The organism is Paracoccus contaminans, from assembly GCF_002105555.1.
Classification (GTDB): Bacteria; Pseudomonadota; Alphaproteobacteria; order Rhodobacterales; family Rhodobacteraceae; genus Paracoccus; species Paracoccus contaminans.
The window spans coordinates 639719-694400 of sequence record NZ_CP020612.1 but is presented as its reverse complement, the minus strand read 5'-3'; the positions used below and the strand labels follow the sequence as shown (position 1 = coordinate 694400).

At 70.1% G+C, this 54682-nt stretch carries 58 protein-coding genes, 1 tRNA gene and 1 riboswitch (2 of these 60 cut by a window edge); of the genes, 32 read left to right on the top strand and 27 right to left on the bottom strand.

What is annotated here, in order from left to right; all coding sequences use genetic code 11:
* A protein-coding gene (locus B0A89_RS03345; RefSeq protein ID WP_085376915.1) for a metallopeptidase family protein crosses the window boundary here: on the bottom strand, positions 1-291 show its 5' portion. 117 nt of this gene lie to the left of the window's left edge; only the first 291 of its 408 coding nucleotides appear in the window; the start codon lies at positions 289-291; its stop codon lies off the left edge, out of view.
* Between the two features lie 80 nt (positions 292-371).
* Here B0A89_RS03345 and gltX point away from each other — a divergent pair, with 80 nt between their 5' ends.
* The 4 genes from gltX to gph all read left to right on the top strand — a co-directional run bounded on the left by gltX (position 372) and on the right by gph (position 3697).
* Positions 372-1697, top strand: a complete 1326-nt coding sequence (gltX, locus tag B0A89_RS03340; protein ID WP_085376914.1) for a glutamate--tRNA ligase — start codon at positions 372-374, stop codon at positions 1695-1697.
* 215 nt (positions 1698-1912) lie between these two features.
* Positions 1913-2041, top strand: a complete 129-nt coding sequence (hemP, locus tag B0A89_RS03335) for a hemin uptake protein HemP (RefSeq protein WP_157115384.1) — start codon at positions 1913-1915, stop codon at positions 2039-2041.
* Positions 2042-2324: 283 nt separating this feature from the next.
* On the top strand, positions 2325-3038 hold the full coding sequence (rpe, locus tag B0A89_RS03330; protein ID WP_085378725.1) for a ribulose-phosphate 3-epimerase: 714 nt from the start codon (positions 2325-2327) through the stop codon (positions 3036-3038).
* Complete coding sequence (gene gph, locus B0A89_RS03325; RefSeq protein ID WP_420814431.1) at positions 3035-3697, top strand: phosphoglycolate phosphatase; 663 nt, start codon at positions 3035-3037, stop codon at positions 3695-3697. Before rpe ends, gph begins: the two co-directional genes overlap by 4 nt.
* Here gph and B0A89_RS03320 read toward each other — a convergent pair.
* Together B0A89_RS03320 and B0A89_RS03315 are read right to left on the bottom strand one after the other, a co-directional pair.
* Complete coding sequence (locus B0A89_RS03320) at positions 3694-4524, bottom strand: EAL domain-containing protein (protein ID WP_085376911.1); 831 nt, start codon at positions 4522-4524, stop codon at positions 3694-3696. The genes gph and B0A89_RS03320 overlap by 4 nt on opposite strands.
* A 142-nt stretch (positions 4525-4666) precedes the next feature.
* Positions 4667-5212, bottom strand: a complete 546-nt coding sequence (locus tag B0A89_RS03315; RefSeq protein WP_085376910.1) for a TlpA disulfide reductase family protein — start codon at positions 5210-5212, stop codon at positions 4667-4669.
* A 26-nt stretch (positions 5213-5238) separates the two neighbouring features.
* Between B0A89_RS03315 and argH the strand changes: the two genes are divergently transcribed.
* The 5 genes from argH to B0A89_RS03295 all read left to right on the top strand — a co-directional run bounded on the left by argH (position 5239) and on the right by B0A89_RS03295 (position 11135).
* Positions 5239-6651 (top strand): argininosuccinate lyase, encoded by a 1413-nt coding sequence (gene argH, locus B0A89_RS03310; protein WP_085376909.1) that lies wholly within the window; start codon positions 5239-5241, stop codon positions 6649-6651.
* Positions 6648-6803, top strand: a complete 156-nt coding sequence (locus tag B0A89_RS14535; RefSeq protein ID WP_240558620.1) for an argininosuccinate lyase — start codon at positions 6648-6650, stop codon at positions 6801-6803. Before argH ends, B0A89_RS14535 begins: the two co-directional genes overlap by 4 nt.
* A gap of 95 nt (positions 6804-6898) precedes the next feature.
* Positions 6899-7114, top strand: coding sequence for a hypothetical protein (locus B0A89_RS03305; protein ID WP_157115227.1), 216 nt, complete (start codon positions 6899-6901; stop codon positions 7112-7114).
* Between the two features lie 68 nt (positions 7115-7182).
* Positions 7183-8448, top strand: a complete 1266-nt coding sequence (lysA, locus tag B0A89_RS03300; RefSeq protein ID WP_085376907.1) for a diaminopimelate decarboxylase — start codon at positions 7183-7185, stop codon at positions 8446-8448.
* Between the two features lie 77 nt (positions 8449-8525).
* Entirely contained in the window at positions 8526-11135 is a 2610-nt protein-coding gene (locus tag B0A89_RS03295; protein ID WP_240558619.1) for a DUF4175 domain-containing protein, read from the top strand.
* Positions 11136-11609: 474 nt separating this feature from the next.
* Here B0A89_RS03295 and B0A89_RS03290 read toward each other — a convergent pair whose 3' ends face one another.
* Complete coding sequence (locus B0A89_RS03290; protein WP_085376906.1) at positions 11610-12626, bottom strand: zinc-ribbon domain-containing protein; 1017 nt, start codon at positions 12624-12626, stop codon at positions 11610-11612.
* A gap of 101 nt (positions 12627-12727) precedes the next feature.
* On the opposite strand from B0A89_RS03290, the gene B0A89_RS03285 reads away from it, so the two are divergent.
* From B0A89_RS03285 to B0A89_RS03265, 5 genes are all read left to right on the top strand, one after another.
* Positions 12728-13402: a cell division ATP-binding protein FtsE gene (locus B0A89_RS03285; protein WP_085376905.1), complete on the top strand. Its 675-nt coding sequence runs from the start codon at positions 12728-12730 to the stop codon at positions 13400-13402.
* Between the two features lie 77 nt (positions 13403-13479).
* Positions 13480-14391 carry a cell division protein FtsX gene (locus B0A89_RS03280; protein ID WP_085378723.1) on the top strand — a complete coding sequence of 304 codons (912 nt, stop codon included), beginning with the start codon at positions 13480-13482 and terminating at the stop codon, positions 14389-14391.
* Positions 14391-15224 carry a lysophospholipid acyltransferase family protein gene (locus B0A89_RS03275; protein WP_085376904.1) on the top strand — a complete coding sequence of 278 codons (834 nt, stop codon included), beginning with the start codon at positions 14391-14393 and terminating at the stop codon, positions 15222-15224. The genes B0A89_RS03280 and B0A89_RS03275 overlap by 1 nt, the downstream gene beginning before the upstream one ends.
* Positions 15225-15653: 429 nt before the next feature.
* Positions 15654-16586 (top strand): ABC transporter ATP-binding protein, encoded by a 933-nt coding sequence (locus B0A89_RS03270; RefSeq protein ID WP_085376903.1) that lies wholly within the window; start codon positions 15654-15656, stop codon positions 16584-16586.
* On the top strand, positions 16583-17344 hold the full coding sequence (locus tag B0A89_RS03265; protein WP_085376902.1) for an ABC transporter permease: 762 nt from the start codon (positions 16583-16585) through the stop codon (positions 17342-17344). The genes B0A89_RS03270 and B0A89_RS03265 overlap by 4 nt, the downstream gene beginning before the upstream one ends.
* A gap of 6 nt (positions 17345-17350) precedes the next feature.
* Here B0A89_RS03265 and B0A89_RS03260 read toward each other — a convergent pair whose 3' ends face one another.
* Entirely contained in the window at positions 17351-17791 is a 441-nt protein-coding gene (locus B0A89_RS03260) for a hypothetical protein (RefSeq protein WP_085376901.1), read from the bottom strand.
* 104 nt (positions 17792-17895) lie between these two features.
* Between B0A89_RS03260 and rimO the strand changes: the two genes are divergently transcribed.
* The 5 genes from rimO to B0A89_RS14530 all read left to right on the top strand — a co-directional run bounded on the left by rimO (position 17896) and on the right by B0A89_RS14530 (position 23455).
* A complete protein-coding gene (rimO, locus tag B0A89_RS03255; protein ID WP_085378722.1) occupies positions 17896-19299 on the top strand; it encodes a 30S ribosomal protein S12 methylthiotransferase RimO in 1404 nt (467 codons plus the stop codon).
* Positions 19296-20165 carry a sulfotransferase family protein gene (locus tag B0A89_RS03250; RefSeq protein ID WP_240558618.1) on the top strand — a complete coding sequence of 290 codons (870 nt, stop codon included), beginning with the start codon at positions 19296-19298 and terminating at the stop codon, positions 20163-20165. Before rimO ends, B0A89_RS03250 begins: the two co-directional genes overlap by 4 nt.
* A 62-nt stretch (positions 20166-20227) precedes the next feature.
* Positions 20228-21883 carry an energy-dependent translational throttle protein EttA gene (gene ettA / locus B0A89_RS03245; RefSeq protein ID WP_085376900.1) on the top strand — a complete coding sequence of 552 codons (1656 nt, stop codon included), beginning with the start codon at positions 20228-20230 and terminating at the stop codon, positions 21881-21883.
* Between the two features lie 47 nt (positions 21884-21930).
* Complete coding sequence (locus B0A89_RS03240) at positions 21931-22503, top strand: 3'-5' exonuclease family protein (protein WP_205949767.1); 573 nt, start codon at positions 21931-21933, stop codon at positions 22501-22503.
* A complete protein-coding gene (locus tag B0A89_RS14530; RefSeq protein ID WP_157115226.1) occupies positions 22496-23455 on the top strand; it encodes a nucleotidyltransferase family protein in 960 nt (319 codons plus the stop codon). Before B0A89_RS03240 ends, B0A89_RS14530 begins: the two co-directional genes overlap by 8 nt.
* Here the strand turns inward: B0A89_RS14530 and B0A89_RS03235 are convergent.
* Positions 23452-23676: a hypothetical protein gene (locus B0A89_RS03235; protein ID WP_085376898.1), complete on the bottom strand. Its 225-nt coding sequence runs from the start codon at positions 23674-23676 to the stop codon at positions 23452-23454. The two genes, B0A89_RS14530 and B0A89_RS03235, sit on opposite strands and share 4 nt — an antisense overlap.
* 131 nt (positions 23677-23807) lie before the next feature.
* Here B0A89_RS03235 and B0A89_RS03230 point away from each other — a divergent pair, with 131 nt between their 5' ends.
* Positions 23808-24440 carry a DsbA family protein gene (locus B0A89_RS03230; RefSeq protein WP_085376897.1) on the top strand — a complete coding sequence of 211 codons (633 nt, stop codon included), beginning with the start codon at positions 23808-23810 and terminating at the stop codon, positions 24438-24440.
* Here B0A89_RS03230 and B0A89_RS15040 read toward each other — a convergent pair.
* From B0A89_RS15040 to B0A89_RS14525, 7 genes are all read right to left on the bottom strand, one after another.
* A complete protein-coding gene (locus B0A89_RS15040; RefSeq protein ID WP_240558617.1) occupies positions 24437-24766 on the bottom strand; it encodes an ATP-binding cassette domain-containing protein in 330 nt (109 codons plus the stop codon). The genes B0A89_RS03230 and B0A89_RS15040 overlap by 4 nt on opposite strands.
* On the bottom strand, positions 24760-25170 hold the full coding sequence (locus B0A89_RS15035) for an ATP-binding cassette domain-containing protein (RefSeq protein ID WP_240558616.1): 411 nt from the start codon (positions 25168-25170) through the stop codon (positions 24760-24762). The genes B0A89_RS15040 and B0A89_RS15035 overlap by 7 nt, the downstream gene beginning before the upstream one ends.
* On the bottom strand, positions 25167-26147 hold the full coding sequence (locus B0A89_RS03220; protein WP_085378720.1) for a FecCD family ABC transporter permease: 981 nt from the start codon (positions 26145-26147) through the stop codon (positions 25167-25169). Before B0A89_RS03220 ends, B0A89_RS15035 begins: the two co-directional genes overlap by 4 nt.
* The gene (locus tag B0A89_RS03215) at positions 26147-27025 is read right to left on the bottom strand and encodes an ABC transporter substrate-binding protein (protein WP_240558615.1); all 879 of its coding nucleotides are present in this window, start codon (positions 27023-27025) and stop codon (positions 26147-26149) included. The genes B0A89_RS03220 and B0A89_RS03215 overlap by 1 nt, the downstream gene beginning before the upstream one ends.
* A 29-nt stretch (positions 27026-27054) precedes the next feature.
* Entirely contained in the window at positions 27055-28941 is a 1887-nt protein-coding gene (locus B0A89_RS03210; RefSeq protein ID WP_169712126.1) for a TonB-dependent receptor plug domain-containing protein, read from the bottom strand.
* 129 nt (positions 28942-29070) lie between these two features.
* A riboswitch (cobalamin riboswitch) is annotated at positions 29071-29266 on the bottom strand.
* An 18-nt stretch (positions 29267-29284) separates the two neighbouring features.
* Positions 29285-31177 (bottom strand): acyl-CoA synthetase, encoded by a 1893-nt coding sequence (locus B0A89_RS03205; protein WP_085376895.1) that lies wholly within the window; start codon positions 31175-31177, stop codon positions 29285-29287.
* 93 nt (positions 31178-31270) lie between these two features.
* The gene (locus tag B0A89_RS14525) at positions 31271-31423 is read right to left on the bottom strand and encodes a hypothetical protein (RefSeq protein WP_157115223.1); all 153 of its coding nucleotides are present in this window, start codon (positions 31421-31423) and stop codon (positions 31271-31273) included.
* On the opposite strand from B0A89_RS14525, the gene B0A89_RS03200 reads away from it, so the two are divergent.
* Entirely contained in the window at positions 31422-31931 is a 510-nt protein-coding gene (locus B0A89_RS03200; protein ID WP_085378718.1) for a CAP domain-containing protein, read from the top strand. The genes B0A89_RS14525 and B0A89_RS03200 overlap by 2 nt on opposite strands.
* Positions 31932-31966: 35 nt before the next feature.
* On the opposite strand, the gene B0A89_RS03195 is transcribed toward B0A89_RS03200, so the two are convergent.
* From B0A89_RS03195 to B0A89_RS03180, 4 genes are all read right to left on the bottom strand, one after another.
* Positions 31967-32042 (bottom strand) — tRNA-Thr (locus tag B0A89_RS03195).
* Positions 32043-32085: 43 nt separating this feature from the next.
* Positions 32086-33984: a heme biosynthesis protein HemY gene (locus B0A89_RS03190; RefSeq protein ID WP_085378717.1), complete on the bottom strand. Its 1899-nt coding sequence runs from the start codon at positions 33982-33984 to the stop codon at positions 32086-32088.
* Between the two features lie 10 nt (positions 33985-33994).
* On the bottom strand, positions 33995-35677 hold the full coding sequence (locus tag B0A89_RS03185; RefSeq protein ID WP_085376894.1) for a COG4223 family protein: 1683 nt from the start codon (positions 35675-35677) through the stop codon (positions 33995-33997).
* A 118-nt stretch (positions 35678-35795) separates the two neighbouring features.
* Positions 35796-36503, bottom strand: coding sequence for a uroporphyrinogen-III synthase (locus B0A89_RS03180; protein WP_085376893.1), 708 nt, complete (start codon positions 36501-36503; stop codon positions 35796-35798).
* A 60-nt stretch (positions 36504-36563) separates the two neighbouring features.
* Here B0A89_RS03180 and tsaD point away from each other — a divergent pair, with 60 nt between their 5' ends.
* The 6 genes from tsaD to B0A89_RS03150 all read left to right on the top strand — a co-directional run bounded on the left by tsaD (position 36564) and on the right by B0A89_RS03150 (position 41572).
* Positions 36564-37628 carry a tRNA (adenosine(37)-N6)-threonylcarbamoyltransferase complex transferase subunit TsaD gene (gene tsaD, locus B0A89_RS03175; protein WP_085376892.1) on the top strand — a complete coding sequence of 355 codons (1065 nt, stop codon included), beginning with the start codon at positions 36564-36566 and terminating at the stop codon, positions 37626-37628.
* Positions 37625-38560, top strand: coding sequence for an NAD(P)H-dependent glycerol-3-phosphate dehydrogenase (locus B0A89_RS03170; protein ID WP_085376891.1), 936 nt, complete (start codon positions 37625-37627; stop codon positions 38558-38560). The genes tsaD and B0A89_RS03170 overlap by 4 nt, the downstream gene beginning before the upstream one ends.
* A 3-nt stretch (positions 38561-38563) precedes the next feature.
* Positions 38564-38833, top strand: coding sequence for a YciI family protein (locus B0A89_RS03165; RefSeq protein ID WP_085376890.1), 270 nt, complete (start codon positions 38564-38566; stop codon positions 38831-38833).
* The gene (locus tag B0A89_RS03160) at positions 38833-39261 is read left to right on the top strand and encodes an EVE domain-containing protein (protein WP_085376889.1); all 429 of its coding nucleotides are present in this window, start codon (positions 38833-38835) and stop codon (positions 39259-39261) included. Before B0A89_RS03165 ends, B0A89_RS03160 begins: the two co-directional genes overlap by 1 nt.
* A gap of 5 nt (positions 39262-39266) precedes the next feature.
* The gene (locus tag B0A89_RS03155; protein WP_169712125.1) at positions 39267-39659 is read left to right on the top strand and encodes a DUF1761 domain-containing protein; all 393 of its coding nucleotides are present in this window, start codon (positions 39267-39269) and stop codon (positions 39657-39659) included.
* A 131-nt stretch (positions 39660-39790) separates the two neighbouring features.
* A complete protein-coding gene (locus B0A89_RS03150; RefSeq protein WP_085376887.1) occupies positions 39791-41572 on the top strand; it encodes an ABC transporter transmembrane domain-containing protein in 1782 nt (593 codons plus the stop codon).
* Between the two features lie 69 nt (positions 41573-41641).
* Here the strand turns inward: B0A89_RS03150 and map are convergent, their stop codons facing one another.
* Positions 41642-42502, bottom strand: coding sequence for a type I methionyl aminopeptidase (map, locus tag B0A89_RS03145; protein ID WP_085376886.1), 861 nt, complete (start codon positions 42500-42502; stop codon positions 41642-41644).
* Between the two features lie 100 nt (positions 42503-42602).
* Here map and B0A89_RS03140 point away from each other — a divergent pair, with 100 nt between their 5' ends.
* Both B0A89_RS03140 and B0A89_RS03135 read left to right on the top strand, forming a co-directional pair.
* Positions 42603-43343: a competence/damage-inducible protein A gene (locus B0A89_RS03140; protein ID WP_085376885.1), complete on the top strand. Its 741-nt coding sequence runs from the start codon at positions 42603-42605 to the stop codon at positions 43341-43343.
* A complete protein-coding gene (locus B0A89_RS03135; protein WP_240558614.1) occupies positions 43340-44053 on the top strand; it encodes a GNAT family N-acetyltransferase in 714 nt (237 codons plus the stop codon). Before B0A89_RS03140 ends, B0A89_RS03135 begins: the two co-directional genes overlap by 4 nt.
* A 265-nt stretch (positions 44054-44318) precedes the next feature.
* On the opposite strand, the gene B0A89_RS03130 is transcribed toward B0A89_RS03135, so the two are convergent.
* From B0A89_RS03130 to ilvD, 3 genes are read right to left on the bottom strand one after another with little or no spacing between them, the layout of a single operon-like run.
* Positions 44319-44702 carry a hypothetical protein gene (locus tag B0A89_RS03130; protein ID WP_085376884.1) on the bottom strand — a complete coding sequence of 128 codons (384 nt, stop codon included), beginning with the start codon at positions 44700-44702 and terminating at the stop codon, positions 44319-44321.
* Positions 44703-44714: 12 nt separating this feature from the next.
* A complete protein-coding gene (locus B0A89_RS14520) occupies positions 44715-45503 on the bottom strand; it encodes a DUF6478 family protein (RefSeq protein WP_157115222.1) in 789 nt (262 codons plus the stop codon).
* Positions 45504-45528: 25 nt separating this feature from the next.
* Positions 45529-47262, bottom strand: coding sequence for a dihydroxy-acid dehydratase (gene ilvD, locus B0A89_RS03115; RefSeq protein WP_085376881.1), 1734 nt, complete (start codon positions 47260-47262; stop codon positions 45529-45531).
* A 191-nt stretch (positions 47263-47453) separates the two neighbouring features.
* On the opposite strand from ilvD, the gene B0A89_RS03110 reads away from it, so the two are divergent.
* From B0A89_RS03110 to B0A89_RS03100, 3 genes are all read left to right on the top strand, one after another.
* A complete protein-coding gene (locus tag B0A89_RS03110) occupies positions 47454-48059 on the top strand; it encodes a CAP domain-containing protein (RefSeq protein WP_085376880.1) in 606 nt (201 codons plus the stop codon).
* A gap of 319 nt (positions 48060-48378) precedes the next feature.
* Complete coding sequence (gene accD / locus B0A89_RS03105; protein WP_085376879.1) at positions 48379-49329, top strand: acetyl-CoA carboxylase, carboxyltransferase subunit beta; 951 nt, start codon at positions 48379-48381, stop codon at positions 49327-49329.
* Positions 49326-50597: a bifunctional folylpolyglutamate synthase/dihydrofolate synthase gene (locus tag B0A89_RS03100; RefSeq protein WP_085376878.1), complete on the top strand. Its 1272-nt coding sequence runs from the start codon at positions 49326-49328 to the stop codon at positions 50595-50597. The genes accD and B0A89_RS03100 overlap by 4 nt, the downstream gene beginning before the upstream one ends.
* A gap of 117 nt (positions 50598-50714) precedes the next feature.
* Here B0A89_RS03100 and zapE read toward each other — a convergent pair whose 3' ends face one another.
* From zapE to B0A89_RS03070, 6 genes are all read right to left on the bottom strand, one after another.
* Positions 50715-51842 carry a cell division protein ZapE gene (gene zapE, locus B0A89_RS03095; protein WP_085376877.1) on the bottom strand — a complete coding sequence of 376 codons (1128 nt, stop codon included), beginning with the start codon at positions 51840-51842 and terminating at the stop codon, positions 50715-50717.
* A 45-nt stretch (positions 51843-51887) separates the two neighbouring features.
* Entirely contained in the window at positions 51888-52247 is a 360-nt protein-coding gene (locus tag B0A89_RS03090; protein WP_085376876.1) for a YciI family protein, read from the bottom strand.
* A 49-nt stretch (positions 52248-52296) separates the two neighbouring features.
* Positions 52297-52497 (bottom strand): DUF1289 domain-containing protein, encoded by a 201-nt coding sequence (locus B0A89_RS03085; RefSeq protein WP_085376875.1) that lies wholly within the window; start codon positions 52495-52497, stop codon positions 52297-52299.
* Entirely contained in the window at positions 52494-52961 is a 468-nt protein-coding gene (gene ruvX, locus B0A89_RS03080; RefSeq protein ID WP_085376874.1) for a Holliday junction resolvase RuvX, read from the bottom strand. Before ruvX ends, B0A89_RS03085 begins: the two co-directional genes overlap by 4 nt.
* Entirely contained in the window at positions 52958-54196 is a 1239-nt protein-coding gene (ccmI, locus tag B0A89_RS03075; RefSeq protein WP_085376873.1) for a c-type cytochrome biogenesis protein CcmI, read from the bottom strand. The genes ruvX and ccmI overlap by 4 nt, the downstream gene beginning before the upstream one ends.
* Before the next feature lie 91 nt (positions 54197-54287).
* On the bottom strand, positions 54288-54682 hold the final stretch of the coding sequence (locus tag B0A89_RS03070; RefSeq protein WP_085376872.1) for an amino acid aminotransferase. 790 nt of this gene lie beyond the right edge of the window; the window shows 395 of its 1185 coding nt (coding positions 791-1185); its start codon lies off the right edge, out of view; its stop codon occupies positions 54288-54290.

Genomic DNA, 54682 nt, shown 5'->3' with positions numbered 1-54682 from the left:
GGCCCATTCGTCCAGGATGGCGCGGCGGTAAAGGCGCACGGTGTCGGGAAGATGCTGCGGGTCGGCAACCGATTTCTCGGTCAGGGGGATGCCGTCATAAAGGCCCGTGAGATCAAACGGATCGTCGATTTCCAGCTCGTCCAGGACATCCTCGCCCGCGACATCCTCGATGCGCAGGATGACATCGGCGGCCCTGGCCGCGAATTCGCCGGGAAGCTCGGCCAGCACCGCGCGGGCCAGCGCCTCGATATCGGCGGCCGCGGGCGCGGCGCGTTCGGTCCAGTCGGTCATCGTCCATCCCCGCTGCTGTGGGTGCCGATATGGACAAGAATCGCCCGTTGTGAAAGAGCGGGCGGATCAAGGAGACGGCCATGACCACCACCCGCTTCGCCCCTTCGCCGACCGGCCATATCCATGTCGGCAACCTGCGCACGGCGCTGATGAACTGGCTGATCGCGCGCAAGGCCGGCGGCACCTTCATCCTGCGGCTGGACGACACCGACCGCGAACGCTCGAAACAGGAATATGCCGACGGCATCCAGCGCGACCTGGAATGGCTGGGCCTGACCTGGGACCGGATCGAGCGGCAGTCGGACCGGCTGGACCGCTATGCCGAGGCGGCGGACCAGCTGCGCGCCTCGGGCCGGCTCTATGAGGTGTTCGAGACGCCGACCGAGCTGGACCTCAAGCGCAAGAAGCAGCTGAACATGGGCCGCCCGCCTGTCTATGACCGCGCCGGACTGGCGCTGCCCGACGAGCAGAAGGCGGCGCTGCGGGCCGAGGGGCGCGAGGGTTACTGGCGCTTTCAGCTGGACCAGCAGCGGATCGAATGGCCCGACGGCATCATCGGGGATGTGTCGATCGACGCGGCATCGGTCAGCGACCCGGTGCTGATCCGCGCGGACGGGCAGGTGCTTTATACCTTTGCCAGTTCGGTCGATGACGTGGACATGGGCGTGACCGACATCGTGCGCGGCGCCGACCACGTCACCAACACCGCCACGCAGATCCAGATCATTCAGGCGCTGGGCGGCACCCCGCCGCGCTTTGCCCATCACAGCCTGCTGACCGGCCCCCAGGGCGAGGAGCTGTCCAAGCGCCTGGGCACGCTGTCTTTGCGCGACCTGCGCGAACAGGGCGTCGCCCCCGAGGCGCTGCTGAGCCTGATGGCGCGGCTGGGGTCGAACCAGCCGGTGGAACTGCGCATGAGCCTTGATGCCCTGGCCGACGGGTTCGACCTGTCGCAGTTCGGCGCCTCGCCCACCAAGTTCGACGCCGAGGATCTGTGGCCCCTCACGCGCGAGCGCAACCAGCACCTGCCCTTCGAGGCGGTGCGGGACCGCATCACCGCCCTGGGGGTGCCGGATAATATTGCCGAACGCTTCTGGTCGGTGGCCCGGCAGAACATCACGCGCCTGGACGATCTTGGCCCCTGGTGGGCGCTGATGCGCGACGGGGCCGCGCCGGTCGTCGCGCCCGAGGATGAGGATTTCGTGCGCGAGGCGCTGGCGCTGTTGCCGCCGCGCCCCTGGACCGATGCGACCTGGGACGAATGGACCGCCGCCGTCAAGGAGACGACGGGGCGCAAGGGCAAGGGATTGTTCATGCCCCTGCGCAAGGCGCTGACCGGGATGGATCATGGTCCCGAGATGGGCGCCCTGATGCCGCTGCTGCAGCAGGTCGCCCGCGCCGGCTGATCCTTGCCCTGACCGGATTTCCCGCCGTTTTCCCTGGCCCCGCCTTGTGCGGGGCCTTGCGCGTTCATGGGCCGGGATCATGATTGTGATTGACAGCCCAAATTTCCGAGGCAATTACTCAGTTATAGCTTACCCCATCGCTCAACGACTTATCGGAGACGGCCATGAACGATCTGACCTTCGGCGGCACGGATGGCAGCACCCTTGTCCCGGTCATGCCGCATCTGCCCCTGCATGATGCAACCGCGCTGACCCGCGGCGGCAATCTGGCCCAGATCGCGCTGGATGGTCAGGTCTATACCCTGCGCATCACGCGCGCCGGAAAGCTGATCCTGACCAAGTGATCGGCGGGGGCCGCGGGGCTTGGCCATGCCGCTGGCGGGCGGCACGGCCAGCTTGGCGCCCTTGTCCATGGCCGCAGGGTGGGCGGCGCCGCCGCCGGCGGGCTGCGTCCGGGCGTCCGGGGCAACCTGCCGGTCGCCGGTGCCGCGAAGCGGAGGGGGGGGGCGGCGCCGCGCCCGGCCTTGGCCCCTTCCGGCCGCCCCGTCGCGGCCCTGCCTGAGACAGGGCGGCATTGACGATCGCCCGCGGATGGCCCAATCCGCTGGTGCCGGGTATGAGGGCAGCATGAGCTTTGATCGCCGCATCAGGATCGCGCCGTCGATTCTTTCCGCCGACTTTGCCGATTTCGGGCGCGAGATTGTCGCGGTCGAAGGGCAGGGGGCCGACTGGGTGCATGTGGACGTGATGGACGGCCATTTCGTTCCCAACCTGACCTTCGGCCCTGCGGCGGTGAAGGCCTTTCGCAGGCATGTCCGCGGCTTCATGGACGTGCATCTGATGATCGCCCCCGTGGACCCCTATATCGACGCCTATGCCGAGGCAGGGGCCGACATGATCGTGGCCCATGTCGAGGCGGGCCCTCATATCCACCGCACCCTTCAGGCGATTCGCGCAACGGGGAAAAAGGCGGGGGTCGCGCTCAACCCCGGCACTCCGGCCGAGGCGGTGCGGCACCTGCTTGACCTGTGCGACATGGTCCTGGTGATGAGCGTCAATCCCGGCTTCGGCGGGCAGCAGTTCATTCCGGGCGCCGTGGACAAGATCGCCGCCTTGCGGGCGATGATCGGGGATCGGCCCATCCACATCCAGGTCGATGGCGGCATCGACCCGGTGACCGCGCCCCTGGTGGCGGCGGCCGGTGCGGATGTGCTGGTCGCGGGCTCGGCGGTGTTCAGGGGCGGCTCGGTCGAGCGGCCCGAACGCTATGGCGAGAACATCCGCGCGATCCGCGCCGCGGCTGAACACGCGGCTGCCGCCAACGCGGCGGGCCTGGCCTGATGGCGGTGCTGTTCGATCTGGACGGAACGCTGATCGACAGCGTCGCGGATATCCACCGCCTGTCCAATGCCGCTCTGGCCGGCGAGGGGCTTGCCCCGCTGGGGCTGGAAACCGTCCGCGGCTTCATCGGGCGCGGGGTGCCGCATCTGGTCGCCCGGCTGCTGGCCGCGCATGGCATCGCGGACCCGGAGCGGGCTGCCCGCATGGCGGCGCTGATCGCCGGCAGCTATGACGATGCGGTCGAGCTGACGCAGCTTTATCCGGGCGTGCGGGATGCTGTCGCAGGGCTGCAGGCGCAGGGCCATGCGCTGGGGGTCTGCACGAACAAGCCTGCCTCTGCGGCCCGCGCGATCCTGCGCCACATGGGGTTGCTGGATGCCTTTCCGGTCGTGATCGGCGGCGATAGCCTTGACCTGCGCAAGCCGGACCCTGCGCCCTTGTTGGCCACATGGCGCGCCTGCGGGGCGGGGCCGGCGGTCTATGTCGGCGACAGCGAGGTGGATGCCGCCTGCGCCGAGGCGGCGGGCCTGCCCTTCATCCTTTACGAGCATGGATACCGCCAGATCCCGGCCGAGGCGCTGCCCCATGCCGCGATCCTGGGCGATTTCGCCGATCTGCCCGAAACCGTCGCCCGCCTGTTGCCTGCGCCGCGCGCCTAACGCTGCGCCGCTGCCTGGGGCGAGCGCCAGGGCGGCGAGATGGTTGGCGCCCCGAAATAGAAGCCTTGCAGGCAATCGATCCCCAGTTCGATCAGGAAGGCCGCGTCATCGGCGGTTTCGACCTGTTCGGCCACGGTGAACATGTCGAAATGCCGCGCGATGGACATCAGCGCCTGCGTGAGCACCTGATTGTCCCGGTGGGCGGCGATTTCACGGATGAACTGGCCGTCGATCTTGATCAGGTCAAAGGAGAAGTCGCGCAGATAGCGAAACGAGGTATAGCCCGCGCCAAAATCATCGAGCGCAAAGCTGATCCCCAGGGCCTGCAGCCGGCGCATGAAGGGCTGGACCTGTTCGGCCAGCCCCATCGCCGAACTTTCCGTGATTTCCAGGATAAGCCGCTCGGCGATGGCAGGGTCCTGCGCCAGCCCCTGTTGCAGGGCCAGCATCCAGGCCGGATAGCCGATGGAGCGTGCCGACATGTTGATCGACAGGCGAAGCGCCGGTTCCTCGGCCAGGGCCTGCAGGCCCAGGGACAGGGAGAGACAGTCGATCTGCCGTCCCAGTTCCGTCAGTTCGGCAAGGGGCATGAAATCGCGCAGCGGCACGATGCGGCCCGTATCGTCGATGATGCGGATCAGCCCTTCGTAGAAGGCGGGGCGGGCGGGGCGGTCGGACGGGACGATCGGCTGAAAGGCCAGGACCGCATCGCGCCGTTCCACCGCGCGGCGGACGATGGACATGGTCAGCCGCATCTGCTGATCGACCGCGAAGTCCAGCGGCGAGACGGGGCCTTGCCCGCCGTCCTGATCGGAATGAACCTTCATGACCCTGCTTTCGATTCGTCTGTTGCCCCCTGTATGGCAAGCATGCGCTAAGAGAGGGTGAATGAGGCCGCCGATCTGCATACAAGGTTAACGCGCCCGCAGCAGGGCCGCCGGCGTTGCGCCCGGTGCCTGCGGCGGGGCGTCATTGGGCCGTGATCTGGTCGATCAGCGCCAGCGCGGCGGGCGAGGACCAGTCGGCATCCCCGGTCATGCGGGCGATCTCGTTCCCCTCTGCGTCGATCAGGATCGATACCGGCATCGCCAGCACGCCCGATGCGCGCGCCAGCGCCAGCTGCGGATCGGTCAGCGTCGGCAGGGCGGTCACGCCGGCCTCGGCAAGGAACTTGTGCACCGCGGCCGGCGGATTGCGCCCGGTGGCGATGGTCAGCACCTGGAACCGCTCGCCCCCCTTTGCCTTCTGCAGCGCGTCCAGTGCCGGCATCTCGGCCCGGCAGGGGGCGCACCAGGTCGCCCAGAAATTGACCAGCAGCGCCTTGCCCTTCCAGTCGGCAAGGCTGTGCGTGCCGCCGTCCAGATCCGAAAAGGGCACCTGAGGGGCGGGCGCGGGGGCCGATTCGACCAGCTTGGGCAGCCCGGCATCGCGCGCCGCCTGCCAGTCCACCGGCCCGGCAAGGGCCCCGTTTGCAGCGAAAACCATGGACGTATAAAGGGCGATGAACCGCAGCATGTGACCTCTCCAGCCAGGACGGACCGATGACCGACAAGACCCAGAGCCCCACGGCAAACGCGATGTGGGGGGGGCGCTTTGCCGCCGGGCCGGATGCGATCATGACGGCGATCAACGCCTCGATCGGGTTCGACCGGCGGCTTTACGCCCAGGACATCCGGGGCAGCCGGGCCCATGCGGCGATGCTGGCAGCAACGGGCATCATCAGCCCTAGCGACGCCGAGGCGATCGGGGAAGGGCTGCTCACCGTCTTGTCAGAGATCGAGGCGGGCAGCTTCGCCTTCAGCGAGGCGCTGGAGGACATCCACATGAACGTGGAGGCGCGGCTGAAGGACCTGATCGGCGAGCCGGCGGGCCGGCTGCACACCGCGCGCAGCCGCAATGATCAGGTGGCGGTCGATTTCCGCCTGTGGGTGCGCGATCAATGCGATGGCGCCGTGCAGGGCTGCCGGGCGCTGATCCGCGCCCTGCTGGACCAGGCCGAGGCGGGGGCGGACTGGGTGATGCCGGGCTTTACCCATCTGCAGACCGCCCAGCCGGTGACCTGGGGCCATCACATGATGGCCTATGTGGAAATGCTGGGGCGCGACATCGGCCGGTTCACCGACGCGCGCGCGCGGATGAACGAATGCCCCCTCGGCTCTGCCGCGCTTGCCGGCACCGGCTTTCCCATCGACCGCGATGCCACGGCCGCCGCGCTGGGCTTTGACCGGCCGACGGCCAACAGCCTTGATGCGGTCAGCGACCGGGACTTCGCGCTCGAGTTCCTGTCGGCGGCGGCGATCTGCGCGACCCACCTGTCGCGGCTGGCCGAGGAACTGGTGATCTGGTCGTCGGCCCAGTTCCGCTTTGTCGCCATGTCCGATCGCTGGTCCACCGGGTCCAGCATCATGCCGCAGAAGCGCAACCCGGACGCGGCGGAACTGATCCGCGCCAAGATCGGCCGCATCCTCGGCGCCGCGGTCGCCCTGTTCACGGTGATGAAGGGCCTGCCGCTGGCCTATTCCAAGGACATGCAGGAGGACAAGGAACAGGTCTTCGACGCCGCCGACACGCTGATGCTGGCGCTGGCGGCGATGACCGGGATGATGTCGGACCTGACCGTGAGCCGCGACCGGCTTGAGGCTGCGGCATCCAGCGGGTTTTCCACCGCCACCGATCTGGCCGACTGGCTGGTGCGCGAAGCGGGTCTGCCCTTCCGCGAGGCCCATCACGCGACCGGCGCGCTGGTCGCGGCGGCCGAGGCGCGCGGCGTCGATCTGCCCGACCTGACGCTGGCCGAGATGCAGGCGGTCAATTCTGCGATCACCGGCGGGGTCTATGCGGTTTTGGGCGTTCACAACTCGGCCCGTTCGCGGCAATCTTACGGGGGAACCGCGCCCGATCAGGTGCGCGCGCAGATCGCCCGCTGGAAGGGCGTGACGGAGGAATGGGCATGATCCGCAGGATGCTGGCGCTTGCCGCGCTGTCGGGAATCGCCGCATGCGGGATCGACGGTCCGCCCCATGCGCCCGGGCCGGGTAATGATGCGCCCCCGCCCGGCGTCACGGTGTCGGGCGAGGCGGGCGTCGGGATGACCGGCGCGATCTGACAGGCGACTGCGGCACCGCCGCCAAGGGCGGGCCGGTCAGGCCGGGCGCAAGACCCGGCAACGAGGCAGGCAATATCGGCATGAAGGGACAGGCGATGAGCGGATGCAGGACGATCGGGGCGGCGCTGGGCGCGGCGGCAGTGACACTGCTGGCCGGCTGCGGGGGCGGCAGCCAGACCAAGCACCTGGTGGTGGACAGCGCCGAGGATGCGGTGATGATCCAGAAGGGCATCTACGTCTATAATCCGAACGAGCGGCATGCCCCCGTCTCGCTCTCTCGCGCCGATCTCGAAGGGATCGAGATCCGCTGAACGGGGCGGCGCTTTCATCGGGCGGCCCGGCTGCGTTATAGCGGGCGCAGGAACGGTGCGGGAACGGCATGGATCATTTCACCTATCGCGGCGGCGCGCTGTTCGCCGAGGACGTGCCGCTGGCCGCCATCGCCGCGTCGGTCGGCACGCCCGTCTATGTCTATTCGGCCGCCACCCTGACGCGCCATTTCGATCAGTTCCGCCAGGCTCTGGCCTGGACGGATCATCTGGTCTGCTATGCAGTCAAGGCCAATTCTAACCTTGCCGTGCTGCGGCTGCTGGGCGGCATGGGCGCGGGGATGGATGTCGTGTCGGGCGGCGAATATGCGCGCGCCCGCGCCGCGGGCGTGCCGGGCGGGCGCATCGTCTTTTCCGGCGTCGGCAAGACGCGGGCCGAGATGCGCGCCGCGATCGAAGGCGGCATCCGCCAGTTCAACGTGGAAAGCGAGAACGAGCTTGCCGCCCTGTCCGAGATCGCCGTGTCGATGGGCGCGGCGGTTCCGGTCGCGGTGCGCGTCAACCCTGATGTCGATGCCCGCACCCATGCCAAGATCGCCACCGGCAGGTCGGAAAACAAGTTCGGCATCCCCATCGCCCGTGCGCGGCAGGTCTATGCCGCGGCCGCCCGGCTGCCCGGTCTGCGCGTGGTCGGCATCGACATGCATATCGGCAGCCAGCTGACCGAGCTGGAGCCGTTCCGGCAGGCCTATGCCAAGATGGCCGACCTGTGCCGCGCCCTGCGGGCCGACGGGCATGCCATCACGCGGCTTGATCTTGGCGGGGGGCTGGGCATCCCCTACCGGCGCGACAATGCCGCGCCCCCGCTGCCGGTGGAATATGGCGCGATGGTGCGCGAGACGGTCGGCGATCTGGGCTGCGAGATCGAGATCGAGCCGGGGCGCAACATCGTGGGCAATGCGGGCGTCCTGCTCGCCTCGGTCATCTGGACCAAGCGCGGCGAGGGGCGCGACTTCCTCATTCTCGACGCCGCGATGAACGATCTGATCCGCCCGGCCATGTATGACGCCCATCACGACATCGTGCCGCTGCGCCAGCGCCCCGCCGGTGCCCCCGTTGCCCCGGTGGATGTGGTCGGCCCCGTCTGCGAGACGGGCGACACCTTCGGGCGCGGCGTCGATCTGCCGCCGCTTGAGGATGGCGAAATCGTCGCCTTCCGCAGCGCCGGGGCCTATGGGGCGGTCATGGCATCGGAATACAATTCCCGCCCCCTGGTGCCCGAGGTGCTGGTTTCGGGCGAGAGATTTGCCGTGATCCGCCCGCGCCCCGGCATCGAGGAGATGCTGGCCCGCGACCGCATCCCCGACTGGCTGTGAGGGACGGCCCTCCCCTTCACGACCCCGCAGGTATCCGGGCGCAGGATCCGGCCCTGCCCGCGGCGGCGCGGCGGGCGGTGGCGCTGACGCAGGCGGGGTTGTGGTGGGAACGGCTGGCGCGCGGCTTCTGGCCGGCGGCGACGCTGGCGGGGCTGGGGCTGGCCGCGCTTGCCCTTGGGCTGGTCGCGGCGCTGCCGGCGGCGCTGCTGCCATGGGCGGGCGGGGGCTGGGCGCTGCTTGTGGCGCTGGCGCTGGGGGCCGGGTGGCGCGGCTTTCGCGCCCCCATCCCGGCCGAGGCGGCCGAGCGCGTGGACCGGCGCCTTGCCGGGCGCCCCCTGGCGGCGCTGGGCGACCGGATGGCGCTGGGCGGCCCGGCGGCGGACGGTCTGTGGCGCGCGCATCTGGCCCAGGCGCGCCGGGCCGCCGCCCTGGCGCGCATGGTTCCCCCGGATGCCGGGCTTGCGCGGCGCGATCCCTATGCGCTGCGGCTGACGGCCATGACGGCACTGGGCATGGCGCTGCTGTTCGGGGGCGCGGGTCCGGCCGGGCAGGGGCTTGCGGCGCTGGCCTCGGGCTGGCGTCCGGCGCATGATGCGCCGGATCGGCCGCTGCCTGCCGGGCCGGCCTGGGAAGGCTGGGCCGAGCCGCCGGCCCATACCCGCCGCCCGGCGATCTATCTCAACGCGCTTGATGCCGATGCGCTGACCCTGCCACAAGGGACGGCGATCACAATCCGCCTTTATGGCGAGGGATTGCAGGTCGTGCAGGACATCGGCCCGCTGGCGGGTGCCGGGGGCGGCGCGGCCGATCCTGCGAGCGCCAGTGCCAGTGCCAGTGCCAGTGCCAGTGCCAGCGCCAGTCCTGGGGCGGTGCGGTTTTCCGCCCTGCGCGACGGCACGATCGAGATCGGCGGCCGCCGCCTTGCCGTCAGCGTCATCCCCGACGCGCCGCCGGCCATCAAGCTTGCGGCGCTGGCCGCCCGGCGCGCGGACGGGCGGCTGGTGCAGGGCTTTTCCGCCCAGGACGACAATGCGGTCGTCCGCGGCAGCGCCCGCTTCGTGCTGGACCTTGCCGCCGTGGATCGCCGCTTCGGCCTGGCCGTCCCGCCCGAGCCGCGCGAGCCGCTGGTCCTCGATCTGCCGCTGCCGGGCGCGGGCAGCCGCCAGCGCGTGGAGGGCATGCTGAACGCCGATCTCGCGCGCCACCCCTGGGCCAACCTGCCGGTCCGCGCCACCTTTGCCGTTGCGGACGGGATCGGCCAGACCGGCCAGACGCCGCCCACCGCGCTGGTCCTGCCGGGGCGGCGCTTTTTCGACCCGCTGGCCGCGGCGCTGATCGAACTGCGCCGCGACCTGCTGTGGTCGCGCCAGAACGCGGGCCGGACCGCCCGGCTGCTGCGGGCGGTGCAGTGGCAGCCCGCCCGTTCCGTGCCCCCGGCCGCCGCGCGCGCTGTCGCGGGCGCGGTCGGCACGCTGGAAGGGCCGCCTCTGACGCCCGAGGCGCGCGATGCCCTCGCGGCGAGCCTGTGGGACGCCGCCGTCCTGATCGAGGATGGCGGCCTGTCCGATGCCCTTGCCCGGATGCGGCAGGCACAGGAACGCCTGTCCGAGGCGATCCGCGGCGGGGCCAGTCCCGACGAGGTGCGCAAGCTGATGGACGATCTCAAGGCGGCGACGGATGCCTATACCCGGATGCTGGCCCAGCGGGGCGAGGATCCGGCCGCAAGGTTCGACCGCGCCCCCCGGCAGGGCCGGCAGATCAGCGCCGACCAGATCACCGAGATGATGGACGAGATCGAGCGCCTGATGAACGAAGGCCGCATGGCCGAGGCCGGCGCGCTGCTGGACCAGTTCAACCGCATGATGGAAAACCTTCAGGTGCGCGAGGGCGGGGCGGACGGGCAGGGCGCAGAGGGCCGGGGCGGAGTTGCGCAGCGGCGGCTGGGCGAGGCCCTGCGCGACCAGCAGAAGCTGGCCGACGAGGCCCTGCGCCAGGCCCAGCGCGATCCCTTCGGCAGCCTGCGGCAGGATGAGGGCCGGCAGGATGGCGGCCAGCAGGGCGAGGGCCAACCGAACGGGAGCAGTCAGGACAGGGGCCAGCCGGGCGGCCCGCAGGCGGACAGCGCGCCTTCGGACGACGCATCTGCGCTGGCCGATCGCCAGCGCGCGCTCCGGCAGGAGCTGGGCCGGCAGGGCGGCCTGGTTCCGGGCCGCGGAACCCCCCAAGGGGACGAGGCGCAGCGCCAGATCGGCCGCGCGGGCGAGGCCATGGACAAAGCCGAGGAGGCCCTGCGCCAGGGAGACGCCGCGGCGGCGCTGGACCAGCAGGCGCAGGCGATCGAGGCGATGCGCGAGGGGATGCGCGCGCTGGCGGACCTGAACGCGGCCCAGGGGGGGCAGCAGGGCCAGCCCGGCCGGCAGGGACAGGGCCAGAACGGCGAGGGCGGCGATCAGGGCCGCGCCCAGGGCCAGGGGGAGGGGCCTTCGTCCCTGCCCGGGCGCGATCCGCTGGGCCGCAGCACCGGCGGCCAGGGCGGCAATATCGTCACGGGCGAGCCGTTTGCCGACGCCCCCCGGCAAGAGGGCCGCGCCCGCGCCCTGCAGGACGAAATCAGGCGTCGTGCCGGCGAGCCGCAGCGGCCGCAGGGCGAACGCGACTATCTTGGCCGCCTTCTGGACCCGTTCTGAACAGACAGCACATGCCTTTCCCTGCGCGTCATTGCACAAAGGGGCGCCGGATGCGGCCATCCGCCAGCGGCGGGATGGGCCTTGGCCTTGCCCAAGGGGCATGACCGGCGCTGTTCCGCTGATCGGACCCATGCGCCCATGGCACCATAGGTGTTCTTGGCGATCAGTCGCCCCTTGAAAGGCGTTCCGATGATGCCGGCTGCATAGTCGGCAAATCCTGCCGCCCCGAACAGCAAAGCCGGCCCCCCCGTTCCTGCCTCGCCCGCAGCCCCTCAGCGCGGCGGTTTTGTGGCGCGGCAACCTCGCAGCCCTGCGGTCCTTCGGCTCTGCAAGCCTGCAACGCCGATGCGGCGTCCCCGCCCGCAACCGTCGCCCCCTTTACCCTCGGCGGTCATCCTTGCTGCAAGAACCGGCAAAGGATGGCCCCCATGCCGTTCTGCCTTTGGCAAGGGTCACCCGGCCGGGGCCGCCCCGTCAGCGCAGCCCCAGCATGGCCAGCGCGGCATCCGCGCGCGCGTCCAGCCAGCCCCGGCCCTCGTCCACCTTCACATGCCATCGCATCAGCGTGGCACCGACAGGCCCCTTGTCCGCCACGCCCGGCGCGGCGGCATAGAGGGCCACAGCGATCAGCGCCGCCATGACGGCCAGGTGATAGCCGGCATCATGGCTGCGGCGCGCCCGCGCCCGATCGCGGCCCTGTCCTGCGCCAGCAGGGCGAGGCGGCTGAGGCGCGGGGGCGACAGCCTGCCCGGCGCGCGGCACTGCGCGGGCGGGCGCGTCCGGCAGCGCCGCGCGCCCTGCGGCCGGCGGATCGCCGGCGGGCCGGGCCGCGGCGCCCACGTGCGGAAGGCCAGCCCCGATCGGATCGGCGGGGCCGGCCCCGTCCTCATCCGCGAAGGCCGCCCCGATTGCATCGGCCCGGCTGGCCGCTGCGGCATCGGCGCGATCCGCCCCGGCTGCGTCCATCCCGGCCGCATCCGCTCTGGCCAGATCCGTCTTGGTCGGGCCCGCATCGGGCAGGGCTGCGCCAACGGCAGCGTCTGCCCCATGGGCCGGGTCCGCATCGGCCAGCCCTGCGGCCGGCGAAGGGCCGGATGCCCCGGCAGGGTCATCCTTGGCTGCGTCGCCAATTGCCTGCCAGCTTTCTGCAGGCGGCGCCGGCGCCAGCCGCTCGGGGGGCGGGGCTGTCTCAAGGGCGGCATCGCCGGCAGCCGGGGTCAGCCCGTCAGGCCGGGGCGCCGCCCGCACGGCCTGCCGCTCGCTGGCGCGCACCTCGAGCTCGCGCGAGGCTTCCTCGCGCAGGATGGCGATCACGTCGTCGCTCAGCGGGCGGCTCAGCGACGGGCGCGCGGCAGGGTCGAAGGGCGCCGCAGGCCGGCCGGCGCGCCAGACATGCTCGCAGGCGGAACATTCGACATCGCGCCCCGCGGCGGGGATGGCCGTGTCGTCGATTTCATAATGCGCGCCGCAGCGCGGACAGACCAGTCGCATCGCGGGCTCTCCTCGTGCTCGGCGGTTGTTTCCATCGCCGCGCGGACGTTCTATCAACGGTGCGTCCGGCCGCCAAGCGTGCCGGATCAAGGAGGTTCGACGTGATCGAGATGCGCGATGTGGCCTTTGCTTACCCAAGGGGGGGCGAGTTGTTCAAGGGCATCACGCTCAGCCTGCCGCGCGGATCGTTCCATTTTCTCACCGGCCCGTCAGGGGCGGGCAAGACGACATTCCTGCGGCTGTGCATCGCCGACCTGCTGCCCACATCCGGCAGCATGACCCTGTTCGGGCAGGATGCAGCGACGCTGGGGCGGGACGCCCTCGCAGGCATGCGCCGCCGGATCGGGGTCGTCTACCAGGACACGCAGTTCCTCGACCACCTGCCGGTTGCGGAAAACATCGCCCTGCCGCTGATGGTGGCGGGCGAGCCGATGGACATGGCCGCGATCCGTGACCTGCTCGCCTGGGTGCAGATGACCCAGCAGGCCCGCGCCATGCCGGCATCCCTGTCGGGGGGCGAGCGCCAGCGCGCCGCGCTTGCCCGCGCGGTGATCCTGTCGCCGGACGTGATCCTGGCCGACGAGCCGACCGGCAACCTCGACTGGGAGATGTCATTGCGCCTGCTGCAGTTGCTGATCGAACTGAACCGCTCGGGCAAGACCGTGCTGATCGCCACCCATGACCTGAACCTGATCCGCGCGGTCAAGCAGCAGGTTTCGGCGCGGGTGCTGCGCATCGCGGGCGGCAGGCTGCAGGCCGCGGGGGCCGAGCTGTGAGCGCGTCGCGCAAGCCCGGCGCGGCGGCACGCCTGCGCGGCCTGGCGCGGCGCGCGCCCCGCCCGGCCCGAACCGACATGAGGGCGCTGGATCTTGCCACCCTGTGGCGGGGACTGGTGGGGCGGCAGGCCGGGCTGGCCGACCGGATCGTCCCGCCTGCCGGCTATACGACATGGCTGACGGTCTTTGCCGCGGCCGTCATGGCGTTCCTGGCGGTTTTCGCCCTCGCGCTGGCCCTAGCCACCGGGCGGCTGGCCCAGCGATGGGAAGCGGGCCTGGCGCATACCGTCACCGTCCGCATCTCGGCCCCCGCCGACCGGATCGAGGGCGAGACAGCGGCGGTCGAGGCGGCGCTGAAGACCACCCCCGGGGTGCAATCGGTGCGCGCCCTGACCAGCGAGGAAGTCGCCGCGCTGCTGGTCCCCTGGTTCGGGCCGGATGTGCCGGTGGACGCGCTGCCGGTGCCGCGGCTGATCGAGGTCCACACCGGCAGCGATTTCGAGGCCGAGGCGCTGCGCCTGCGGCTGGCCGGAGAGGCGCCGGCGGCGGTGCTGGACGATCACACGCAGTGGCGCCGGCCGCTGGTGTCGGCGGCCGCGCGGCTGCGGGCGCTGGGCTGGCTGTCGCTGCTGCTGATCGGGGGCGCGGGGGCGGCGGTCGTCTCGCTGGCCGCGCAGGTGGCGCTGGCTGCCAACGGACAGGTGATCCGCGTCATGCGCCTGATCGGGGCGCGCGACCTGACCATCGCGCAGGCCTTCGTGCGCCGCCTGACACGGCGGGCGGCGCTGGGCACGGCGATCGGAACCGGGCTGGGGATGATCTCGATCGCGCTGCTGCCCGACATGCAGACGGCGGGCGGCTTTCTGACGGGCCTTGGCTTTTCCGGCTGGGGCTGGCTGTGGCCGCTGCTGATCCCGCCGCTGGGGGCGCTGGTCGGCTTTGTCGCCACGCGCGCCGCCGCGTTGCGGATGCTGCGCGAGGTGCGTTGATGGCAGACCTCGCCCGGCCCGGATGGGCGCTTGCGCGCGGGCGGGCGGCCGACCCGGCGGCTTATCGACCGCGCCCGCTGCCTGCCCTGTGGCCTTTGCGCGTGACGGCCTATTACCTGTGGATCGCGGGGGTGACGCTGTTCATGGGGCTTTGGTGGCTGCCGCAGATCCGGCGCAACCCGGCGCGCGCCCATGTCCTGCCGGTGGTCTGGACCGGGCGCCTGCTGGCCGCGGCGCGCACCATCCTGGGCGTCACCGTCGAGCTGCGCGGCACGCCCCCCGCGGGCGAGGCGATCATTGCCGCCAAGCACCAGAGCTTTCTGGACATCCTCGCCATCTCGCATGCGGTGCCGCAATGCGGCTTTGTCATGAAGCGCGAGGTGATGCGGGTTCCGGTCATGGGCTATTATGCGCGCCTTGCGGGCTGCATCCCCATCGACCGCGGGCGGGGCGCCGAGGCGATGCGCCAGATCATCTGCGAGATCCAGCAGCGCCGTCAGGGCGAGGGGCTGGGCCAGCTGATCATCTATCCCGAGGGCACCCGCACCCGCCCGGGCGAGCTGCGCAAGTACAAGCACGGCGTGGGCACCATCCAGGCGGCGACCGGCCTGACCGTCCATCCAGTCGCGGTCAACTGCGGCATGTTCTGGCCGCGCGGGGGCGCCCGCATCAGGCCGGGGCGCGCGGTGATCGAGTTCCTGCCCGCGATCCCGGCAGGCATGAATCCGGCCGAAGTCGTGGCTGCGGCCGAGCAGGCGATCGAGCCGGCCTCGGATGGGCTGATGTCGGCGGCGGGGCTGGCGTTGCCCGCGGCGCGCAGCCCGCGCGGCTGATCCTGCGGCGCGGCCGCATGGGTATTTTCACCAGAAAGAAGCCTGCGTTAACCCGCTGTTGAGATTCCTGCGCCAGATTGCTGGGGCGGTACAGGCTGGGGAGCCGATGACCGCCCAGGGAGAAGCCGCCCCGGTCATCGGATGAAACACGCCCGTTCCGCCCTGACCGGCGGGGTGGCCGGGGCGCACATTCAGGCTTCTTTCTGGCTCAAATACCCATAGGCCGTGCCGCCGGGCCGGGGCAGCGGCCTGTCGGCTCAACCCCGCAAGAGGCGGGCACCGGAACGACCGGAACCCCGCGCGCCCTGCTGGCCCTGGCCGGGGCGGACCCTCGCGGCTGGACAAGGCGCCCATGCCTGCCTAGGAGATCGGCAGGCGCGGGCTGGAACGGCGGTCGCCGGCCACGTCGCCACAGCATGAGGCCCTGTCATGACCCCGATCATCCGCATCGACCATCTGTCCAAGCAATATGGCAGCGGCACCCGCGCACTCGACGACGTGTCGCTGGACATCGCGCAGGGCGAGATCCTTGCGCTGCTGGGGCCGAACGGGGCGGGCAAGACGACGCTGATTTCCATCATCTGCGGGCTGGTCGTGCCGACCGGCGGCACGGTGCGGGTCGGCGGGCACGATATCCGCACCGACTGGCGCGCGGCCCGCAAGCTGATCGGCCTGGTGCCGCAGGAAATCGCGCTGGAGCCGTTCGAGAAGGTCGCCGACTGCGTGCGGTTCACCCGCGGCCTCTATGGCGAGGGGCCGGACGAGGCTTACCTGGAACAGGTGCTGCGCAGCCTTGCGCTGTGGGACAAGCGCGATGCCCGCACGCGCGAGCTGTCGGGCGGGATGAAGCGGCGCGTGCTGATCGCCAAGGCGCTCGCCCACCGGCCCAAGGTGCTGTTCCTCGACGAACCCACCGCAGGGGTGGATGTCCATCTGCGGCGCGAGATGTGGCAGGTGGTGCGCGATCTGCGCGCCTCGGGCGTCACGATCATCCTGACCACCCATTACCTGGAAGAGGCCGAGGACATGGCCGACCGCATCGGGGTGATCGACAAGGGCCGCCTGCTGCTGGTGCGCCCCAAGGCCGAGTTGATGGGCGAATTCGGGCGCAAGCGGCTGGTGGTCGATCTGGACAGGCCGCTGGAGGCCCTGCCAGAGGGCTGGGACGAGCGCGGCCTGAGCCTGGGGCAGGGCGGGCGGCAGCTCAGCTATGATTATGACGGGCGCGCGGACCGGACGGGGATCGGCCATCTGCTGGCGGACCTGAACGCCCGCGGCATCGGCGTGCGCGACGTGGCGACGCGGCAATCCTCGCTCGAGGACGTGTTCCTGTCCTTGCTCGAAAGGGGCGCTGCGCAATGAACTGGCCTTCCGTCCGCGCCATCTTTCATCACGAGATGAGCCGTTTTTTCCGCACGATCTGGCAATCCGTCGCCTCGCCCGTGCTGTCCACGACGCTCTATTTCGTCGTTTTCGGGGCGGCCATCGGCGGGCGCATCCAGTCGGTCGAGGGCATTCCCTATGGCGCCTTCATCGTGCCGGGGCTGATGATGCTGACGGTGCTGCAGCAGTCGGTCTCGAATGCCAGCTTCGGCATCTATTTCCCCAAGTTCTCGGGGACGATCTATGAATATCTGGTCGCGCCGACCGGCTGGATCGAGGTTGCGCTGGGATTTGTCGGGGCCGCTGCCGCCAAGGCGATTCTGATCGCCGTCATCATCCTGCTGACCAGTTTCTTCTTTGTCGGCGTCCATATCGCCCATCCGGTCTGGATGGTCGCATTCCTGGTGCTGACGGCGACGGCGTTTTCGCTGCTGGGGTTCATCATCGGGCTGTGGGCCAAGAACTTTGAACAGCTTCAGATCATCCCGCTGATGGTGATCACGCCGCTGGTGTTCCTGGGCGGGGCGTTCTATTCGGCGTCGATGCTGCCCGCGCCCTGGAACGTGATCGCGCGGTTCAACCCGGTGCTGCACCTGATCTCGGGCTTTCGCTGGGCCTTCTTCGATCTGGCCGATGTGCCGGTCGGGGTGTCGCTGGCGGCGGTCGGGGCGATGATCGTGGTGCTGCTGGCGGCGATCCGCTGGATCTTCCTGACCGGGTGGCGCTTGCGGGAATGACCCGCCCTAGCGGGCGCACAGGCGCGTCTGCGGGTCCAGCCGGACATATTCGCTGGCGCTGATGCTGTGGATCTTGAGCGAGTGGCGCCATTCGGCATACCAGCGTTCGCGGATGCCGCCGCGATAGGTCGAGGCCATGATCTCGTCCACCAGCGGGGGGATGATGGTCGTGTTGGGGATGCGCGGCGCGTGGAACCCGATCGAGGCGCCGCGCCCCAGGCAGGCATTGGGCAGCGTCGTCAGCATCGTGCAGGCCGAATTGCACTTGCCCCGGATCTCGACCCGGCGGCCCGAGCGGGCCAGCTTTTCCCGATAGCGCATCATTTCCAGCACGTTGCCGCCGCGGTTGTCGCGGATGATGATCGGCCCCTGGGGGGCGGCAGACGCGGGCAGGGCAAAAGCCGCGATCATCAGGGCGCCCAGCAGGAATGAGAACGGATGCTTCATGGCGCCATTGTGTCCGCTGCGCCGGCGCAAGGAAAATCAGCTTTGCGTGTGCGGGCGTCGCGCCCGGCTTTGCCACGGCCTTGGTGCTGCGCTATAGGCTGGGCATGAGCCTCAACCCGCCCAGCCTGCGCCCCGACATCGCCCCTGCCGCCCGCCTTTCGGATGGGCCGGCGCGCGCGGCCCTGGGGCGCGGGGGGCAGCCGACGATCGGCATGGTCAGCCTGGGCTGCCCCAAGGCGCTGGTTGACAGCGAACGCATCCTGACCCGCCTGCGGGCCGAGGGCTATGCGATCAGCCCCGCCTATCAGGGCGCGGATGCGGTGATCGTGAACACCTGCGGGTTCCTGGACAGCGCCAAGGCGGAAAGCCTGGATGCGATCGGCGAGGCGCTGGCCGAAAACGGCCGGGTGATCGTCACCGGCTGCCTGGGGGCCGAGCCGGACTATATCACCGGCGCCCATCCGCGCGTTCTGGCCGTCACCGGCCCGCACCAGTATGAACAGGTGCTGGACGCCGTCCATGCTGCCGTTCCGCCCAGCCCCGATCCGTTCATCGACCTGCTGCCCGCGTCCGAGGTGCGGCTGACCCCGCGCCATTATGCCTATCTGAAGATTTCAGAAGGCTGCAATCACCACTGCAAGTTCTGCATCATCCCGGACCTGCGCGGCCGTCTGGTCAGCCGCCCGGCCCATGCCGTGATGCGCGAGGCCGAGCGGCTGGTCGAAAACGGGGTGCGCGAGCTGCTGGTGATCTCGCAGGACACCTCGGCCTATGGCGTTGATCTGCGCCATGCCGAGGAACGGGGCCACCGTGCGCATATCACCGATCTGGCCCGTGATCTGGGATCGCTGGGGGCTTGGGTGCGGCTGCATTACGTCTATCCCTATCCGCATGTGCGCGGGCTGGTGCCGCTTATGGCGGACACGGCGGCGGCGGGGTCGGGCGTTCTGCCTTATCTGGACATCCCGTTCCAGCACGCGCATCCCGACGTGCTGCGCCGCATGGCGCGCCCCGCAGCCAGCGCCCGCACGCTGGATGAAATCGCCGCTTGGCGCGCCTCCTGTCCGGGCATCACGCTGCGGTCCACCTTCATCGTCGGCTATCCGGGCGAAACCGAGGCCGAATTCCAGTATCTGCTGGACTGGATGGACGAGGCGCAGCTGGACCGCGTCGGCTGTTTCCAATACGAAAACGTCAAGGGCGCGCGTGCCAATGATCTGCCCGGCCATGTGCCGGACGATGTGAAGCAGGACCGCTGGGACCGTTTCATGCAAAAGGCGCAGGCGATTTCCGCCGCCCGCCTGGCCGCCAGGCTCGGCACCCGGCAATGGGTCATCATCGACAGCGTCGATGCCGAGGGCGCGACCTGCCGCACCATGGCCGATGCGCCGGAAATTGACGGCAACCTGTTCATCGACACCGGCTTCGACACGCTCAGCCCCGGTCAGATCATCCCGGTGACGGTGGACGAGGCATCGGATTACGACCTGTGGGGAAGCCCCGCGTGACCGACCTGCCCGGATGGGATGGGGCCGGCGCCCCGAAAAAGCCGCTGATCGTCGGGATCGGGGCGCAGAAGGCCGGCACCACCTGGCTGTCGCAGATGCTGGCCCAGCATCCGCAGGTCTGGCTGCCGCCCTTCAAGGAAGTGCAGTTCTTCAACCACCGCTTCATCCCCGAACACCGCGAATGGCTGCCTTGGCATTTCAAGCGCGCCCGGCAGAACCAGGAACGGCGATTCGCCGCCAGGGGCCTGCCCGTCCCGCCCGCGATGGACGAATGGCTGGGCCGCATCACCCGCGGCGAGATGTTCACCAACCACTGGTACAAACAGGTCTTCGCCCCCGCGCCCGAGAGCACGCTGCCCTGCGACATCACCCCGGAATATTCGACCCTGCCCGAGGAAGGCGTCGCCTTCGTCGCCGAGTTCCTGCCCAAGGCCAGGTTCATCTATATCATCCGCCATCCGGTTGATCGCGCGGTCAGCCAGCTCAAGATGAACCTGACGCGCAGGAACCGCCGCCCCCGAACCGTGGCCGCATGGATGGCCGAGATCGAGGATCGCGTCCTTTATGACAGGGGCGATTATGCAACCTATGTGCCGCGCTGGACGGCGCATTTCCCGCCCGAGCAGTTGCTGATCCTGCCCTTCGGGGTGATCGCGTCGAACCCCGCAGCCCTGATGCGGCGCATCGAGGCGCATTGCGGCCTGGCCCCCCACGGCTATCAGAACCTGACCGCCAAGGTTTTTGCGGCAAGCAAGGATCTGTCCTGCCCGCCCGAGGTGCGCGCCGAGCTGCGCCGGCGGCTCGAGCCGCAGTTCGCCTTCATCGAGCAGACCTTCGGGTCGGAATTCGCCGGGCAGATACGCTAAGGGCGCGCTTCACCTTGCCTGCCCGATCGCCTAGATAACCGCCAACCAGACAGGAGCGGACCATGGCCTCGTATCAATACGTCTATCACATGAGCGAAGTGTCCAAGGGCTATGGCACCGCCAAGAAGACCTTCGAGAACATCAACCTGAACTTCCTGCCGGGGGTCAAGATCGGCGTTGTCGGCGTCAACGGCGCCGGCAAATCGACCCTGCTGCGCATCATGGCCGGCATCGACAAGGATTTTCAGGGCGAGGCCTGGGCCGCCAAGGGCGCGACCGTCGGCTATCTGCCGCAGGAGCCGCAGCTGGACCCCGCGCTCAACGTGCGCGGCAACGTCATGGAAGGCGTCAAGGCCAAGCAGGCCAAGCTCGACCGCTATAACGAGCTGGCCATGAACTACTCGGACGAGACGGCCGAGGAGATGGCCGCCCTGCAGGACGAGATCGACGCCCAGAACCTGTGGGATCTCGACAGCCAGGTCGATATCGCCATGGAGGCGCTGCGCTGCCCGCCCGATGACGCCGATGTCGAGACCCTGTCGGGGGGCGAACGCCGCCGCGTCGCCCTGTGCAAGCTGCTGCTTGAAAAGCCCGACATGCTGCTGCTGGACGAGCCGACCAACCACCTCGACGCCGAAACCATCGCCTGGCTGCAAAAGCACCTGATCGAATATCCCGGCACCATCCTGACGGTAACCCACGACCGTTACTTCCTCGATGACATCACCAGCTGGATTCTGGAACTCGACCGCGGCCGGGGCGTCCCCTACGAGGGCAATTATTCCAACTGGCTGGAACAGAAGGCCAAGCGGCTGGAGCAGGAAGCGCGCGAGGACAAGGCCAAGCAGAAGTCGATGGAGCGCGAACTGAACTGGATTCGCGCCGGCGCCAAGGCCCGCCAGGCGAAACAGAAGGCCCGGATCAACGCCTATAACGAGATGGCCTCCAAGACCGAGCGCGAAAAGATCGCCAACGCCCAGATCGTCATCCCGAATGGCGAGCGTCTGGGCGGCAAGGTGATCGAGGTGACAGGCCTTCGGAAGGCGATGGGCGACAAGCTGCTGATCGAGGATCTGACCTTCTCGATCCCGCCCGGCGCCATCGTCGGCGTGATCGGCCCCAACGGCGCCGGCAAATCGACCCTGTTCCGCATGATCACCGGCAACGAACAGCCCGATGCGGGCGAGATCGTGATCGGCGATACCGTGCAGCTTTCCTATGTCGACCAGTCCCGCGACGCCCTGAACCCCGAGGCGACCGTGTGGGAGGAAATCTCCGGCGGGGCCGAGATCATCGCGCTGGGCGACGCCACCATCGCCAGCCGCGCCTATTGCGGCGCCTTCAACTTCAAGGGCACCGACCAGCAGAAAAAGGTCGGCCTGCTGTCAGGCGGCGAGCGCAACCGCGTCCATATGGCGAAACTGCTGAAATCCGGTGGCAACGTTCTGCTGCTGGACGAACCGACGAACGATCTGGACGTGGAGACGCTGCAGGCGCTGGAAGCCGCGCTGGAGGACTTCGCCGGCTGCGCCGTCATCATCTCGCACGACCGGTTCTTCCTTGACAGGCTCTGCACGCATATCCTTGCCTTTGAAGGGGATGCGCATGTCGAGTGGTTCGAGGGGAACTTCGAGGCTTATGAGGCGGACAAGGTGCGCAGGCTGGGGCCGGACAGCATCGAGCCGAAGCGCGTGAAGTATAAGAAGTTTACGCGGTAAAGCCTTGCGACGTGGACATGCATGGAATGGACAGGTTAATAAAGGACGTGTACTTTTCGGCTGATGTCGAAACGGATGGGAGCGTGCCAGGGCCATATTCAATGCTCTCATTTTCGATGGTGCTTGCGGGAACGTTCGATGGACAACGATTTACGAGGCCCCATTCTTACGACGAATATTTCTATGCCGAATTGGCGCCGATTAGCACCAATTTTCAGCCAGAAGCCTTGGCTGTCAATGGCCTGGACCGCAGCCGGCTTATTCTAACGGGAACCTCCCCCCCTGACGCCATGAATGCAGCCTATGATTGGGTGATGAGAACATCACTAGGAGGGACGCCAATACTGGTAGCATATCCAGTCGCATTCGATTGGACGTGGCTTTACTGGTATTTTAGTGTCTTTTCCGCAAAAGGGTCGCCTTTCGGGTACTCCAACTGTTACGACATTAAGACTGCCTTCGCCGCCAAGGGTGGGAGCCAAGTTTCGTTGTCGGGGAGGTCGAAAATGCCACCTCGCCTCCAGTCGAAAAAACCTCATACTCATAATGCCGTCGATGATGCGATCGAGCAGGCCGAAATATTTGCTAATGTCTTTGAATGGAGACCGGACCGTGCATGAGATAGGACAAAGGCGTGATTACTCCGAAAAATTGATTAATGAACTTTCAAAAAGCCTCACAAAGTCTGCTGGCTGGACGCAGAACGTAGGCTGCATTTATGCGACGGGATCTCTTGGTAGGCTAGAAGCTTCTCCACACAGTGATGTGGATGCATTCATTGGGTGCAAGCAAGAGGGCGATCAGCACCACATAAGTAATCTAACCACCATTCGGATAAAAGCGGAACTTATCGAAGCCCTAAAAGCTCTTGAGCTGCCAGAATTTGATAGCGACGGGAGGTATTTGGAACGATTTACGCCAACACAATTGATTGAAGCTACCGGCAGCAATCATGATGATGCCGAAAACACGTTTACAGCAAGGCTGCTGTTGTTATTGGAGAGCAGGCCGATCGTAGGCTCAAATTTTCATAAAACAATGCAGGCTGATGTTGTCAATGCCTACTGGCGAGATTTCGACAAGCACGGCGATAGCTTTGTTCCGGCCTTCTTTGCAAACGACGCCTTGCGGCTTTGGCGGACGTTTTGTGTGAATTATGAGGCGCGCGCAAATAGTAAACCAGAAGCTGAAAAAGGGCACCGGCGGACAAAAAATATTAAGCTGCGATTCAGCAGGATAATGACTATATTTTCCGCCCTTCTAGTTTTTTTAAATGTCGAGCGTTTAAATGGAACAGTGACACACGTCGATGCTCTGAGGGTCTTTGGCCTCACGCCAATCGACCGCCTTGCGGAACTTATAAGCTTTAAGGAGGTTGAAGCGGCGTTGAAGATATATAACGATTTTCTTGCAGAGACGAATAGATCAAACGAAGACCTTCAGAGCGCCTTTGCTAAAGATCTTTTTTATTATAAGATGCGATCCAATTCCGCAGAGTTCTCCAAAAGTATCTTCGAAGCTCTCAATAAAGTTGGAAAAGATACAAAACTTTTGCCGATGCTAATGGTCTAGCTGCGTACGCCCCTCACCGCAACCCTCCCCGCCACCCCGCCACCCCGCCACCCCGGCGGCCGCTGCCCCGCCCAGTCCCAGAACCGCCGCAGCCCCTCGCGCGCGCGCAGCGCCTCGACTGTCGCGAAACCCCGCGCCAGTTCCCCCTCGCTCAGCGTCCTGTGGATCATCCAGGGGCAGACGGCATGGATCAGCGCCGTCTCGCCCGTCAGCGCCGGCATCGCATGTGTGCTGGCCCCGATGGGATCACCCGCACGCTCCGCAGACAGCCTTCCGCCCGATGACCCCATCGTGATTTCAGCCCCCTTCCCACCACCGCTAAGCTCGCGGCAACCAAGCGAAAGGACTGCCCATGCCTACCCGTCGCCAAGCGATTGCCGCAGGCGTGGCGCTGGTCGCGCTGCCCGCGGCTGGGGCGGCCCAGGTCGCCACGGCCCGGCGGCCGAACCCGATGCCCGATGCCTTGCGCCGGGCGATCGAGCGCGATCCCGATGCGCCGGTGCTGGGCAATCCCGCCGGGGACATCACGCTGACCGAATTCTTCGACTACAACTGCCCGCATTGCCGCACGATGGCGCCGGTGATGCGTGAGCTGATCGGCGCTGATCGGCGGCTGCGGGTGGTGTTCCGGGAATGGCCGGTGTTCGGGGAAGGGTCGGTCTTTGCGGCGCGGGCCGCGCTTGCCGCGATGCGGCAGGGCCGCTACTGGCCCATGCACAGCGCGCTAATGGCGCTGCGCGGCCGGGCGGCCGAGGCGCCCGTCGTGCGCATCGCCCGCAGCCTTGGGCTGGATGAAGCGCGGCTGCGGCGGGACATGGAATCCGAGGCGGTCGAGGCGCATATCGCCACGTCCTTCGAACTGGCCGAACATATGAGCCTGATGGGCACGCCGACCCTGATCGCGGGGGACGAGGCGGTGTTCGGGGAACAATCGCCCGCCGATCTGCGCGCACTGCTGGCGCGGGCGCGCAAGACGCTCGGCTAGGCGGGCAGGGTGACGAAGGCGGGACCGGCGGCGGTATCCACGAAAGCCCCGCCGACGCCAAAGCTGCGGCGCAGGATGGGCGGCGTCAGCACCTCGGCCGGGGTGCCGTCAGCGGCCACGCGCCCTCTGTCCATCACGATCAGCCGGTCGCAATGGCGCGCCGCGAGCCCCAGGTCGTGAATCGACACCAGCACCGTCCGGCCCTGCTGCGCCAGGCGCTGGAAAAGCGCCATCACCGCAAGCTGATGGGCAGGGTCCAGCCCGGCAACCGGCTCGTCCGCCAGGATGATCGGGGTCTGCTGCGCGATCAGGCGGGCGATCAGCACGCGCGCCAGCTCGCCCCCGACAGCCCGGTGGCGATGCGCCCGGCAAGATGGGCGGCGCCGACCGCCGCCAGCGCCTCGGCCCCGGCGGCATCGCCCGCCCCTCGGGCGGGCCCCCAAGGGCGGCCCAGGCGGACCAGCTCGGCCACGGGGATCGGCCAGGCGACCTCGCGCGACTGGGGCAGCCAGGCGGCGCGGCGGGCGCGGCGCGCCAGCGGCAGGGCGGCAAGATCGCTTGTGCCCTGGGCCGGGATCAGCCCCAGCGCCGCGCGCATCAGCGTTGACTTGCCCGCGCCGTTGACCCCGATCAGGCCGGTCAGCCGGGCCGGCGCTATGTCCAGCGTGATTCCCTCGATCAGGGTCGCGCCGCCCTGCCGGACGGTCAGGCCGCGCAGCGACAGGCTCATGGCCGCGCCTGCATGCGCCAGATCAGGTGCAGGAACACCGGCGCCCCGACCAGCGCCAGCATCACCCCCAGCTTGAGATCGCGTTCGGGCGCGATCAGCCGCACGGCGACATCGGCCGCCAGCACCAGCGCCGCCCCGCCCAGGGCTGCCGCAGGCAGCAGGCGCGACGGCACCGCGCCGACCGCGCCGCGCAGGACATGGGGCACCACCAGGCCGACAAAGCCGATCGCCCCGGCGACCGCCGTGGCCGCCCCGACGGCCGCCGCCGTGCCCAGCACGGCCCGCAGGTGCAGCCGCGCCAGATCGATCCCCATCGAGGCGGCGGCTTCCTCGCCCAGGGTCAGCGCGTCGAGCCCGCGCCCCGTGCCCGCCAGCGCCGCCCAGCCCAGCGCCATGATCGGCGCGGCGGCGGCCACATGGGCCCAGCTGCGATCGGCCAGCGAACCCATTGTCCAGAACATGATGTCATAGGCGGCAAAGGGGTTGGGCGAGAGGTTCAGCACCAGCGCCGTCAGCGCGCCGGCCAGCGCCGATACCGCAACCCCGCCCAGGATCAGGGCCAGGCCGCCCTTGCCCCGGCCCGCAAGCGCCAGCACCAGCGCCACCCCCGCCAGCGCGCCGGCCAGGGCTGCAAGCGGCACGGTCATCCCCAGCGCCGAGGCGCCGGCCTGGATGGCGATCACGGCCCCCAGCGCGGCCGAGGCGGATACCCCGACGATCCCCGGCTCGGCCAGGGGGTTTCGCAGCAGGCCCTGCAGCGCCGCCCCCGACAGGCCCAGGCTGATGCCGACCATGGCGCCCAGAACCGCGCGCGGGGCGCGGATCTCGCGCATGACCAGCCCCAGCGCGGCTTCGCCCGAGACGAGCGCGCCCAGACCCTCGGCCCAGCCCGCGCCGGCTGGCCCGACCAGCAGCGAGACGACCGCCAGCGCCGCGGCCAGCGCACCCAGCATCGCCAGCAGCCAGGGAAAGCGGATCATCGCGCCTCCTTGGCGGCACCGGCCAGCCGGCCCAGCGCATCGGCCACCTGAGGAACCGCGCAGGTCCATTCCGCGTCGGGAACGGCAAGGCGGCGCGCGCGCATGCGTTCAAGCACCGGATGAACGGCGATCTCCTCGGCGCGCGAGGCGCGGGGATAGCGGGTTCCGGTCACGATCAGCGCCGGCTGCGCCAGCACCAGCATTTCAAGCGGGATACTGCCTGAACCCGTCATCCCCAGCCGTTCGGCCAGCGGTGAAAATCCGGCGGCGCGCATCAGGTCGCCGGGCAGGGTATCGGCCCCGGCGGTATAGCCGTTCGCCCCCCAGCTTGCCGCAACCGGGCCATCAGGGGGCAGCGCATCAGGGGAAGGGGCATCAGGGGAAGGGGCATCGGGGGCGGGCGCCCTTGCGGCGGGCGGGCGGCTCAGCCGAGCCAGCCGCGCATCGAAATCCGACAGCATGGCGGCGGCCGCCTGCTGGCGCCCCAGCGCCGCCCCGACGGCGAGCATGGCCTGCCGCACATCCTCGATCGACCGAGGCGGATCAAGCGTCATCACCGGCACGCCCAGCCGTTGCAGCATCGCCACCGGCGGGCCGCCGAAGCTGCCGGCAAGCACCAGGTCGGGATGCAGCAGGAACACCTCTTCGGCATGGCCGTGGTTCACCGGAAAGGCGGCCGCCCGGTCCGCCACCGCCGAAAGGCGCGGATCGCGCGCAAGGGCGCTGACCGATACCAGTTGCCCCGGCGCGGCCAGCAGCAGCGCCAGCTCGTCGGTGCACAGGTTCATGGAAACGACCCGCGCCGGCCCCCCCGCCAGCAACGCGGCCGGGGCCAGGGCGGCCAGCGCCAGCGCCGCGGCCGTGACCCTTGCCAAGGCGGGCCGCCGGCGGGCCGCGCGGCCTGCTACCATCGCTGCTCGATCCCCATCCATGCGGCGCGTCCTTGCGTGCCATAGCCCCAGGTTTCCTGATAGGGCTTGTCGAACAGGTTGGTGACCCGCGCCGTCAGGCGCATCCGCTCGTCCAGGTCATAGCTGGCGGCAAGGTTGACCACCGTGAAGGCGGGCAGCCTTGAAACCTTTTCGTTGCCCCAGCCGTGCCACCATTCGGTGTCGCGCGAATCGGTGACATGCCGCAGGTCTGCGGACAGCCAGCCGCGCCCTGCAAAGGTCTGCATCGTCGCATTCAGCCCCAGCTCATGGCGCGGCCGGCGCACGGCGGCGGTGCCATCGGGGTTGCGGGCATCCAGATAGGTATAGGCCGCCCCCAGGGTAAGCGCCGGGGTCAGCTCATGGCGGACGGCGATCTCGACCCCTTGGCGCCGGCTTGTTCCCCTGAGGTTGCGATAGTTGGAACCATCCGGCAGCGGGGCGCCGGAATAGACGATCGCGTCGGCCAGCCGCTCGCGAAACCAGGTCACGTCGATCAGCCCGCGCCCGTCCGGCAGGCTGTATTCCAGCCCCATGTCGATGCTGCGGTTTTCCTCGGGCCTCAGATGGGGGTTGCCGACCGCGCCATAGCCCCCCGCCAACTGGTAGGACTGGGGGTTGAGAATGCCGGTCCCGGCCGAGGCATGCAGCCGCAGCGGGCCGGCCGCGATGCGCCAGGACAGGCCCGCCGCCCAGGTCGTCTTGCCGCCGAAATCCGAATTGTCGTCGTGGCGCAGCCCCAGCTGCACATCCAGCCCGTTTTCATGGGCCGCGCGGTATTCCACCGCTGCCGAACGGGTGGTGCGGGCATAGGCGGTGCTGCCCGACGCGTCATCCTCGATGCGGTCGAACGCGAGGGCGATCGTGCGCGACGCATCGGCCGCCGCGCCATCCAGTCCCAGGGTGGTGCGCGAGCGGATGGCACGGCGGCGGGTTTCGGTCCGGCCCGGATAATCATCATGCGTCTTGAGCGTGACGCGCGAATCCTCCCATGCCAGGCGCTGCGTCAGCCGGCCCGAGGCAGAGCTCGCCTCGGCCCAGAGGGTGTCGATGCGCTCGGCCCGGTCGGACCAGAACGGCGCATCGCGCAGATAGGTCCGGGCCGAGTCCGGCGCGCCGCTGGTTGCGTCGAACCAGGCACGCTCCTCGGCGCGGCGGATTGAAAAGCCCAGCGTCAGGCCATCCGCCGCCTTCCATTCGCCCGACAGCGCCAGCGCCCCGCGCCGGATGCCGTCATCATCGCCCCCGTCGCCATATGATACGTCATAGCCATCGTCCTCACGATAGCTGCCGTCGAACTGGAGCCGCAGCCGCTCTGTGACCAGGGACTGGCCCAGCGCTGCGGCCGCGCCGTGGCCCGCCTCGGTGCGGATATGGCCGCCTGTCCGGTCGGCCTTGCGCGTGATGATGTTCACGACCCCCGCCGCCGCGGCCGAGCCGTAATAGACCGACTGCGGACCGCGCAGCAGCTCGATCCGCTCGACATCGGACAGATCGAGGCCCCCCAGGTTGTAAGGCTGATCGCCCCCCGCCGCGTTCACGCCGTCGATCAGGATCATGGCGTGACGCGTCTCGCCGCCCCGGATGCGCAGTTCGGCCAGCGACCCGCCCGATGTGACGAGCGAGACGCCCGGCAGCGCCCGCAGCCCCTCCTGCACGGTGGCCGCGCCGCGCTGCTCAAGCTCCCGGCCGGTGATGACGGTGGCGGCGCGGCCATAGGCATCGGCCTCGACGGGGGAAAACCCGCCGGTCAGGATCACGGTGTCGAGGACGATGGGGGCGCTGTCCTGCGCTGCCGCGGGCAGGGCGGGCAGGCAAAGCGCGGCGGCCAGCAGGGTCGAGCAGGTTCGGGAAAGGGGCATGGCATCGTCCCTCGGGCTGCGGCGGGCGCGCGGCCCGCGGGTGGCGTTGGTCCGGGGGATCCGTGGCGGTCCCGCAGGACAGGGCATCACCGCTGCGGCAGGCCGCCTCGCCGGCGCGCCCCGCGCCGCCGAAAGGGTGCTGACCGAGCAGGTCTCCTGGCTTGCGGATCATCGCGGTGGCCGGCCTTCCCGGGGGGCGGCCCCAGTGGCCCTGTCGGCCCCGCCATCCGCGCACAGTTGCGGGGGCAGCCACGGCTGCAGATGACCTGCCCCCGTGTTCCCTTTCAATCCGGCAGGCGCCGGAACTCGGTCGCGTTCAGTTAGCCGGGCGCATGGCGCGGCGTCAATCGCCCGAGCGCCCCGCCCATTCCCAGCGGACGGCATATTCCCCCAGCCGGCGGGCAACCGCATCGCGGTCTGCCCCCGGCATGCAGGCGATGCGGGCGGTCAGGCCGGCCGCCTTGTCCTCGACCACCTCGGTCACGCGGGCGCTGCCCTTCAGCTCGTCGTCCAGCACGCGCGCGACGGCCATGCGGCGCAGGGCCGGCTTGAAGACCTTGCCCACCGCCGTCATCGGCAGCTCATCGAGCACTTCGATGTGCCGGGGCACCGCGGCGCGTTCGTGGATGTTGGCGCGGGCATGGTCCGCAAGCTCGGCCAACGTGGTGGCCGCCCCGTGGCGCAGCTGGACATAGGCGCAGGCCAGTTCGCCCGCCACCTTGTCGGGCTGGCCGATCGCCGCGACCGCAACCACGTCGGGATGGCTGATGAGACCGTTCTCGATGACCGCCGGGTCGATGTTGTGGCCGCCGCGGATGATCAGGTCCTTGGCCCGGCCGGTGATCCACAGATAGCCGTCCGCGTCGATCCGGCCCAGATCGCCGGTGCGCAGGAACCGCCCTTCGGCGAACAGGTCGCGGTTCCTGTCGGCCTGCACATAGGTCGAGCCGGCAAAGACGCCGGGGCTGGAGACGCAGATCTCTCCGCTTTCGTCCGGGGCGCATTCGTGAAAGCCGTCCGGTCCGGCCCGCAGGATGCGCACATGGCTGTAGGGCAGCGGCAGGCCGACCGAGCCGATCTTCCTGACCCCGTCCACCGGATTGCAGCTGACAAGGCAGGTCGCCTCGGTCAGACCGTATCCTTCGGCGATCCCGACCCCGGTGGCGGCCTTGAAGCGGTTGTAAAGCTCGACCGGCAGCGGGGCAGAGCCCGAGATCACCGTGCGCAGCGTGGACACATCCGCATCCACCGGCCGCTGCACCAGCGCCGCGACCGCCGTGGGAACGGTGATGAGAAAGGTCGCCTGCCAGCGTTCGACCAGCTTCCAGAAATTGTCCATCACCCCTTCGCCGCGATAGCCCGCGGGCGTCGGCATGACGAAATGCGCGCCCGAATGGATGCAGGACATCAGGATCGGGTAGGCCGCAAAGACATGGAACAGCGGCAGCGGGCACAGCGCCACATCGGTCTGCCGGAACAGCAGCGAGCCGCCCAGAAAGCCGTTGTAGATCATGCCCGAATACTGGTGCCGGGCGATCTTGGGCATCCCGGTCGTCCCGCCGGTGTGGAAATAGGCCGCCACGCGGTCCTCGTCGGGATCGTCGAAGGTCAGGCGGTCATGCGGCTCGGCCGAGGCGGCTGCCTCGAAGTCCAGCACCCGCGCCTTGTGGGTCGCCGTGACGCGGGGGCGGACCAAGGGGACGATCAGGCGCCTTGCGCCGCCGAGATAGCGGGCAAGGTCCACCTGCAGCACCGTATGGACCTGGGGCGCCAGCGCCAGCGCCGCGGCGGCCTTCTGTGCCACGTCCGATTTCGGCATGGACCTGAGGGTGACGAGAACCCTGGCCCGCGTCTCGCGCAGGATGCCGGCAATATGTTCTGCATCCAGCAGGGGGTTGATGGGGTTGACGATTCCCGCGGTCGCCCCCGCCAGCAGCACGATCGGCGTTTCCAGGCAGTTGGGCAGAAGATAGGCGATGGTATCGGTCGGGCCGATCCCCAGGCGGCGGAACAGGTTGGCCGTTTCGGTCACCCGTTCGTGCAGTTCGGTCCAGGTCAGCGTGCAGGCCCGCGCGGCCGGGCCGGAAAACAGCTGGAACGACAGGGCGGGGGCGCCCGGATGGCGTTCGCGCGCCGCCGTCAGCAGCCGATAGAGGGTGCGAGGCTCGCGGCGTTCGGCATAGGGCATCTCTGATTCGATGCGGTCCCGATCGGCCTTCGAGGCAAAGCGCGTCATCCGGTTGTCCTTCCGCCCTATCCTGGCAACTGGCCGCAGGATGGGACGAAACCATCCGACCCGGCAAGTTCCCGGCGGCGGCGACACGCGGCGTCACGCCGCGCCGTGCGGATCATTCAAATGCTTCGCATCCTGCGATTGAGCGGCGCGGCCCTTTGTCGCTAAGCTGGGCACGCCCCCAACGACAAGGACCGTGCCAAGCGGCGCATCGCAAGGGACGATTGAAATGTCGATCAGAACATCCATGGCTGCGCTGGTCGCAGCCATGCTGCTGCCGGCTGCCGCCTTGGCGGTGACCGTCCGCCTTGACCGCACGGTGGTGCAGGCGGCCGCGCCCGGCCGGGCGCAGTGCCGGACAACAAGCGGGGCCGAGAATGCCGCGGTGGCCGCGGTCACATCGGGCCAGCGGAAGAGCCTGGGCCTGAAGGCCGTGCAACCCAGCGCTCGGCTGGCGCAGGCGGCCGCACGGCATGCCTGCGACATGGCCCGCCGCGGCCTGATGGCCCATCATGGCTCGACCACCAAGGGGCCGTTGCAGCGCGTCAAGCAGGCCGGCTATCACCCTGCGCTGACGGCAGAGAACATCGCCGCCGGCCCGTTCGGATTGGCCCAGGTGCTGGGGGTATGGAATCAGTCGCCCGGCCATCGCCACAATATCCTGCTGCCCGAAATTCGCGAGGTCGGGATCGGGCAGGCCGTGGCCGAGGATGGCAGGACGGTGTTCTGGGCCGCTGTCTATGCCGCCCCGCGCTAGGGCAGGGGCCTGGACGGCGGCTTAGGCAAAGGATGTGGTGCCGCAGAAGGGACTCGAACCCCCGACCCCATCATTACGAATGACGTGCTCTACCAGCTGAGCTACTGCGGCGTGCGCGGTCGGTTAGCACCTTCCCGCGCCAGGGAAAAGGGGGTCAGCGCAAATCCGTTCCACGGCCTTCGTCGGTTGGGGGTTCTACATCCGGGCGCACCGGCGGGTTGCCGGGGCTGTCCTCCCTCGGGGCAGCAGAGCCATGGGCCGAAGGCGCCCCCGCGCCGGGGGCCGAACCGGCGGCAGGATGCTCCGCAGCCGCCCCGGCAGGGGACGGGGCTGCGGCTTCGTGGGGGGCGGCTCCCGCCCCGGCGGTTTCGGGCGCATGAGGCGGCTCTGGCGCAACCTCGGTGACGGTCACGCTCACCGCCGGCCGGGCAGGGGCAGGATGGGCGCGGTGGCGCGGCGGTTCGGGGTCGGTGATCGTCACCGAGGGGGCATAGTCCGATTCGCGCGGCACCATGCCGGGCGCCACCAAAGGCACCTCATGCGCGCGCCGGGCAGTGCCGGCCCGATCCTGCCCCGCGGTCGGTGCGGGCAGGTGGCGGGGGGAATGGGTCCTCTTGGCATAGGCATCGCCTTCGGCAAAGGCCTCCTCGGCGTGATCCTCGCTCATCGCGGGGCGCCCGACGATCAGCGGCAGCATCTCGACCCCGTTGCCTGCCGTGGCCATGCTGCGCATCACCGGCGGCTCGCGCCAGGCAAGCGTGTCGAACCCGCCGCAGCTGTCGCAGACCGGGGCCCATTCCGCCATCACGTTGTGGCAGTTGTCGCAGACCCATTGGGGGCCGCGGCTGGCATTCATCGCCCGCGCCAGCCAGCCGCGCACGATGCTGTCATCGGCGCCCTCGCCCCGTTCGACCGCCGCCATGATGGCCAGCGAACGGGTGGTCGGATGGGTTTCGGCCAGATCGCCCAGGGCGCGGCGGGCGCCGGGGAAATCCTCGGCCGCAAGGGCCAGTTCGGCCTTGAGCAGGCGCGATTCGGCGTCCTCGGGGCGCTGGCGGACCAGGTCCTCGAACCGGCGCAGCCGTTGGGCCGGGGTCTCATCAGGCACGATCTCGGCATAGGCCGCGGCCAGCGAGGGATGCGGCTGGGCCGCCCATGCCTTTTGCAGCAGGCGGCTGGCATTGCGGGGATCCTTCTGCGCCATATAGCTGCGCGCGGCCAGCACCGCGGCCGGCACCAGGTCGGGCGAGGCGCGGTTGGCGCTGATCGCCGCCTCGCGGGCGCTGATCGAATTGCCCTGCGCCAGCACCTCGGATGCCTCCTGCAGGGCGAGAACAGCGTCGCGCCGCAGATGCACGTCCTGCGGCAGCGTCCCCTGCCGGCGCTTGTCCTTGAGCGTCTGGCGCGCGCCCTTCCAGTCATGCGCCCGCGTCTGCAGCCCCAGCAGCGTATCCTGCAACGCCCCATGCGCGGGCTTGAGCGCATAGGCCTTCTGCGCCAGCTGCAGCGCCGTCGCCGTGTCGCCCAGGGCCAGGCGCTGCTGCATCAGCCCGCGGATGCCGACAAAGCGGGTGCGGCCATCGGCCAGCATGTCGCGATAGATCCGCTCGGCCCCGGCAGCGTCGCCGGCCACCTCGGCGGCCTGGGCGGCCAGCACGTTGGTCACATGCGGCTGGCCCAGATACTTGGCCGCGCGTGCCGCCTGATCCTGCGCCAGCCGCCCCTCGCCCGAGGCGACGGCCAGCATCCCCTCGGCCAGGGCGCGGTATCCCTTGCGCTCGCGCGAGCGGTCGAAATAGCGGTCGATGGCGGTGCGGTCGCCGGCCAGAAAGCGCAGGAAGGCCAGCGCCAGCCGCAGCACCTGCACCAGCAGCCACGCCCCCAGCACCAGCACGATGGCCGCGACTGCGGCTTGCACAGGCCCCAGCGTGTATTCGACACCGTTGAACTGCAGGGTCAGCGGATGGCCGTTTTCGGCCAGATGCACCGCCCCCAGCGCCGCCGCAAGGACGATGCCGAAGAAGAAGGTGACCTTCAGAAGCGTGAGCAGCATCGCAAGACCCTCAATTGGACGGGGCGGCAGGGGCAGCAGGGGCACCGGCGCCAGCATTGTCGACGGCGGGGGCAGGCGTCGGCGGGGCGGATGCCGGGCCGCCCGGTTCGGACGCAGCGGGCTGCGCGTCCTGCGGCGCGCTCAGGCTCGTCAGGGCCGCCTGTGCGTCGGCATAGCGACGCGCGCGGTTGATCCATGGCTGCATCGCCGGACGCGCCGCGGCGGGCAGCGCCTCAAGCTCGGTCAGCGCCTTGCCGATCGCGCCGCGCTGCACCGCGTCCTGCGCGCGCGACAGCACCGCGTCGGCATCCGTTCCCGTCCGCGGCGCGACCGAACGCGCGCCGGTCTGCGCGCGCAGAAAGTTTCCGATGACACTGCCTGTCCCCCCGGCGGCGGCGCTGCGCAGGTCGGCACGCAGCGCCGCGCGGGCGGCGGCCGGAAAATCGGCCGCCAGGGCCTCCAGCGTCGGGATGTCGGCGGTCAGCGCGGCGGGCGGCTGAACCCCCGCCTCCTGCAGCTGCGCCAGCGCCTCGGCGCGCGGGCTGCCGGTCTGCACGGCCTCGCCCAGCGCGGCGGCCGCGGCGGCGGCGCGGGCGCGGCGCGCTGCCGCGTCGGCGGCCTCGCCCAGCGCGGCGGCGCGGCTTTCGGCATCGCGCAGGCGCTGCTCTGCCGTGGCGGCGGCCTGGTCGATGCGGGCGGTGGCCGCATCTGCCTCCTCGGCAAGCCGGGCGAGCCGTTCGGCCGCTGCCGGATCCAGCACCGGCCGCTGCGCCAGCTGGTCAAGCTGCTGGCGTATCGGCGCGAGGTCCACCGCGGGCGCTGCGGGCTGGGGCCGTTCGGCCAAGGCGGCGACCCGCTGGTCGAGCGCGGCAAGCTGTTGCGCCTGTGCGGCCAGCGCGGCCGAAAGGGTGCCGTCGGCCTGCCCGCTTGCCGCGCCTTCGGCGATCAGGCGGGCGGCTGCTTCCGATCCGGCCTGACGGGCCTGCTCGACCAGCGATTCACTGGAAAGGCCGGCCCCTGCCGCCTGGCTTGCCGCCTCGGCGGCGGCCTGGCGGGCGGCCTGGGTTGCGGCCGCTGCCGCGCGGCTTTCCAGATCTGCGGCGCGCCGGTCCATGTCGGCCCGCGCCGCCGTCACGGCGGCCTCGGTCAGCGCCGCGGTATCGATCGCGGGGACAGCGGCCGGCGCCGGGCGCCAGGCCGGGGGAAGGCGGGGAATCGCCCACCATGCCGCCCCTGCGCCAAGGCCGGCGGCCACCACCCCGCCCAGGAACAATGGTGCAAACCCGCCACGGCGCGGCGCGGCGGCGGCAGGGGCAGGGGCAGGGGCAGGGGCAGGGGCAGGCCGCCCGGCAGGCGGTGCAGGCCGGTCGGGTGCGGACGTGGTCCGTTGAATCGGGTTCTCTTGCATCAGGCTCTCTTGCGGGGGGGCCGGGGGCAGGGGGTGCGGCTCGTCGGCCTGGCCCGCGGCCGCCGTCTTGTCCGCCTCCGCGCCGCGCGGCTGCATCGGGGGCAGGCCCGCGCCCTGTTTGCCCACCAGGGTGGAGCCGATCGGCGGGGCCGGCTCGGCCGGCGCGGCATTCGGGGTGCCGGGGCGCGCGGCGGCAGGGGGGGCATCGCGCATGTCCACCACGCTGCCCGCCGGGGCAGGCCGGGGGCGGGGGGTGCCGTCAACGGGGTCGGGGCGGTCGGTCATGGCGCGGCAATCCCTTCAAGCGCAGGCGGCGAAAATCCGCAGGCGATAGTTCTGAACGCAAAAGCCCGGCATTTGGATGCCGGAACGGTGATCACACTAGAGGCGGGCGTTCCTCTGCTCAAGCGGCGGCGGCAAGCCGGGCGATGGCCGCGCGCATGGCGGCCGCATCGGGCCGGCAGGCCGTCAGCCGGCGGGCAGGGGCGGGCAGGCCGGCGGATGCGGCGGCGCTGTCCCATGCCGCCCCCGCCGCGGCGCTGATGGGCACGATCCACAGCGGCGCCGCCGCGCCCCGCGCCGCCAGTGCCGCCAGAGCCGCGCTGCGCGGCGAGAACAGCGGCAGGATCACCGGCGCCGTCCCGCCCAGCACCGCCGCCGCCCCGGCGCCCGGCGGCAATGGCTGCTGGTCATAGACGATGATGGCAGGGACCGGCAGTTCGGCCGCGGCCCTGACCCCGCGCAGGTGCAGCCAGCCGGGGCCAAGGCCCTCCAGCATCGGCATCATCCCGGCCGCGTCGCCCGGCCCCTCGCGCACCGCAAAGCCCGCGGCACGGGCAGCCGCCGCGGTGCGCGGCCCCACGCAGATGGCGGGCCGCCCGCGCCCCTGCCCGGCATGGGGCACCGCGTTTTCCGATGTCAGGACCAGCCCGCCCGCCGCCTCGATGAGCGCGGCGTCATGGGGCACGGGAACGATCCGCATCAGCGGGGCCAGCACGATCCGCAGGCCCAGATCGGCAATCTGCCCCGCAAAGCGCCGGCCCGCCGCCTCGGGCCGGGTGACGAGGATGACGGGCGCGGCTGGGTCATGGGCAGGGGGGGCGGTCTGCATGGCGTTTTCCTGCTGCCGGTGCTAGGCGGGGATAAGCCGTTCCAACCCGCGATTTCAACCATGACCCTGACCGTCCTGGGCATCGAAAGCAGCTGCGACGACACCGCCGCCGCCGTCGTGACGGCCGAGCGGCGCATCCTGTCCTCGGTCGTGTCAGGGCAGACGGCGCTGCATGCCGCCTTTGGCGGGGTCGTCCCCGAAATTGCCGCCCGCGCCCATGCCGAGCGTCTGGACCTGTGCGTCGAGGCCGCGCTGGCGCAGGCCGGCCTGCGGCTGGGCGCGCTGGATGCGATCGCGGTGACGGCCGGGCCGGGGCTGATCGGCGGGGTCATGGCGGGGGTGATGCTGGCCAAGGGGCTTGCCGCCGGGTCCGGCCTGCCGCTGGTCGGGGTCAACCACCTGGCCGGGCACGCGCTGACCCCGCGCCTGACGGACGGCATCGGCTTTCCCTATCTGATGCTGCTTGTGTCTGGCGGGCACTGCCAATTCCTGCGGGTGGCGGGGCCTGAGGATTTCGCCCGTCTCGGCGGGACCATCGACGACGCACCGGGCGAGGCCTTCGACAAGGTCGCCAAGCTGCTGGGCCTGTCCCAGCCCGGCGGCCCGGCGGTCGAGGCCGAGGCGGCATCAGGCGATCCCCGCGCTATCGGGCTGCCGCGCCCGCTGCTTGACAGGCCGGGCTGCGATCTGAGCTTTTCGGGGCTGAAAACCGCGGTGCTGCGCGCCCGTGACGAGGCGATCGCGCGCGATGGCGGCCTGCGCCGCGCGGTCCGGGCCGACATCTGCGCCGCCTTTCAGGCCGCGGTGGCCGAGGTGCTGGCCGAAAAGACCCGCCGCGCGCTGGCGCTGGCCGAGGTGCCGGTGCTTGCGGTGGCGGGGGGCGTGGCGGCCAACGGGGCGATCCGGGCGGCGCTGGAAACAGTTGCGGCCGATACGGGCGTGCGGTTCCTCGCCCCGCCACTGGCGCTGTGCACCGACAATGCCGCGATGATCGCCTGGGCCGGGATCGAGCGGTTCAGCCTGGGCCGCCGCGACGGCATGGATCTGGCGGCCCGCCCCCGCTGGCCGCTCGACACGGCCGCAGCGCCCATGCTGGGCGCAGGCAAGCGCGGCGCCAAGGCATGAGTGTCGCAGTCCTCGGCGCGGGGGCCTTCGGCACCGCCCTTGCCGTGGCCCTGTCGGTGCGCGGGCCGGTGACGCTGTGGGGCCGCCGGATCGGCTGGCGCGAGGAAAACCCGCTGCTGCCGGGCGTCATGCTGCCCGGACAGGTGCGCGTCACCCAAGGCATGCCCGACGGCGCGCAGACGCTGTTGCTCGCCGTTCCCGCACAGGCGCTGGGGCGGTTTCTTGACGATCACGCCCGCGCCCTGAACGGCCGCACCCTGGTCAGCTGCGCCAAGGGCATCGACCTGGCATCCGGACGCTCGCCCGCGGGGCTGCTGGCGGCGGCCTGTCCCGCATCCACCGTCGCGGTGCTGACCGGTCCCAGCTTTGCCGCCGACATCGCGCGCGGCCTGCCCACCGCCCTGACGCTGGCCTGCGCCGACGCGGCGACGGGACATGCGTTGCAGCACCAGCTGTCCACGCCCGCCCTGCGGCTTTACCGCACCGCCGACGTGACCGGGGCCGAACTGGGCGGCGCGCTCAAGAACGTCATCGCAATCGCGGCGGGCGCGGCGATCGGCGCGGGGCTGGGCGACAGCGCGCGCGCCGCGATCATCGGCCGCGGCTTTGCCGAGATGACGCGCTTTGCCGCCCTGCACGGGGCCTTGCCGGACACGCTGGCCGGGCTGTCGGGCCTGGGCGACCTGATCCTGACCGCGACCTCCGAAGGCTCGCGCAACTTCCGCTTCGGCCTGGCGCTGGGCCGCGGCGCGCCCTTCGATCCTGCGGTGACGGTCGAGGGCGCGGCGACCGCGCGGGCGGTGGCGCGCATCGCCGCGGCACGGGCGGTCGAGATGCCGATCTCGACCCTGATCGCAGGGCTTGCCGAGGGCCGCATCGACGTTAAACAGGCGATGGACCTGTTGATGGCCCGCCCCCTGAAAGAGGAATGACCCTTGCCGCTGTTCGCTGTCATCTGCCGGGACAGGCCCGGCGCGCTGCAGACCCGCATCGACACGCGCGCCGCGCATCTGGGCTGGCTGCAGGAAAAGGGCCTCGTGCGCATGGCCGGCCCCCTGATTGAGGGGGGCGAGATGCGCGGCTCGCTGATCGTGATCGAGGCGGACGGCCTTGAGGGCGCGCAGCAATGGGCCGCGGGCGATCCCTACCGGGCTGCGGGCCTTTTCGCCTCGGTCGAGGTGATCGAATGGCGCAAGGTCATCTGATGGCGCGCTGGCTGTTCAAGTCCGAACCGGACGCGTTTTCCTGGGACGATCTGCTCGCCCGGGGCGAGGCGGGCGAGGAATGGAACGGCGTGCGCTCGGTTCAGGCGCGCAACATCATGCGGCAGATGAAGATCGGCGATCAGGGCTTCTTCTATCACTCGAATATCGGGAAGGAGGCGGTCGGCATCGTCGAGGTGATCGCCGAGGCCCATCCCGACAGCACCGCCGACGATCCCCGCTGGGAATGCGTGGACCTGCGCGCGGTCAGACCGCTGGAGCGGCCCGTGACCTTGTCCGAGATCAAGGCCGACCCGCGGTTTTCGGACATGGTGCTTGTGCGCAATTCGCGCCTGTCGGTCCAGCCGGTGACCGATGCCGAATGGGACGCGATCCTGGAACGCGCCGCCACACCTGCCGCAAAGGACTGAACTTCATGGAGCTGCTGATCGTCATCGCCGCCGCGATCCTGGCCTGGGTCGCCGGGGCGATCTGGTACCGGCTGACGGACCGCATCTATGGCGAATCCTCGGCCCTGCAGGTGCGCAATACCGGCCACCCTCTGTCACGCTCGGTCACGCCCTATCTGCTGGCGGGGGTGGCGCTGGTTGCGGTGGCGGCGATGATGCGGGTGCTGTTCCTGCGCGCCGGGATCGACGGGATCATGGCGGGGCTTGGCTGGGGCCTTGGCATCGGGGCCGCGGTCGTGGCGCCCTGGTTCGTGATCGCCAACACCTATTCCCCCCGGCCGATGATCATGACGCTGGTGGACATGGGCCATGCGATGATGACCTGCGCCCTGATCGGCGTCGTCATGGGCGCCATCTGAGCCCTGCCGCCCGCGCCAGGGTGACGGGGGCGGCGCGGCCCTCGCTTGCCGGCCTGCCGCCAAGGGCCTAATCCATGCCGGCCTCGCGCCAAGACCTGTTCCCAGCACAATCCAGCAGAATCGAGACCCCAATGGCCCGCAGCCCCAAGGTGATCGCGGATCGTCCGACAACCCGCCGTATCGGCGCGCTCCGGGCGCTTTGGCCCTTTGTGCGGCCCTATCGCCTGCTGCTGGCGGGGGCGCTGGCGGCGCTGCTGGTGACGGCGGGGATCAGCCTCGTGCTGCCCGTGGCGGTGCGGCGGATCGTGGACGGCTTCGATCTGGGGGCGCGGCTGCTGGATCAGTATTTCGTCGCCGCGCTGGGAATTGCGGCGCTGCTCGCGATGGGCACGGCGCTGCGCTATGCGCTGGTCACGCGGCTGGGCGAACGGGTCGTCGCCGATATCCGGCGGGCGGTCTTCGGCCGGGTCATCGGCCTGTCCCCTACCTTCTACGAACGGGTGATGACGGGCGAGATCATCAGCCGCATCACCACCGACACGACGCTGATCCTGTCGGTGATCGGCTCGACGGTGTCGCTGGCGCTGCGGCAGATGCTGGTGGCGGCGGGGGGCATGGCGATGCTGCTGCTGACCTCGGCCAAGCTGACGGGGTTGATGCTGCTGATCGTGCCGGTGGTGCTGGTGCCGATCATCGGCCTTGGCCGCCGCCTGCGCGGTCTGTCGCGCGAAAACCAGGACTGGATCGCCGCCTCGGCGGGCAGCGCCTCGGAAAGCCTGCTGGCGGCCCAGACGGTGCAGGCCTTCACGGCCGAGGATGCGATGCGCGCCGCCTTTGCCGAGGTGACCGAACGGTCCTTTGCGTCGGCGGCCCGGCGCATCCGCGTGCGCGCCGTGATGACGGCGGCGGTGATCCTGCTGATCTTCTCGGGCGTCATCGGCGTGCTGTGGATCGGCGCCCGCGACGTGCGCGCCGGCGCGATGAGCGTGGGCGAACTGGTGCAGTTCGTCATCTATTCGATCATGGTCGCCGGTTCCGTCGGCGCCCTGTCCGAGATATGGGGCGAGCTGCAGCGCGCCGCCGGCGCGACCGAGCGCCTGGGCGAGCTGCTTGCGACAGAGGACGCACTGGCCGATCCGCCCGCGCCCCTGCCGCTGCCCCGCCCGGTGCGCGGGCAGATCGACCTGGCGGACGTGACCTTCCGCTATCCCTCGCGCCCCGATGCGGCGGCGCTGGACGATGTGACCCTGGCGATCCGTCCGGGCGAGACGGTGGCGCTGGTCGGCCCGTCGGGGGCGGGCAAGACAACCATCGTGCAGATGATCCTGCGGTTCTGGGATCCGGCCTCGGGCAGCGTCTCGATCGATGGCATCGACCTGTGGCGCATGGCGCGGGCCGATTTCCGCCGCGCCATCGCCCTGGTCCCGCAGGACCCCGTGATCTTCGCCGCCACGGCGCGCGAGAATATCCGCTTTGGCAACCCAGACGCCACCGATGCCCAGGTCGAGGCCGCAGCGCGCGCCGCGAATGCGCATGATTTCCTTGCCGCCCTGCCGGGCGGCTATGATGCGCCGCTGGGCGAACGCGGCGTGATGCTGTCTGGCGGGCAAAGGCAGCGCATCGCCATCGCCCGCGCGATGCTGCGCGACGCCCCCATCCTGCTGCTGGACGAGGCGACGAGCGCCCTCGACGCCCAGTCCGAGCGGCTGGTTCAGGATGCCATCGACGCCCTCGCCCAAGGGCGCACCACGATCATCATCGCCCATCGCCTGGCAACGGTGAAAAAGGCAGGGCGCATCATCGTGATGGATGGCGGGCGCATCGTTCAGCAGGGCACCCATGACGAGCTGGTGGCCGAAGGCGGCCTTTATGCCCGGCTGGCGCGGTTGCAGTTCACCGACGGCGCGGCCTGACGGGGTTCTTCTGCACGGAAATATCCTGCGGGGGTGCGGGGGTGCAAAACCCCCGCTGCGGCGCGCGGCCTAGATCGCCGGATAGAAATGGCCCGCGGGGGACAGGGTAAAGATCTCGCATCCATCCGCAGTGACGCCCACGGCATGCTCGAACTGGGCCGACAGCGACTTGTCGCGGGTGACGGCGGTCCAGTCATCGGCCAGCACATGCGTTTCCGCGCGGCCAAGGTTCAGCATCGGCTCGATGGTGAAGAACATGCCTTCCTCCAGCATCGGTCCCTTGCCGGCCTTGCCATAATGCAGCACGTTCGGCGGGGCATGGAACACCCGCCCGATCCCGTGCCCGCAGAAATCGCGCACGACCGACATGCCGTGCGATTCGGCATGGGCCTGGATCACGGCGCCGATATCGCCGAAGGTATTGCCCGGACGCACCGCCTCGATGCCCTTCATCAGCGAATCATGGGTCACCTGGATCAGCCGGCGGGCGCGGGCGGAGGGCTCGCCCGCGACATACATGCGCGAGCTGTCGCCGAACCAGCCGTCAAGGATCACCGTCACGTCGATGTTGAGGATGTCTCCGGGCAGCAGGGCATCGCTGTCGCGCCGCTTTTCCAGATCGCGCGAGATCGTCTCGTCCCGGCCCTTGGGGATGGCCTGGCCGGGAATGCCATGGCAGACGACATGGTTCACACTGATGCAGCTGGCATGCTGGTATCCGCGATAGCCGATGGTCGCGCTGGTGGCGCCCAGGGCATGGACGCGGCCGCGGATGAAATCGTCCAGCGCCCCGGTGGTCACGCCCGGCTGCACCAGCGGGCCGACCTCATCGAGGATCTGCGCCACCGCCGCCCCTGCCGCGCGCATTCCCGCGAAATCGCCGGTCGCATGGATGCGGATGCCTTCGCGGGTGGTGCGCGGGTGGTTCATGGCGTCGTCCTTTCCCCTCATATCGGGCAGATAGACCCGGCGCAGCCCTTGTTCCAGCCCCGCGCGCGCGCATTATGGCCCGCAAAGAAAAAGGTATCCGATGCAATCCGACAATCCGACCGCCGCGATCCTGCTGATCGGGGACGAGATCCTTTCGGGCCGCACCCGCGACCTGAACGCCCATCACCTTGCCGGCATCCTGAACGGCATCGGCATCGACCTGCGGGAAATCCGCGTCGTCGCCGATGACCACGGCGCGATCGTCGCGGCGCTGTCGGCGCTTGACAAGGCGATCGGCGGAGCCTGGGACATGGTGTTCACCTCGGGCGGGATCGGGCCGACCCATGACGACATCACCGCCGATGCGGTGGCCGATGCCTATGGCACGTCGATCGAGATCAACCCCGAGGCCCGGCGCATGATGGAAGAACGCTGGAGCCGCCTTGGCACCGAGATCACCCCTTCGCGCCTGCGCATGGCGCGCATCCCCGTCGGCGCGACGCTGATCGAGAATGCCGAATCGGCCGCGCCCGGCTTTTCCATCGGCGGCGCGCATGTGATGGCCGGGGTGCCCTCGGTGTTCCGCAGCATGGTCGAGGCGCTGATCCCGCGCCTGAACCCCGGCCGGCCCCCGGTCAGCCTGACGATAAGGGTGGACCGCCCCGAATCGGAAATCGCCGAAGGGCTGCGTGCCGTCGCGGCCGATTTTCCCGACCTGTCGCTGGGCAGCTATCCCTTCCGCGAGGATGGAGGCTTCGGGACCAACCTGGTGCTGCGCGGCCTGGACGAGGCGCGGGTTGAACAGGCGGCCGCCGCGTTGCGGAACCGGCTTTCGCTGTGATCGCGCCGGCCATCGCCGCCGCGTGGCAGGCCACATGGCCCGCGGCGGACCATGCGCAGATCGGCGGGTTCCGCGTCGGACGCGGCATGGGCGGGGGCGGCCGCGTCAGCGCGGCCCGCGCCATCGGGCCATGGGACGCGGCCGATATTCCGGCGGTTGAAGGCCAGCACGCCGCATGGGACCAGCCGCCCCTCTTTTCCGTCGATGATGCCGACAGCGCGCTGGCGGCGGCGTTGCAGGCCCAGGGTTATCAGGCGAGCGATCCGACGCTGATCCTGCACTGCCCGGTCGAACGCCTGGCAGGCGGGGCGATTCCGCCAGTGACGGCAATCGAGGCATGGCCGCCCCTTGCCATTCAGCGGGTGCTATGGGCCGAGGCGGGCATCGGGCCGGCCCGGCAGGCGGTGATGGAAAGGGCCTACGCGCCCAAGGCGGCGATCCTGGGCCGGATCGAGGACCGCGCCGCGGGGGCCGCCTTTGCCGCGGTGCATGGGCCGGTTGCCATGCTGCACGCGCTGGCGGTGCTGCCGCGCTGGCGGCGCAAGGGGCTGGGCGCCTGGATGATGCGCCGCGCCGCCCGCTTTGCCGCGCGCCATGATGCCGCCGTGCTGGTTCTCGCCGTGAGCGAGGCGAACGGCGCCGCGCGGGCGCTTTACGATGCGGCCGGATTCGAGCGGCTGGCGCGCTATCACTATTGGCGCAAGGGCTGAGGGCGGGGCAGGGCTGCCTGCCCCTGCACGGGCGACCGCCGCGCAGCCATCCCAAGGGGCGCAGACCTGCGCGGCCCCCGCATCGCCCGCCTTGCGGAACGATGCCGCACCCCAAGGGCGCCAGGCGGAGCACAGATCGCAGGCGCATGGCCGCGCGCGGCGGTGTCAGGGCAGTGCAGGGCAGGGCAGGGCAGTGCAGGGCAGTGCAGGGCAGGACAGGGCGGGCAGCATGACGCCTGCTTGCGCGCTGCGGCCGCTGCGCCGCTCAGCCGGTCGCCAGCCGCCGGAACTCGCGCTTGATGAGGTCGATCTCGGCGCGCAGCAGGTCGATCTCGGCACGCAGATCCTCTTGCAGCGCCTCGCCCGCCAGCAGCGGCAGCTTGGCCAGCCGCACCGCGCCGGGCCGCGGCGCCTCAGTCCCGTCGCCATCATCGGCGATCAGCATGTAGGTCTGCGCCCCATCCGACAGCGTATCGGCTGGCAGCACCGCGCGCACGCGCCACAGCTCAGGCCCCTGGGGGCTGATCTCGACGGGGGCGACGGTGCGCCCGTGCAGCGTCAGCACGATCCGCGTGGGCGGCGTCTCGCCCCGCAGGCTGCCTTCCCAGACGCCGCCCTTCAGCCCCAGTGAGGTGAATGTCTCGCTCATCGCCCCGTCCCCTTACACGTCCGCGCGCAGATGACGCGACAGGAACAGGTCGCGGATGCGCACCGCGTTCATCTGCGGCGCCTCGAAGATGATGTCGAGCCACAGCTTGTGCAGCCGCTTCTCGTTCATCTCGATATAGTAGAGATCGAACTCGATCGTCTTTGTTTCCGCCAGCAGGCCCGGTGTCAGATCGCCCAGATGGCGCAGCAGCTCGTCGGTGTTCGGGCCATGGCCGACATTCAGCCGGCCATAGATGCTGATCGGCCGCTCGACGCTGACCGTCATGTCCAGCCGGATGATGTGCGAGCGGCCAAGCCCCTGCAGCGCGCTGTCAGGCATGTCCACGGCGACGGACAGATAGCTGCCCGAGAAACCCAGGGTTTCCAGCTGCAACCCGAAGGGGGCCAGGTCCGAGGCGCTGCGGTTGGCGACCTGCCGCAGGATCAGGGCGCGGGCCGGGCAATCATGCCAGACGGCCGCTTCCTCGCCCAGCCGCGTCTGGGATGCGGGGGCGGCGATGCCGCTGGGCGAGATGGGGGCGCACAGGAAGGACGGCCTCCACCGCCAGTCGGTCCCATGGGGCAGGTTCAACAGGTCCGCCGCCCGCTGCGCGCTGTCCAGCCGCAGCTGCGCGCGCGTCAGAAAGCGGTCCGAGGCGCGGCGCACCTGCTGGGCCTCGTCCTGCAGCACGCGCAAGCGGCGCAGGGGCATCCGTCCTGCCTCGCCCTCCAGCCGCAGCCATTCCTCAAGCGCATGGCGGCGCCACCTGTTCCTGATCCAGCGGCGGGGTCGGATCGCCATGTCACGCCTTTCCTTTGGCCCGGGGTCACTGGTCCATGTAGATGTGGGTTTCGGCCTTGGCGCCGGGATGGGTGACCGCCCCATAGCGGGCAACGCCCACCAGCCGCGCATATTTCCACAAGGCGCCCGAGGCATAGTCGGTCGGGCGCGGCCCCGCCCAGGCGGCCTTGCGGGCGGCCAGTTCATCCTCGCTGACATCGACCGATATGGTGCCGTTCACCGCATCCAGGGTGATGATGTCACCATCGCGCACCAGCGCGATCGGCCCCCCATGGGCGGCCTCGGGTCCGACATGGCCGACGCAGAAGCCGCGCGTGGCGCCCGAAAAGCGCCCGTCGGTGATCAACGCGACCTTCTTGCCCATGCCCTGTCCCGACAGGGCAGCGGTGGTGGCCAGCATCTCGCGCATGCCCGGCCCGCCGGCGGGGCCTTCGTTGCGGATCACGATGACCTCGCCTTCCTTGTAGCTGCGGGCCTGCACGGCGGCAAAGGCGTCCTCCTCGCATTCAAAGACGCGGGCGGGGCCGGTGAACACCTGTTCGGCCGCGCTCATCCCGGCGACCTTCACGATCGCCCCGTCGGGGGCAAGGTTGCCTTTCAGGCCGACAACGCCGCCGGTCGGGGTCAGCGGCGTTGCGACCGGATGAATGACGCGGCCGTCCGGCTCGCCGCGGATCTGGTCCAGTTCCTCGCCCAGGGTGCGGCCCGATGCGGTCATGCAGTCTAGATGCAGCAGCCCGGCCTTGGCCAGTTCCTTCATCACCACCGGGATGCCGCCGACCTCGTACAGGTCTTTCGCGACATATTCCCCGCCCGGGCGCAGGTTCACGAAATAGGGGGTGTCCTTGAAGATGTCGCAGACGTCGAACAGGTCGAAATCGATCCCCGCCTCATGCGCCATCGCGGGCAGATGCAGCCCGCCATTGGTCGACCCGCCCGTGCAGGCGACGACGCGGGCGGCGTTTTCCAGCGACTTGCGGGTGACGATGTCGCGGGCGCGGATGTTCTTTTCGATCAGGTTCATCACCGCGAAACCCGAGGCGTCGCAGAACTGGTCGCGCGATTCATAGGGCGCCGGCGCGCCCGAGCTGTTCAGCAGCGCCAGCCCGATCGCCTCGGACACGCAGGCCATGGTGTTGGCGGTGTACTGCGCCCCGCAGGCGCCCGAGGACGGGCAGGCCACCCGCTCCATCATGTCCAGTTCGGCATCGGAAATCAGCCCGGCGGCGTGCTTGCCGGCCGCCTCGAACATGTCCTGCACGGTGATGTCGCGGCCCTGATAGCGGCCAGGCAGGATCGAGCCGCCATAGATGAACACCGACGGCACGTTCAGGCGGATCATCGCCATCATCATGCCGGGCAGCGACTTGTCACAGCCCGCCAGCCCCACCAGCGCGTCATAGCAATGCCCGCGCATGGTCAGCTCGACCGTGTCCGCGATCGCGTCGCGCGACGCCAGCGACGAGCGCATCCCCTCGTGCCCCATGGCGATGCCGTCGGTGACGGTGATGGTGGTGAACTCGCGCGGCGTGCCGCCGCCGCGCTTGACGCCCATCTTGACGACCTGAGCCTGCCGGTTCAGCGCGATATTGCAGGGGGCGGCCTCGTTCCAGCAGGTGGCCACGCCCACCAGCGGCTGGTGGATCTCCTCCTCGGTCACGCCCATCGCATAGAGATAGCTGCGATGCGCGGCACGGGCCGGCCCCTCGGTCACATGGCGGCTGGGCAGTTTCGACTTGTCGAAGCGCGTGTTCTGCATGGCTGTCCCCTTTGGCTGCCTTGGGCATAATCCGCGTGCCGTGGGGCGGCAAGAGCAAGGCTCGGCCCAGCGGATTTAAGGATTTCTCAACCGCCGTCCGCTAGCTTGGCCGGGCCAGGCCTGCCCCTTCGCCCGGTGACGATCGGGCGCGCCGCACCATGCAAGCCCGATTACAGGAATGAGGACGGCCCATGAGAAAAACGGTTTCCAGGCGAGCGGTCATGCCGGCTTGCGCGGGGCTGCTGGCGGCGGCGATGCTGGCGGCTTGCGCCGGCCCCGCCCCGGCGCCGCCGCCTGCCGCCGGGGGAAAGGCGCCGCTCGGCCTGCCGCGCGGCTATGTCCGCACGGATGGGCATGGAGATCTGCTGATCGCATCCGCAGGGCAGGCAGCCTGCCCGCGCACCGCGCCCGCCGAGGCTGCGGCCGCCGCCGCGGCGGCGAACGCGGCGCGGCGCGACAGGGGGCAGCCGCCGGTGGCCACCCACCCCACGCTGCAGCGCGTCGCCGAACAGCAGGCCTGCGAAATGGCCCGCCGCGGCACCATGACCCATGTCAGCCAAAGCGGCGGCCGCCCCGGACCGCGTCTCAAGGCTGCGGGATACCGCCCGGCCGTCACGACCGAAAACATCGCGGCCGGGCGCATGGACATAGGGCGGGTGCTGGCGGAATGGGGCAGCTCGCCCCTGCATCTGGTCAACATCGTGCGGCCCGGCCTCAGGCATATGGGCATCGGCCATGCCTCGGGCGCGGATGGCAAGACGACCTATTGGACGACGATCTATGCCCAGCCGCGCTGAGGGCGCAAAGGCGGGCCTGGCGGGCAGGGGCGGCCCGCCCGCCCATGGGGCCGATGGCGCCGCCAGATCGGCCTGACATCCATCCAGCCGCCCCGTCCGGCCCGCCGGGCCGGATGCCCGGCCGGCCGCGGGGCCGCGGCCTTTCCTGCGGCGGGGCGCCTGCCGGTGCCGGCAGGGCAGCAGCGGCCATGGGCCGAGGAACACGGCCGGGCCGGCCGGCGGGGCGGGTGCGGGGCCGCCCCCCTGTCGGCACGGCGATTGCATTCGCCGTCTGCGCCGCCTATCTGACCGGCGGATTGCCGATCGCGAGGCTTGCCCGATGAACTGGATCACGAACTATGTGCGCCCGCGCATCAATTCGCTGTTCTCGCGCCGCGAGGTGCCCGAGAACCTGTGGACCAAGTGCTCGGAATGCGGGACGATGCTGTTCCACCGCGAACTGGCCGACAACCTGAATGTCTGCACCAACTGCGATCACCACCTGCCCATCACGCCCCGCGCCCGCTTCACCGCGCTGTTCGACGGGGGCGTGTTCTCGGAGGTCAAGGTGCCCGAGCCGCTTGCCGATCCCTTGGGCTTTCGCGACCAGAAGAAATATCCCGACCGGCTGAAGGCCGCGCAGAAGGCCACGGGCGAGAAGGAGGCGATGCTGGTCGCCGAGGGCGAGATGGGGCGCACCCCGATCGTCGCGGCGGCGCAGGATTTCAGCTTCATGGGCGGCTCGATGGGGATGTATGTCGGCAACGCCATCCTGGCCGCCGCGCAGCGCGCCGTGGCCCTCAAACGCCCCTTGGTGCTGTTCTCGGCCGCGGGCGGCGCGCGGATGCAGGAAGGCATCCTGTCGCTGATGCAGATGCCGCGCACCACGGTCGCCGTGCAGATGCTGAAAGAGGCGGGGCTGCCCTATGTCGTCGTGCTGACCCATCCGACAACCGGCGGCGTCACCGCCAGCTATGCGATGCTGGGCGATGTGCAGATCGCCGAGCCGAACGCCCTGATCTGCTTTGCCGGCCCGCGGGTGATCGAACAGACCATCCGCGAAAAGCTGCCCGAGGGATTCCAGCGCGCCGAATACCTGTTGGAACACGGGATGCTGGACCGCGTCACCCACCGCAAGAAGCTGCGCGAGGAACTCGTGTCGATCCTGCGGATGCTGACGCGCCAGTCCGCGCCCATCGTCGCCGACCTGCCGGCGCCGGGTGTCATCCCCGTCTCGATCCCTGACACCCATCCCGAGGATCAACCCTCGCCCGAGGCCGGCCCGGCGTGAGCGCGGCGACCGACGTGATTCTCGATCGCCTGACGCGGCTGCATCCCAAGGTCATAGACCTCTCGCTCGACCGCCTGTCGGCCCTGTTGGCCGATCTGGGCGATCCGCAGGACCGCATTCCGCCCGTGGTGCATGTGGCGGGCACGAACGGCAAGGGATCAACCCAGGCCTATATCCGCGCCGGGCTGGAATCGGCCGGGCTGCGGGTTCACGCCTATACCTCGCCGCATCTGGCCTATTTCAACGAACGCATCCGGCTGGCGGGCACGCTGATCTCGGACGCCCTGCTGGCGGACATGCTGGCCGAGGTCGAGCGGGTGAATGACGGCCGCCCCATCACCTTCTTCGAGGTGACGACGGCGGCGGCCTTTCTGGCCTTTTCGCGGGTGCCGGCGGATTATACCCTGCTTGAGGTCGGCCTTGGCGGGCGGCTGGATGCCACGAATGTCGTCCGGCGCCCCCGGCTATGCGTCATCACCCCGGTCAGCATCGATCACACCCAGTATCTGGGCGAGACGCTGGCCGAGATCGCCGGTGAAAAGGCGGGCATCCTCAAACGCGGCGTGCCCTGCGTGGTGGCGCGCCAGGACGATGCCGCCCTGGCCGTGATCGAACGGCAGGCACTGCGGCTGGGCTGCCGCCTGTCGGCGGCGGGCCAGCACTGGACCGCCCAGCGCGAGGGTGATTCGCTGGTCTTTCAGGATGAACGGGGCCTGCTCGACCTGCCCCTGCCGGCCCTGCCCGGCCCCCATCAGATCGATAATGCCGCCACCGCGACCGCCTGTCTGCGCGAGCTGGGTTTCGGCAGGGCCGAGGCTGCGGCGGCGCTGACGGGGGTGGATTGGCCCGCACGGATGCAGCGGCTGACCCGCGGCCCGCTGGTCGAGGCCGCGGGGGCCTGCGAGCTGTGGCTCGACGGGGGCCACAATCCCGCGGGCGGGCAGGCGGTGGCGGCGACGCTCGCCGCGATGCCGCCCAAGCCGACCCATCTGGTCTGCGGGATGCTGAACACCAAGGATGTGGCGGGTTACATGCGCCCCCTTGCCGCGGTCGCCGCGAGCCTGACGGCCGTGGCGATTCCGGGCGAGGCGAACACCCTGCCGGCCGAGGCGACGGCCGAGGCAGCCGCGCAGGCCGCGATCCCGGCGCAGATCGCACCCGATACCGCCGCCGCCATCGCCCGGCTGGCCGCCGATCATCCCGGATCGCGGCTGCTGATCTGCGGCTCGCTTTACCTCGCGGGCCGTGTTCTGCGCGAAAACGGCTGACGCGCCCGCCCTGGCGCCGCGGATGCGGCCGCCAGGCGCGCCTCTGCCAATGCCGCGGGGGCAGGGCGCCGGCCATCGCCGCGCGGCGTGGGGCGCATGGCGCGGGCCGCGGCCTTGTCAGCCCGCCGGCACTGTCCCCCAGCCGGCATCGCGCATTTCCTGCAGGCGGCTGGCGGTGCGCTCAAACTCGAAACTGCCGCGGCCGGTGGCATACAGCTGTTCGGGCGCGTCGGCGGCGCTGGCGATCAGGCGCACGCGCGCCTCGTAAAGCGCGTCGATCAGCGTCACGAAGCGCCGCGCCTGATCATGGTTCTGCGGGCCAAGCCGCGGTATGGCGTCAAGGATCAGGGTGTCGAAGGCATCGGCGATGGCAAGATAGTCGGCCGGGCCAAGCGGCTGGCCGCACAGATCGGCAAAGCTGCTGCGCCCCACCCGGCCCGCGGCCGGGATGCCCAGCTGCCGCCCCCCCACGGCCAGCACGCGCGGGGCGGGCTCGGCCCCGCCGGTCAGCTCGTCCCATATGCCGTCCAGCGCCCGCCGCGCCGCCGCGTCATCGGGTGAAAACCAGACCTGTCCGCCCTGCATCCGGTCCTGCCGATAGTCGCGTTCGCTGCCCAGCCGCAGGACCTGCATCCGCTCGCGGATCAGGTCGATGAAGGGCAGGAACAGCGCCCGGTTAAGCCCGTCCTTGTACAGATCCTCGGGCGGTCGGTTCGAGGTGGTGACGACCGACACGCCCCGGTCGAACAGCACCTGGAACAGCCGGCCCACGATCATCGCATCGGCGATGTCGGTGATCTGCATCTCGTCAAAGCAGAACAGCCGCGTGCGGGCGGCGATCGCCTCGGCCACCGGGCGGACGGCGTCCTGATCGCCGCGCGCGCGCGCCGCGTTCAGCCCGGCATGGACCTCCTGCATGAAGGCATGGAAATGGACGCGCCGCTTTGCCCCGGTTCGGGCCGTGTCCATCATCAGGTCCATCAGCATCGACTTGCCGCGCCCGACCCCGCCCCACAGATAGATGCCGCGCGGCGCCCCCGCCTGCGGCGCGGGCGAAGACGCGGCCCCGAACAGCCGCCCGATCAGCCCGCCCGACCTTTCGGCAGGCGGGGGGGCGGACATGGCGACGGCCAGCCCGTCAAGCGCCGGCAGCACGGCGCGCTGGGCCGGATCGCCGATCAGGCGGCCATCGGCGATTCGGGCCTCATAGGCGGCGGTGACGGGGCGGGCGGCGGCGTTGGTCATGCCGCGCCCGTGCCAAATCCGCGCGCCCCGCGCAAGCCCGCGCCATCAGCCGAAGTCCGTTTCCTCGTAGAGGGGACGCAGCTCCAGCACGCTGGGCCCCGGCATCGGGTTGGGGCAGCGCCTGGCCCAGGCGCCTGCTTCCTCCATGTCGCGCACAGTCCAGATCCAGTATCCCGCGACCAGCTCGGACGCAGGAGCGAAGGGGCCGTCCGACACCTGCCGGCCTGCGCCGTCAAAGGCGATGCGCCGCCCCTCCGAGGATGGCCGCAGCCCGCCCCCGTCGGTCATCACCCCCGCGGCGGCCAATTCCGCGTTGAACGCCCCCATCGCCGCCAGCAGTTCGGCCGAGGGCATCTCGCCCCGCTCGCTGTTCTCGGTCGCCTTGACCAGCACCATCACGCGCATCGCATCCCCCTCGGCTCGCCCATTGTCCGGCGGTGTCGCGGACAGGGTCTCACAGCCGCGGCTGCGGGTCGAGCCCGCCAGATGCCCCTGTGCGGGTTTGCGCCGCCAGCCGGTCCAGCACCGCCTGGCGCTGGGCGTCGGACATCCGTGACCACAGCCCGATTTCCTCGATCGTGCGCCGGCAGCCCAGGCAGAGGCGCCGTGCCGCATCCAGCTGGCAGATGTTGCGGCAGGGGCTGGCGACGGTCATGCCAGATACCGCAGCCGGTCGAGCGCGCCCTGCAGGATATAGCCTGCCGCCACCTGGTCGATCACGGCGGCCCTGCGGCGGCGCGAGGCATCCGCTTCCAGCAGGGCGCGTTCGGCGGCCACCGTGGACAGCCGTTCATCCCAGAACCCGATCGGCAGCGGCGTCAGCCGTTCCAGGTTGCGGGCAAAGGCGCGGGTGGACTGCGCGCGCGGCCCTTCGCTGCCGTCCATGTTCAGAGGCAGGCCGAGGATGATGCCCGCCAGCCCGCGCCCGGCCACGATATCCAGCAGCGCGGCGGCATCGGCGGTGAACCTGACGCGCCGGATGACCGTCAGGGGCGAGGCGATCTGCCGCAGCCCGTCGCTGACCGCAACGCCGATGGTCTTGGTGCCCAGATCAAGCCCCGCGATCGCGCCGGCGGGCGGCAGGGCGCCGGCCAGATCCTCGATGCGCGCGCAGATCACGGCGCCGCCGTGCCGGTCAGCCCGGCCTCGGCGCCGGCCCCGGCGATCGCCGCCAGCGCCTCGGGGCGGCCGGCAAAGCGGCCCTGCGCCTCGGTCCAGATTTCCTGCGCATGGGCGGTATCGCCCAGGCGCGCCAGCGCGGTGATCAGGCGTGCCCATTCCTCGGGCGCGCCGCCCTGATCGGCGAGGCGGGTTTCCAGCTGCGTAACCATGCCGCGGATCATCTGCTGGCGCTGCTCGGGCGTCATCGCGGCGGCTGCGGCCATGTCGGCGGCATCGGGACCGGGCAGGGGGGGCGCATTGCCGCCGGGCAGCTGATAATCCGGATGGCCGGCCAGCCAGGCCAGGTCCGGCAGCAGGCGGCGCAGCGGCTCCATCCAGGGATCATCGGGGCGGCTGGTTTCCGCCAGCCTGCGCCAGATCGCAAAGGCAAGGTCGGGGCGGTCACCCTGCGCCAGCATCAGCCCCTGCAGGTAATGCGCCTGCCCGTTCTGCGGATCGAGCTTGAGCGCCGTGCCAAGCTGCGCCTCGGCCTCGCGCGAGACGGCGCCCCCGGCGGCCTCGATCATCAGGCCGGCAAGGCGGGCGTGATCCTCGGCGGTGGCGTCCTTGCCGCGGGCGGACAGCAGGCTTTCCTGCGCCTGCCGCGCGGCAACAAGGTTGCCAAGCCGCGCCTCGTGTTCGGCCAGCAGCGCCAGCCCCTGCGCATCGCCCGGCCGCCTGGCCACGGCATCGCGCAGCTGCTGGACAAGGCGGGCATAATCCTCGGGGGGCTGGGGCCGGGGGCGCGCGGGGGCGGCCGCCTCGGCCTCGGCCTGCAGGGGGCGCGCGGCCATGCGCCGGTCTGCCGCCGCGATCCGTTCGGCCAGCGGCAGATCGGGCATGCTGGGGCTGCCCAGACGGGCATAGACCCCAACGCTGCCGGCAAGCAGCGCGGCCAGCGCCGCCGCCGCGATCGCGGCGCGCGGCGCGCGGTGATCGGGCGCGGCCTGCCGGGTCAGCGCGCGGTCGGCCTCCAGCACCTTGCGGCCGATTTCGGTGCGCAGCCGCGCGGCGTCGTCGGGCGCCAGCACGCCGCGCGCGATGTCCCTGTCCACCTCGCGCAGCTGTTCGCGATAGACGCGCAGGTCGAACGCCGCGGGCGATAGGGCGGGGGCCGCGCCGCGGCGCATGAAGGGCAGCAGGATCGCCCCCCCGACCAGCACCATCATCGCACCCGCCATGATCCAGAACATCGCTGTCTCATCCTTCAGCCGCGGCCCTGCCGCAGCGGTTCATCGCCCCGTCAGGGTGCGGGGCGGCAAGGCACGCGGGCGCTGGCGGCGCTCAGACACCGGCCTCGACAAGGGCGCGGGCCAGCACCGGGACGCTGCCTTCGTTCAGCCCGGCGATGTTCAGGCGCGAATCGCCCACCATGTAGATGGCGTGCTCATCCCTGATCCGCTGCACCTGCGCGGGCGTCGCGCCAAGGCGCGAGAACATGCCGCGGTGATGTTCGATGAAGTCGAACCGGTTTGTGCCCGTCAGGCTGCGCATTTCCCCGGCAAGCTGGCGGCGCAGCGACAGCATCCCCAGGCGCACCTCCTCCAGCTCGGCCCTCCAGTCGGCGGCCAGGGCGGCGTCGTCCAGGATCGTCTGGACGATGCGGGCGCCGTGATCGGGCGGGAAGGAATAGGTCTGCCGGTTCAGGAAGGCCATGGTGCCGGCGGCCAGATCGCGCG

Coding starts and splice junctions, on each gene's coding strand:
- B0A89_RS03155 (WP_169712125.1), top strand. CDS start 39,267: ATGGAGCTGCTGATCGTCATCGCCGCCGCGATCCTGGCCTGGGTCGCC.
- B0A89_RS03260 (WP_085376901.1), bottom strand. CDS start 17,791: ATGAAGCATCCGTTCTCATTCCTGCTGGGCGCCCTGATGATCGCGGCT.
- B0A89_RS03140 (WP_085376885.1), top strand. CDS start 42,603: ATGCAATCCGACAATCCGACCGCCGCGATCCTGCTGATCGGGGACGAG.
- ilvD (WP_085376881.1), bottom strand. CDS start 47,262: ATGCAGAACACGCGCTTCGACAAGTCGAAACTGCCCAGCCGCCATGTG.
- rpe (WP_085378725.1), top strand. CDS start 2,325: ATGAGCTTTGATCGCCGCATCAGGATCGCGCCGTCGATTCTTTCCGCC.
- B0A89_RS03265 (WP_085376902.1), top strand. CDS start 16,583: ATGAACTGGCCTTCCGTCCGCGCCATCTTTCATCACGAGATGAGCCGT.
- B0A89_RS03235 (WP_085376898.1), bottom strand. CDS start 23,676: ATGCCGGCGCTGACGGGCGAGACGGCGCTGATCCATGCCGTCTGCCCC.
- B0A89_RS03150 (WP_085376887.1), top strand. CDS start 39,791: ATGGCCCGCAGCCCCAAGGTGATCGCGGATCGTCCGACAACCCGCCGT.
- B0A89_RS03160 (WP_085376889.1), top strand. CDS start 38,833: ATGGCGCGCTGGCTGTTCAAGTCCGAACCGGACGCGTTTTCCTGGGAC.
- B0A89_RS03190 (WP_085378717.1), bottom strand. CDS start 33,984: ATGCTGCTCACGCTTCTGAAGGTCACCTTCTTCTTCGGCATCGTCCTT.
- hemP (WP_157115384.1), top strand. CDS start 1,913: ATGCCGCATCTGCCCCTGCATGATGCAACCGCGCTGACCCGCGGCGGC.
- B0A89_RS03290 (WP_085376906.1), bottom strand. CDS start 12,626: ATGCGACTGGTCTGTCCGCGCTGCGGCGCGCATTATGAAATCGACGAC.
- B0A89_RS14520 (WP_157115222.1), bottom strand. CDS start 45,503: ATGGCGATCCGACCCCGCCGCTGGATCAGGAACAGGTGGCGCCGCCAT.
- B0A89_RS03090 (WP_085376876.1), bottom strand. CDS start 52,247: ATGCGCGTGATGGTGCTGGTCAAGGCGACCGAGAACAGCGAGCGGGGC.
- B0A89_RS03315 (WP_085376910.1), bottom strand. CDS start 5,212: ATGCTGCGGTTCATCGCCCTTTATACGTCCATGGTTTTCGCTGCAAAC.
- B0A89_RS03270 (WP_085376903.1), top strand. CDS start 15,654: ATGACCCCGATCATCCGCATCGACCATCTGTCCAAGCAATATGGCAGC.
- B0A89_RS14535 (WP_240558620.1), top strand. CDS start 6,648: ATGATCCGCAGGATGCTGGCGCTTGCCGCGCTGTCGGGAATCGCCGCA.
- tsaD (WP_085376892.1), top strand. CDS start 36,564: ATGACCCTGACCGTCCTGGGCATCGAAAGCAGCTGCGACGACACCGCC.
- B0A89_RS03085 (WP_085376875.1), bottom strand. CDS start 52,497: ATGACCGTCGCCAGCCCCTGCCGCAACATCTGCCAGCTGGATGCGGCA.
- B0A89_RS03280 (WP_085378723.1), top strand. CDS start 13,480: ATGAGGGCGCTGGATCTTGCCACCCTGTGGCGGGGACTGGTGGGGCGG.
- ettA (WP_085376900.1), top strand. CDS start 20,228: ATGGCCTCGTATCAATACGTCTATCACATGAGCGAAGTGTCCAAGGGC.
- B0A89_RS03275 (WP_085376904.1), top strand. CDS start 14,391: ATGGCAGACCTCGCCCGGCCCGGATGGGCGCTTGCGCGCGGGCGGGCG.
- B0A89_RS14525 (WP_157115223.1), bottom strand. CDS start 31,423: ATGGATGTTCTGATCGACATTTCAATCGTCCCTTGCGATGCGCCGCTT.
- zapE (WP_085376877.1), bottom strand. CDS start 51,842: ATGACCAACGCCGCCGCCCGCCCCGTCACCGCCGCCTATGAGGCCCGA.
- B0A89_RS03320 (WP_085376911.1), bottom strand. CDS start 4,524: ATGAAGGTTCATTCCGATCAGGACGGCGGGCAAGGCCCCGTCTCGCCG.
- map (WP_085376886.1), bottom strand. CDS start 42,502: ATGAACCACCCGCGCACCACCCGCGAAGGCATCCGCATCCATGCGACC.
- lysA (WP_085376907.1), top strand. CDS start 7,183: ATGGATCATTTCACCTATCGCGGCGGCGCGCTGTTCGCCGAGGACGTG.
- B0A89_RS03210 (WP_169712126.1), bottom strand. CDS start 28,941: ATGCCCCTTTCCCGAACCTGCTCGACCCTGCTGGCCGCCGCGCTTTGC.
- gltX (WP_085376914.1), top strand. CDS start 372: ATGACCACCACCCGCTTCGCCCCTTCGCCGACCGGCCATATCCATGTC.
- B0A89_RS03205 (WP_085376895.1), bottom strand. CDS start 31,177: ATGACGCGCTTTGCCTCGAAGGCCGATCGGGACCGCATCGAATCAGAG.
- B0A89_RS03200 (WP_085378718.1), top strand. CDS start 31,422: ATGGCTGCGCTGGTCGCAGCCATGCTGCTGCCGGCTGCCGCCTTGGCG.
- B0A89_RS03180 (WP_085376893.1), bottom strand. CDS start 36,503: ATGCAGACCGCCCCCCCTGCCCATGACCCAGCCGCGCCCGTCATCCTC.
- argH (WP_085376909.1), top strand. CDS start 5,239: ATGACCGACAAGACCCAGAGCCCCACGGCAAACGCGATGTGGGGGGGG.
- B0A89_RS03230 (WP_085376897.1), top strand. CDS start 23,808: ATGCCTACCCGTCGCCAAGCGATTGCCGCAGGCGTGGCGCTGGTCGCG.
- B0A89_RS03170 (WP_085376891.1), top strand. CDS start 37,625: ATGAGTGTCGCAGTCCTCGGCGCGGGGGCCTTCGGCACCGCCCTTGCC.
- B0A89_RS03130 (WP_085376884.1), bottom strand. CDS start 44,702: ATGAGCGAGACATTCACCTCACTGGGGCTGAAGGGCGGCGTCTGGGAA.
- B0A89_RS03110 (WP_085376880.1), top strand. CDS start 47,454: ATGAGAAAAACGGTTTCCAGGCGAGCGGTCATGCCGGCTTGCGCGGGG.
- rimO (WP_085378722.1), top strand. CDS start 17,896: ATGAGCCTCAACCCGCCCAGCCTGCGCCCCGACATCGCCCCTGCCGCC.
- ccmI (WP_085376873.1), bottom strand. CDS start 54,196: ATGTTCTGGATCATGGCGGGTGCGATGATGGTGCTGGTCGGGGGGGCG.
- B0A89_RS03305 (WP_157115227.1), top strand. CDS start 6,899: ATGAGCGGATGCAGGACGATCGGGGCGGCGCTGGGCGCGGCGGCAGTG.
- B0A89_RS03185 (WP_085376894.1), bottom strand. CDS start 35,677: ATGACCGACCGCCCCGACCCCGTTGACGGCACCCCCCGCCCCCGGCCT.
- accD (WP_085376879.1), top strand. CDS start 48,379: ATGAACTGGATCACGAACTATGTGCGCCCGCGCATCAATTCGCTGTTC.
- B0A89_RS15035 (WP_240558616.1), bottom strand. CDS start 25,170: ATGAGCCTGTCGCTGCGCGGCCTGACCGTCCGGCAGGGCGGCGCGACC.